Genomic DNA, 57671 nt, shown 5'->3' with positions numbered 1-57671 from the left:
ACGCCCGTCGCATGGCGGAAATGGTTCAGGCTGACTGGGCGAAAATCGGTGTGAAAGCCAAAATCGTTACCTACGAGTGGGGCGAGTACCTGAAGCGCGCCAAAGCCGGTGAACACCAGACTGTGATGATGGGCTGGACCGGTGATAACGGGGATCCGGATAACTTCTTCGCCACCCTGTTCAGCTGCGCGGCAGCGAAAGACGGTTCCAACTACTCACGCTGGTGCTACAAGCCGTTTGAAGATCTGATTCAGCCAGCGCGTGCTGAAGCCGATCACAACAAACGTATTGAGCTCTACAAACAGGCGCAGGTGGTCATGCATGACCAGGCGCCAGCACTGATCATCGCGCACTCAACCGTGTACGAACCAGTGAGCAAGAAAGTGAGTGGCTACGTGGTTGATCCATTAGGTAAACATCACTTCGAAAACGTCGACATCCAGGAATAACCTTTCGGATTATCGCGGTCAGGGCCAGCCATGCTGGCCCTCGGGCGGCACCTTCGCCGCCCGTACTCCGCACTTTATTTCCGGCTAATTTCTTATAAACCCTTACAGCCTTACGCTGCTGCAGCGTGAAGTATGACGGGGATTTTGAAGCGCTTCTTGCGTCGCGTCCGGCTGTGCCGGCTGCGGATTGTGAGCAATGTAGTCCATGGCGTTAGCGCCACGGAAAATGACAGAGAATCCGGCTTATGCTGCAATTCATACTCCGACGTCTGGGCCTTGTCATCCCGACGTTCATCGGTATTACACTATTGACCTTTGCCTTCGTTCACCTGATCCCCGGCGACCCGGTGCTGATCATGGCCGGTGAACGCGGCATCTCTCCCGAACGTCACGCGCAGCTGATGGCCCAGTTTGGTCTCGATCAGCCGATGTGGAAACAGTACATCACCTATATCAACGGCGTGCTGCATGGTGACCTCGGCATCTCGCTGAAAAGCCGCATCCCGGTGTGGGATGAGTTCGTGCCGCGCTTTAAAGCCACGCTGGAGCTGGGCATCTGCGCCATGATCTTTGCCGTCGCCGTGGGGATTCCGGTCGGCGTGCTGGCAGCCGTGAAACGCGGCTCAATTTTCGATCATACCGCGGTGGGCATCTCGCTGACCGGCTACTCGATGCCGATCTTCTGGTGGGGCATCATGCTGATCATGCTGGTGTCGGTGCAGCTCAACCTGACGCCGGTCTCCGGACGCGTCAGTGACACCATCTTCCTTGACGACACGCATCCGCTCACCGGCTTTATGCTGATTGATACGCTGCTGTGGGGCGAAGAGGGCGATTTCAAAGATGCGGTCATGCACATGATCCTGCCAGCCATCGTGCTGGGCACCATTCCGCTGGCGGTGATTGTGCGTATGACGCGCTCCTCGATGCTGGAAGTGTTGGGTGAAGATTACATCCGTACCGCGCGCGCCAAGGGTCTGACGCGCATGCGCGTGATCGTGGTGCATGCGCTGCGTAACGCCATGCTGCCGGTGGTCACGGTGATCGGCCTGCAGGTGGGCACGCTGCTGGCGGGCGCCATCCTCACCGAAACCATCTTCTCCTGGCCGGGACTCGGTCGCTGGCTGATCGAAGCACTGCAGCGCCGTGATTATCCGGTGGTGCAGGGCGGCGTGCTGCTGGTGGCCATCCTGATCATTCTGGTCAACCTGCTGGTTGATCTGTTGTACGGCGTGGTGAATCCGCGCATCCGTCATAAGAAATAAGGGGGAATCATGTCTGCTGTTGATCCCGCAAGCGTCACCGCTGCACCGAAGCCGATGACCCCGATTCAGGAATTCTGGCACTATTTTAAACGTAACAAAGGCGCGGTCATCGGCCTGGTTTACATCATTCTGATGCTGCTGATCGCCCTTTTCGCCGATGTGCTGGCACCGCATGCTCCGGCGGAGCAGTTCCGCGATGCGCTGCTGCACCCGCCGGTGTGGCAGGAAGGCGGCAGCTGGAAATTTATTCTGGGCACTGATGACGTCGGCCGTGACATCCTGTCGCGCCTGATGTTTGGTGCGCGCCTGTCGCTGCTGGTCGGCTGCATGGTGGTGGTGCTGTCGCTGATCCTGGGCGTGATTTTCGGCCTGATGGCCGGTTATCTCGGCGGCGTGGTGGATGCGGTAATTATGCGCCTCGTCGACATCATGCTGGCGCTGCCAAGCCTGCTGCTGGCGCTGGTGCTGGTGGCCATCTTTGGCCCGTCGATTGTCAACGCCTCGCTGGCGATCACCTTCGTCGCGCTACCGCACTACATTCGTCTGACGCGCGCCGCCGTGCTGGTGGAAGTCAATCGCGACTACGTAACCGCCTCAAGCGTGGCCGGTGCCGGTACGCTGCGCCAGATGTTCGTCAATATTCTGCCTAACTGCCTGGCACCGCTGATCGTGCAGGCGTCGTTAGGTTTCTCCAACGCCATTCTGGATATGGCCGCGTTGGGCTTTCTCGGTATGGGGGCGCAGCCGCCGACGCCGGAGTGGGGCACCATGCTCTCCGACGTATTGCAGTATGCGCAGAGTGCCTGGTGGGTGGTGACCTTCCCTGGAGTGATCATCCTGCTGACGGTTCTGGCATTCAACCTCATGGGCGATGGTTTGCGTGATGCACTCGACCCGAAACTCAAGCAGTAAAGAGGCACCGAGATGGCGTTATTAAATGTAGAAAAACTGTCGGTGCATTTCGGCGACGAAAAGACACCGTTCCGTGCGGTTGACCGCATCAGCTACCAGGTAGAACAGGGCCAGGTCGTCGGCATTGTCGGCGAGTCCGGCTCCGGTAAATCGGTCAGCTCGCTGGCAATCATGGGGCTGATTGACTATCCCGGCCGCGTGAAAGCGGAGAAGCTGGAGTTCAATCAGCGCGACCTGCAGCGCATCTCCGAAAAAGAGCGCCGCCAGCTGGTGGGCGCTGAAGTGGCGATGATCTTCCAGGACCCGATGACCAGCCTCAACCCGTGTTACACCGTGGGCTACCAGATCATGGAAGCGCTGAAGGTGCATCAGGGCGGCAGCAAGCGCACACGCCGTCAGCGTGCCATCGACCTGCTGGAGCAGGTCGGCATTCCCGATCCGGCGTCGCGACTGGATGTCTATCCGCATCAGCTGTCCGGCGGTATGAGCCAGCGCGTGATGATCGCCATGGCCATTGCCTGTAAGCCGAAGCTGCTGATTGCCGATGAGCCGACCACGGCGCTCGACGTGACCATTCAGGCGCAAATCATCGAACTGCTGCTGGAGTTACAGAAGCAGGAGAACATGGCGCTGATCCTGATTACCCACGATCTGGCGCTGGTGGCCGAAGCGGCACAGCACATCATCGTGATGTACGCCGGTCAGGTGGTGGAGAGCGGCAAAGCGGTGGATATCTTCAAGGCGCCGCGTCACCCGTACACCCAGGCGCTGCTGCGTGCGCTGCCGGAGTTTGCCGCGGACAAAGCGCGGCTGGCATCGCTGCCGGGCGTGGTACCGGGCAAATATGACCGTCCCAACGGCTGCCTGCTCAATCCGCGCTGTCCGTACGTGACCGATCGCTGCCGTACTGAAGAACCTGAGCTGCGCGATATTCCGGGCCGCCAGTCCAAATGTCACTTCCCACTGGATGATGCCGGGAGACCGACTTATGAGTCTTGATAACACGAAGCAGGATTACCTGCTGCAGGCGATTGACCTGAAAAAACACTATCCGGTGAAAAAGGGGCTGTTCGGCCAGGAGCGTCTGGTGAAGGCGCTGGATGGCGTCTCCTTTAACCTCGAGCGTGGCAAAACGCTGGCGGTGGTGGGCGAATCCGGCTGCGGTAAATCCACGCTGGGTCGCCTGCTGACCATGATTGAAACGCCGACCGCCGGCGAGTTGTACTGGCACGGGCAGGATCTGCTGAAACACGATCCGCAGGCGCAAAAACTGCGCCGGCAGAAAATCCAGATTGTGTTCCAGAACCCGTATGGCTCGCTCAATCCGCGTAAGAAAATCAGCCAGATTCTGGAAGAGCCGCTGGTGATCAATACCGCGCTGAGCAAAGCGGAGCGGCGGGAAAAAACGCTGGAGATGATGGCCAAAGTGGGCCTGAAAACCGAGCACTACGATCGCTATCCGCACATGTTCTCCGGCGGTCAGCGCCAGCGTATCGCTATTGCGCGCGGCCTGATGCTCGATCCCGACGTGCTGATTGCCGATGAGCCGGTGTCGGCGCTCGACGTGTCGGTACGTGCACAGGTGCTCAACCTGATGATGGATTTACAGCAGGATCTCGGCCTGTCCTATGTGTTCATCTCGCATGACCTGTCGGTAGTGGAACACATCGCTGACGAAGTGATGGTGATGTATCTCGGGCGCTGTGTGGAAAAGGGCAGTAAAGAGGCGATCTTCAGCAATCCGCGCCATCCGTACACTCAGGCGCTGCTGTCGGCCACGCCGCGCCTCAATCCGGACGAACGCCGTGAGCGCATCAAGCTGACCGGTGAACTGCCGAGCCCGCTCAATCCACCGCCGGGCTGTGCGTTTAACGCGCGCTGCCGCCGTCGCTTCGGAACCTGCGTGCAGCTGCAGCCGAAACTGAAGCAGTATGGTGAACAGCAAATCGCCTGTTTTGCCGTTGATCAGGACGAGAATCAGCCGGTGGCGACGCCGTAATTACGGCCAGCCGATGTGAAAGGCTCCTGCGGGAGCCTTTGTTATGGATGGCGGGATACATCAGTAAAATTAACCTTTCGTGTCTTAATTGCCTGCAACGGAAGAAATGTATAACCTGACTGAATCTTTACCTCGCTGGTCCTGAACATTGGCCAAAAGGTTAAGGCAAATTCTGAATCCATGCCGCATTGTGTGAGCGCCATCACGGCCAGATAGAACTGTATATTTAGATGATAAGTTATTATTTATCATGCAGTTAAATCATCATCTCTCCAGTTACTATTTCCGTTAATCGTTTTTTATTAATCCTGCTCAATTAATCAGTGCATGCTTTTTGCATCTGTATATTTTCAATCTTTGAGATAAAACTCTTTTGTCGAATCTGCGGTTTTAATAATCAGAATTCTCTCACCGTGTCTTAATGCGTGTGTTATATTCGCGGAAATTACCCCTCCGCTTTAACAGGCTCTGATCATGAAGAACTACGACGATCTGCAGCGTTTCCAGGAAAAGACGCAGACGCTGGACATTGCTTTTAAGGATATGTCCGGTCAATCGCAGGAAGCCGATCACAGCCAGTGGGCGATCATCCGCCAGCTGGCAACGGATGAAGAGCCTGAGCTGGGCAGCGGCCAGCGTGTCGATCTGCCGCAGCCGCAGCCGATTCGTGGCGATGAGTTTGTCGCGCCGCTGGACGCCGCGCCGCTGAATCCGGCACCCGTTGCCGGCAGTGGCAGGGGATCGCTGCTCGGGAGCCTTGCCGCCAGCACGCCCGCGCCCGCCGCAGAACCGCCGCACAGCGGGTTGTTCCCACCGGCGCCCGCTGCCGCGTCCGTGATGCCGCTGACACCCAAAGTGACCCACGTCGCGCGTCAGGCCGCGACCTCACTGTTTCCACCGCCGCCGGTCAGCGCGCCGGTTGCTGAAGAACCTGTCGCGCCTGCCGACCGGGTGAGCGCCGCTGCACCGCCCATCGCGCCTGCCGTGACGTCGCCGGATCCTGCTGCGCCCTCGCGCTTCGGTGCGCTGTTCCGCTCACGTCCGGCAGAGCCGGTACATTTATCCAAAGATACACCGCTCAAACCGTTACTGGAGAAGATCGCGCTATGCCATTAGTTTGTGTGTGCTCGCCAAAAGGGGGAGTAGGAAAAACCACCATGGCGGCCAACCTGGCCTGGAGTCTGGCGCGCGCCGGCAGCAAAGTGCTGGCGATCGATTTTGACGTGCAGAATGCGCTGCGCCTGCATTTTGGCGTGCCGCTGCACGACGGGCGCGGTTTTGTGGCGCGCTCGGAAGAGCAGGCTGACTGGAGCCAGTCGATCCTCACCACCGGCAGCAACATCTTTGTCATGCCGTACGGCGAGGTCACTGAAGCGCAGCGTGAGCGCTTTGAACACAACCTGGCGCACGACGCCCACTTTCTGAAACGCGGACTGGATACCGTCCTGCATTATCCTGGCCTGGTGATTATCGCCGATTTTCCACCGGGACCCGGTCCGGCGCTGAAAGCCATGCAGGCGCTGGCCGATATGCATTTAGTGGTGATGCTGGCGGATACCGCTTCGGTGGCGCTGCTGCCGCAAATTGAAAACCATCGCATGATTGGCCAGCCATTAAATAATCAGCACGGTCATTATTTCGTGCTCAACCAAAGTGATAATCGCCGCAATATCAGCCGTGAAGTCACCGCATTTATGCAACAGCGGCTGGGCGATAATTTACTCGGCGTGGTACACCGCGATGAAAGTGTGGCCGAGGCCAATGCCTCGCAGCAGTCAATCTATGATTTCAGTCCGGCTTCGGCAGCGGCGTTTGATATTGAACTGGTGGCAAAACGGGTGGCGAATATCCTGAATATCAACGTTGGCAACGGCGAAGTTCAGGCACCGATCCGCAGTCATTATTAACAAGCCCGGCCGGTAGCGGCCCGGCTCAAATAATAACAACACAGCTTCTTCAGGGTGAATCATGAGTAAACTCGGGTTTTACCTGCTGCTGCTGGTGCTCGCACCGGTCGCTGCGGTAATCGTCATCACGCCTATGGATAGCCAGAAACAATATATTTTTGGCTTAATCAGTATTGGCATGATGTTTTTACTGGGCTTCAGCAAAAGCCGTAAAATAACCATTGTGATGGTTTTTCTTTCCGCGCTGATGTCGACCCGATATATCTGGTGGCGCACCACGGAGACGCTGCAGTTTAATTCCGAGATTGAAGCGATTCTCGGTATCGGCTTATATCTGGCCGAGCTGTACGTCTGGCTGATCTTAATTCTCGGCTTCCTGCAAACCAGCTGGCCATTAAAACGCACCATTGAACCGCTGCCGGATGATACCCGCTTGTGGCCGACGGTCGATGTCTACGTGCCGACCTACAACGAAAGCCTCGACGTGGTTCGCGATACCGTGCTGGCGGCGCAGTGTATCGACTACCCGCGCGATAAAATCAAAGTTTACCTGCTGGATGATGGCAAGCGCAGCGAGTTTGCCGTATTTGCTGCCGACGTCGGCGTCGGCTATATCACCCGCGACGATAACCGCCATGCCAAAGCCGGTAACCTCAATCACGCCATGAAAATCACCAAAGGCGAGCTGATTTGCGTGTTCGACTGCGACCACGTGGCGACGCGCACGTTCCTGCAGGCCACCGTCGGTCCGTTCCTGAAAGATCCGAAGCTGGCGCTGCTGCAGACGCCACACTACTTCTATTCGCCGGACCCGTTTGAGCGTAACCTGCGCGCGGCGCGCAGCATTCCGAATGAGGGCTCGCTGTTTTACGGCCCGGTGCAGCAGGGTAACGACAACTGGAACGCCACCTTCTTCTGCGGCTCCTGTGCGGTGATCCGCCGCAGCGCGCTGGAACAGATTGGCGGCTTCGCGGTGGAAACCGTCACCGAAGATGCGCACACCGCGCTGAAAATGCAGCGCCTCGGCTGGGGCTCGGCGTTCCTGGCAATTCCGCTGGCGGCGGGACTGGCGACCGAACGTCTGGGGCTGCACGTGATTCAGCGTACCCGCTGGGCGCGCGGCATGACGCAGATTTTCCGCGTCGACAATCCGCTGCTGGGCCGTGGCCTCAAGTGGCAGCAGCGTCTGTGCTACCTCAACGCCATGCTGCACTTCCAGTTCGGCCTGCCGCGCGTGGCGTTCCTCACTGCGCCGCTGGCTTACCTGCTGTTTAACCTGAACATTATTCACTCGTCGGCGTCACTCATCTTCGCTTACGTGCTGCCGCATCTGGTGATGTCGCTGTACGTCAACTCACGCATGAACGGCAAATTCCGCTACACCTTCTGGGGTGAAATCTACGAAACCGTAATGTGCTTCCATCTGGTGATCCCGACGCTGCTGACCCTGCTGTCGCCAAAGCACGGCAAATTTAACGTGACGGATAAAGGCGGCCTGCTGGATCAGGGCTTCTTCGACTTCCACATCGTACGGCCGCACGTCATCGTTGCCGCGCTACTGTCGATTGGCATCGTGGCCGGTGTGGTGCGCGCGGTGGCGCATGATTACTTCGGCGTCGATCCTTACGTGATTGCGCTCAACGTCGGCTGGGCGGTGTTCAGCCTGATCATCCTGATGGCAGCGATTGCCGTGGCGCGTGAAACCAAACAGGTGCGTAAAACCATTCGTATCGAGGTGCAGATCCCGGCGGTGATTCACTACGCCAGCGGCATCTCTTCGCGCACGCAAACCAGCGATCTGTCGATGGGCGGCGCGCAGCTGGATGCGCCAGACAACCGGCATGAGCACGATGAAATCGAAGAGATCGATCTGCTGCTGAAATCGGGTGCCATCACCATTCCGGTGAGCAAAATCTCCGGTGATGAAGAGACGATTCGCCTGCGCTTTGGCGCGATGCCGCTGGCGCGTCGCCGTGAACTGGTGCGCGTGGTGCTGGCGCGGGCCGATGCGTGGATCCAGCCGGAGTACAAGCAGGACAACCCGCTGGTGTCGCTCGGCACCATCATCCGCACCGTTTTTGAGCTGTTCTGGCTGAGCTGGAAGGATCGCCGTGCGGCGCGCAGGCGTGACGACCAGCCTGCGGTCAAAGAGGACAGCGCAGCATGAAAACATTGACGTACACGCTGCTGGCAGGTTCGCTGGCCACCACGCTGCTGCTCGCCCCGGCCTGGGCCGAGACGCCGGCGGTAACCCAGGATAGCACCGCGCTGTCCGAGGTACCGCCGCCGCAGGGGCTGGATGCCAGTGCCGACCCGCAGCTGAAGCAGGCCGCGGGCGACGCGCCTTACACACCGGGCGCTGCCGCGCCGCAGCAGGAAAACACTGCGCCAGCACAGCCAGCAGCATCGGCTGCGCCTGTACAGTCAGCAGAGCCAGCACCGCCAGCAGAGTCAGCACAGCCAGCAGAATCAGCGCCTGTGCAGTCAGCGCCTGACATCGTCATACCGCAGGTGGCTGCTGAGCCGCCCGTCGCTGAGTCCGCTGGCGCGCTGCTGAACCAGCCAGTCAGCAGCACCATTTCGGTGGCGCAGATGGGCCAGCCGCGCGGCATCACCCTGACCGGCGGCCAGCTGCAGTCCGGCATTCTGTTCACCCTGCCGGGCGATGAGGTGATCACCAATGCGCGGCTCAATCTGTCGCTGCGCGTCTCAGCCGCACTGGCGGCGCGCAATACCTCGCTACAGCTGATGCTCAACGGCCAGCCGCTCGGCACCCTGCCGCTGGGCGCCAGCGATAGCGATGTCAGCGATTATCAGCTGGATATTCCGGCGGCGATGGTGGTTTCCAGTAATAACCTCAGCTTTAAAATTAACGATGCCGACAAGCTGCTGTGCGAAAAAGAGAGCGCGCAGCAGTATCAGGTCACCATTCTGCCGAAAACCACGCTGAGCCTCGAAGGTCAGCAGCTCAACATTGGCACCAGCCTGCGCAACTTCCCGCGGCCGTTTATTGATGTGCAGCGCATGACGCCGGCCAGCGTGACCTTTGGTTTTGCTGCTAACGTATCACCGGACAGCGTCAGCGCCGCCGCGCTGGTGGCTTCCTGGCTGGGTATTCAGTCGGATTATCGTGGCATCCGTTTCCCGGTGGTACGCGGCGATCTGCCCGATCACAACGGCATTCTGATCGGCCATCCGGGTGACAAAATCGGCAGCGTGACGCTGCCTGCGACGCAGGGTCCGCTGCTGCAGGTAATTGATAACCCCAACAATCCGGTCTACAAACTGCTGCTGGTGGTCGGTGCAGATGATGCCCAACTGCGCCAGGCGGCGAACCGCCTGACCACGCAGCCGCTGGCCACCGATGCCAGCAGCCTGAATGTGCCGCCGCAGCCGATTGCCACGCGCAAACCGTACGACGCGCCGCGCTGGATCAACACCAGCCGCCCGGTGCGCCTCAGCGAGCTGCTGCGTAAAGATCAGAGTCTGACCACCACCGGTATCTGGCATGATGCGCTGCGGGTTAACTTCCGCGCGGCGCCGGACCTGTTCCTGTGGGACGGCGACGCGATTCCGGTCAATCTGCACTACCGTTTCCCGTCGGAAAGCTGGATCGATGAAAACAATTCGTTCCTCAACGTCACGCTGAACGGCACCTTCCTGCGCAACCTGACGGTGAACAAAGTCGGGCTACTGGAGAGCGCCTGGCACCGGCTGGGCGGGGATGCACGCCAGGAGCAGTACACGCTGAAGCTGGAGCCATACCTGATTTACGGCGACAACCAGCTGGCGCTCTACTTCAACATCAAGCCAAAGGCGGATGCGCCGTGCGGCGTGCTGCTCAACAACAACATCAAGAGCCGTATCGAAGAGGATTCGTGGATCGATCTGAGCCACACGCGCCACTTCACCATGCTGCCGAACCTGTCGTACTTCGTCGGTGCTTCGTTCCCGTTCTCGCGGCTGGCGGATTTTTCGCAGACCACGCTGCTGCTGCCGGAGGCGCCGGGTGATGCCGAGATCGCGACGCTGCTGGACATGGCCGCGCGCGCCGGTAACGCCACCGGCGTGCCGCTGGTGCAGAACCAGGTGTTGTTTGGTCTGCCGAACGGCGGCACCAATCTGACGCGCCTGCAGCACAGCGATGTGCTGGCAGTGAGCACCATGCAGCACAGCGCCTTCACGCAGCAGATGCTGGCCGGCACCGCTTACCAGACCAGCGGCAACACGCTGGGCGTCAAAGAGCCGACCACCATCGATAAGCTGCGCGGCTGGCTGACCGGCGACTGGTCTCGCCAGCAGCTGGATGCCGATCGCTACTTCTCTTCGAATGAAGCGTGGCGCGGCTTTGTCAGCTATCGCTCGCCGTGGAGCGCCGATCGTCTGGTGGTAATGACGGTCGCCACCAGCGATCAGCAGCTGCTGCGTCTGCATGACGATCTCAACTCGGCGCGCATCAATGCCGGCATTCGCGGCGATACCGCCATCATCACTGACGAGAACGGTATCCGCAGCTTCCGCGTCGGGCCGCAGTTCCCGAGCGGTGAAATGCCGTGGTACATGATGGTGGTGTGGTATGCGAACCAGCACTCGGTGCTGATGGCGCTCGCGGCGCTGCTGCTGTCGGCGCTGGTCGGCAGTGCAGCCTGGGTGATGCTGAAGCGCCATGCGTGGCGCCGTCTCCACCCGAAAGACGATAGCCACTCCGGCCGCAAGTAAGGATAAAAATAATGAAAAAACAGCTGATAAGTGCCGGTATTCGTCAGGCGTTGCTGCTGGGCGGCGCGCTGGCCTTCTCACAGCCGCTACTGGCGGCGGAGAGCACCAATCCCGCGTTACAGGCGCTGTTCGACCAGGCGGCCTACTGGCATCAGAAAGCGCATGACGATCTGGCGAAAGCCTCGCTGCAAAAAATCCTGATGGTGGAGCCGAACAATACCCAGGCGCTGTATCTGCTGGCGCTCTATTCACAGCAAAGCGGTAGCGCGGCCGATGCGGCACAGTGGCGCGCCCGCCTGAGTGCGGTATCGCCCAACGATCCGCATCTGACGGAGCTGGACAACGCCCGGCAGCTGCAAAGCATTCCGCAGGCGCAGCTGTCACTGGCGCGTCAGCAGGCGCGCAGCGGTAACATCGCCGCCGCGCTGCAAACCTGGCGCAACACCTTCAGCGGCAACGAGCCGCCACCCAGCGTGGCAGCAGAATATTATCTGACCATGGCCGGCGACCGCACGCTGCTGCCGCAGGCGGTGGAAGCGCTGCGGCAGTTTGCCGCTGACCATCCGCAGGATACCGGCGCTCAGCTGGCGCTCGGTAAAGCGCTGACTTATCAGGAAGCGACGCGCCGCCAGGGTATTGATGTGCTGGCCAGCCTGGCGGACGGTAACAAAGAGGCCGACCGCTCGCTGCGTCAGGCGCTGCTGTGGCTGGCGCCGCAGGCGTCGGATGCCGCGCTGTACCAGACCTGGCAGCAGCGCCATCCGCAGGATAGCGCGGTGATCGATTACTACCGTAAAAACGTCGGCGGCGCGGAGAAGGGCGCGGGCTTTACCGCGCTGAACAGTGGTGACGTCAGCGGCGCGCAGAATAATTTTGAAAAAGTGCTGCAGGCCAACCCGCAGGACGCCGATGCGCTGGCCGGTATGGGCTACGTGGCGCAGCGCGCCGGACGCTATGCTGAGGCCGCCGATTATCTGACGCGCGCCGCACAGCTGGGCGGCGATCAAAGCCAGCAGCGTCAGCAGCAGGCGGCCGATGCCCGCTTTTACGCGCAGCTGGCGAATGCCCAGCAGGCGCTGAAAAACGGTGACAGCGCGCAGGCGCTGGCGCTGAGTGAGCCGCTGACGCAGGCCGAGGGCGAGAAAGGCGTGTCGGCGAAGCTGTTCCGTGCCGATGTGCTGCGCCGCAGCAATCAGCTGCAGCAGGCGGAGCAGACCTACCGTGCCATTCTGCAGAGCGATGCCGATAACCGCAGCGCCAAAGAGGGCCTGTTCTATGTGCTGCGCCAGCAAAACCGCAGCGCCGAAGCCAATACCCTGCTGGCATCATTGCCAGACAGCGTGCGCCAGAGCGTGGCACCGCGCGGCAACAGCAGCGATCCGCTGCGTGCGCAGGCAAAGCGTGAGCTGGCGGCAGGCAACCGCAGCGCGGCCATCGCCACGCTGAACAGCGCCATTCAGCGCTATCCCAGCGACGGCTGGCTGCGGCTCGATCTGGCGCGTATCTATCGTGCGCAGGGCGATAGCCTGCTGGCCGCTAACGTCATGCAGCCGACCCTGCGCAGCGGCGCCAGCACCAGCGAACTGTACGCCGGTGCGCTCAACGCCAGCGAGAGCGGTGCCTGGCAGCAGGCCAGCCAGCTGCTGGCGCGCATTCCCAACGGCAGCAAGAACAGTGAGATGCGCGAACTGGCGCAGCGCGTGAATTTCAATCTGCAAATGGCCACCGCCGACCGCTATCTGGCGCAGGGTTCTGACGCGGCGGCGGCCAATACGCTGCGTGCGCTGGCCGCCACGCCGCCGGCCAATCCGGTGGATGCCGGTAATCTGGCGCAGAAACTGGCCAAAGCCGGCGATCTCACCACCGCAGTGACGGTGGTACGCGGCAACATGCAGCGCGGTGTGCAGGGCAATGCCGGTGATTACGCTGCGCAGGTGGCGGTGCTGAATCAGGCCGGTCTTACCACGGAAGCGCAGAGCTTCCTCAGCAGCCCGGAGCTGCAGGCGCGCAGTACCCCCACGCAGCTGGCCGGCATCCGTAACGGCTACCTGATCAATGAAGTTGATCGCCTGCGCCAGCAGAAGCAGTACGCCGCCGCTTATGACAAGCTGGTGGGCGCATTGCAGCACGATCCGCAGAACCGCGATCTGATGTTTGCCATGGCGCGCCTGTATCAGTCCGGTAAGATGAACAAAGAAGCGGGCGTGGTGTATGACTATCTGATGACGCAGGATACGCCGACTCAGGATGCGCGCACCGGCGCTATTGACGTAGCGCTGGCGCAAAACGATGTCGACAAAGCCAATACCTTAACCCGCGGCCTGCGCAACGAGCAGACGCCGGATCGCCTGTTACTGCTGGCACGCGTGGCGGAAGCCAACGGCGAGCACAGCCAGGCGATGAGCTACCTGCGCAGCGCGCGCGGCCAGCTGATTGGTCTGCAGGGCGCGCAAAGCGGCAGCGTGCCAACCGTTGGCGGTCTGGCGCTGGCGGACAATCCGTTTATCAACCGCAGCACTTCGCCGGTATCCGGTTCGCCTTCCAGCTATGGCACAGTGATGCCGTGGCAAACCGCACCGGCCACCAGCAGCAGCGCGCAGGACGTCACGCTGGCAAGCAACACGCCGGCGATCCAGCAGAGCCAGACGCTGCGCCAGATTGACGAGATGATGGACAACCTGCAGGAGAAAACCGGCACCTGGGTGCAGGGACAGATGCAGGTGCGCGGGCGCGACGGCGAATCGGGGCTCAGCAAGCTGACTGAAGCCAAAGCGCCGCTGACCTTCTCGACCGTGCCGTTCGGCGAATCGCGCTTCGACTTTACCATGACGCCGGTGTCGCTCACCGCCGGCAGTGCAGCCGGTGATGCGTGGCGTCGCTTCGGCAGCAACGCGCTGGTGCAGGGCAATGTGGTGGCATCCGGCGCGGCGAAAATAGACGATACGCCGTCTTCGTCGACCGACTCGCAAAAGGCCACCGGCGTAGAACTGAATATGGCGCTGAAGGGCGACAGCTACAAAATCGACCTCGGCAGCACGCCGCTCGGTCAGGATCTCAGCACGCTGGTGGGTGGCGTACAGTGGTCGCCGAAACTGACCGATTTCCTGACGCTGATCCTCACCGGTGAACGCCGCGCCATGACCGACAGTCTGCTGTCATACGTTGGCGTGGAAGACAAAACCAGCGGTAAGCGCTGGGGCCGCGTCACCAAAAACGGCGGCAACGCCATGCTGAGCTTCGATAACGGCGACGCGGGCTTCTACGTTGGCGGCGGCGCCTACAGCTATCTGGGCGAAAATGTGGCAAGCAACAACAGCGTGCAGGCCACGGCGGGCGCTTACGTGCGGCCTTACCACTACGACGACCGCGAGCTGAAGGTCGGCATGAGCCTGTCGTGGATGGATTTCTCCAAAAACCTGAGTTACTTCAGCTACGGTCAGGGCGGCTATTTCAGCCCGCAGAATTATGCCGCGGTGTCATTCCCTGTCGATTTCAGCCGCAAGTTTGATGACCTGAAAGTCAACGTTGGCGGCTCGGTTGGCTATCAGTCGTACAGCCAGGACAAGAGCGCGTATTTCCCCAACGATCCGTCAATGCAGTCCCAGTTGCAAAGCCTTGCCGATCAGGGCTTTGTGAAAAGCGCCTATTACAGCGGCGAGAGCAAAAACGGCATTGGCTATAACCTGCACGCCGGTGCCGATTACAAGATTAATAAAGATGTCACCATCGGCGGCCAGCTCGGCTATGACACCTTTGGCGATTACAACGAAAGCACAGCCAATCTGTACTTCCGTTATCTGTTTGGAGAGAACTAATGAGTGAGCAACCGGGCGCACGCATCAGCCATCCGCATCAGCCGGGCTGGTTTGATCTGGTCAGCGTGATGATTGAGAGCATGCTGGATAACGCTGGCGAGGAAGCGGAAGCCTTTCTCAACGGCGTGGGCGAAATGCTGGCGACGCGCTATCCTTTGCCGGAGGCGCGCACCGTGCAGGATTTGGAGCGCGAAATTAACCTTCAGCTGGCGCGGTTTAACTGGGGCTTTGTTCAGCTGCAGCCGCAGCAGAACGCCATTATGCTTGAGCACCATGCCCTGCCGCAGGGCGACAGTCAGGTTGATGCGGAACGCTGGCAGCTGGCGCTGAGCGCAGTGCTGGCCGGCGTGTACGCGCAGTGGCTGCGCGCGCAGGGTGGCAGTGCGGCGGTGCCGCTGACGCTGGAAAAAATCGACGGCGGCACGCTGCATTATCGATACCAATAGGAAGCTGTGATGAGAGTGATGCGGTTCTGGCGTCAGTGGATGCTGTGTTTCATGGTGATATTTTTCAGTGCTCAGGCGGCCGCCGATGGCTGGAGCAGTTACAAAAGCCGCTTTATGAGCAGCGACGGCCGCATCAGCGATACGGCCAACAATAACGTCAGCCACACCGAAGGTCAGGGTTACGGCATGCTGCTGGCGGTGGCGTATAACGACCGCGCCACTTTTGATTTGCTGTGGCAGTGGACGCGCACCCATCTGCGCAATCCGCATAACGATCTGTTCTACTGGCGCTACACGCCGGGCGCGGCCGATCCTATCGCCGATAAAAATGATGCCTCGGACGGCGATGTGCTGATCGCCTGGGCGCTGCAACGCGCGGCGCAAAAGTGGGGCGGTGATTATCAGCAGGCGTCGGATCGCATTCAGCGCGCGGTCATCAAGCTGACGGTGATCGACTATGCCGGTCGCAAGGTGATGTTACCGGGCGCGCAGGGCTTCAATAAAACCAGCTATGTGGTACTCAATCCGTCCTATTTCCTGTTTGCCGCATGGCAGGAGTTTGCGCAGCACAGCCATCTGCGCGTGTGGAACACGCTGATTGACGATGGTCTGGCGCTGCTGGGCAACATGCAGTTTGGCAAAACCGGCCTGCCGCTCGACTGGGTGGCGCTGAACGCTGATGGCTCCGTCGCGCCGGCGGTCGGCTATTCCAACCGCTTCAGCTATGACGCGATCCGTATTCCGCTGAATATCTGGTGGTACGATCCGCAAAGCCTGCGGCTGGTGCCGTTCCAGCGCGTCTGGCAGGGCTACGCGCGCGATACCACGCCAGCGTGGTTTGACGTGCTGGCCAACACCCCGGCGCCTTACAATATGGAAGGTGGCCTGACCGCAGTGCGCGATCTGACGCTCAATGAAACCCGCTACCTCAGCGACCGCTTAGCGCCGGAGCAAAACTATTTCTCCGCCAGCCTGCAACTGCTGACCTGGCTGGCTTATCAGGAGAAGCGATAGCCTCTCTGTGCCGGGCGGGATTCACCTTCCGTCCGGCCGATCACCATCAGGCCCGCTCGCCTGGCTTCAAACCGCTGTTCCAGCGCCTCACTAGATTCCAGACCTGTCTGTATTTCATTTCATTCCTGTACTGAACGTGCAGCTATTGCGCCGGATCAACACCATCAGCGCGTACTGCACGCAATTTGTCATGCTAAAATGTATAGACAAAAGTGTATGATAAATGCAAACGGAACCGGAGTTTGAGTGGGATACCACCAAGGCGGAAACAAATTTCCGCAAGCATGGTATCCGCTTTGAAGTTGCAGCCCGCGTGTTTGAGGATCCTTTCCACCTGTCGGTACAGGATCGTTATGAAAATGGGGAATATCGCTGGCAAACCATTGGTAATGTCATGGGGCATGTGGTCATTCTGGTGGCCCATACGGTGCGCTTCGAAACAGATGTTGAGCGAATAAGGATTATCAGCGCACGCCATGCAACGCGTATTGAGAGGAGGCGCTATGAGCAAAGTCAGGTTTAAACGCAGTGAATTACCGCCGCTCACCGACAAGCAACAGGCGGAGCTGGATGCTTTGAGCCGGAAACAGGACAGTGACATCCAGTGTGATGATATTGCGCCGTTAGACGACACTTTCTGGCAGGCAGCCGAACGGGGGCGTTTTTACCGCCCGGTAAAAACCCAGGCTTCGATCAGAATCGATGCGGATATTCTTGAGTGGTTAAAGGCGCCTGGCAAAGGTTACCAGACGCGCCTCAACGCGATCCTGCGGGCTGCGATGCTGAGAGAACTGCAGGGTAAATAGTGTGCTTATTTAAAATCCGCATACGGTTCCAGTGGCTGTGGCGGCATATCCATGTCGCCGTTCCAGCCGGCCATGGAGTAGCGCACATACAGCAGCCCGTGGCTTGGGGTGTAATCTTTCGCCTGCTGAATGTCCATGGCTAAACCCAGCGACCAGTGCGGCGTGATGCGCCGCTCTACCAGCGCCTGCAGCGTATAACCGAAACCGCGCCCTGAACTGCTGTCCGATGGCGGATTGCTGGCTAGCGTAAAGCCCGGATTCACCGGGTAACGCGCCTGCGCGTTGGTGGTTGACTGTGACCACGACACCGAACCGCCGAGTTCATACGACCAGTTTTCCGTGCGCTGACGCCAGGTCAGCGGTACCGCCAGTGAGAAGTAGCGCTGCGGACTGTAATAGCCGCCCTGACCAAAGGTGTAGTCGCTCAAATCGTTTTGATAGTGCCACAGCATACTGTTCAAACCGATGGTGGCGCGCTGGTTGTCGCTATTGATCAGCTTGTAGTAATAGCCCGCCATCAGCCGTTCGCGGCTATTATCCGCCACGTTTTCACCGCTGATCTGATGGGCGCTGAGATCGGCCCACACGCCGTGCGCGCCGCCCCGATCGTAACTCAGGCCGATGCCGCCGCCGGTCGCAACGACGCCGCCCCAGTTTTTGCCGCCGTTGGTGGCCGGATCGCGCGCGCCGGCGTAAGCCAGCAGCGAACTGGAGATTGGTCGACGTGAAGCCGTAAAGGTCATCCCGAGATCGTCGAGGTCGGTTTTCCAGCTTACGCCACCGACCCAGTTGGTCACGGTGAAACCGAGCGGCGTGGTGCCGATATCGGCTGACCAGCGATCGTTGTGCCAGCCGACGCCCAGCGCGGTACCTTCGTCCCGCTGGGTGAAGTCGCGCCGGCAGCCCCCGGCGTTGGCGTCGTTACAGCTGCCGAACAGTTCACTGTGGCTGCCATCCGTGGTGGAAAACGTCCCGGCAGACACCTGTACGTGATCGACGCGCACAAAGCTGCGGCCATCGGCCAGCGGGGTTTCCGCCTGCAGCATGGTGGTATGAGCGGTGAAATCGGAGGTGCCACCGTTGCCTTTGTCGCGCGAGTAGTCCTGTTCCAGCGTCACGGTGGTGTCCTGCTGGCGATACAGGTCAGCGGCGTCGCTGCGAATGCTGCGTTTTAACCAGTCGTCCTGTGCCTGCGTGCGCGTCAGCCGGGTATAGCGGGCGTTATCGTCTGGCAGCGCAGGCGTGATGCCACTGGCGACCATCGCCGCGCGGTAATCCTGCTGTGCCAGCGCGGGCTGGCGCTGCTGTCTCTCCAGCCGCGCGGCGTCACGCAGCACCAGCGCTTTTTCCTGTGACGGCGCGACAGCGGCGGCGCGGGTTTTCAGCGCGCTAAACAGCTGCTGCGCTTTGCTGGTATCGCCGCTGTTTTGCCAGGCGAGCGCCACGCGCCGGCCGCTGTTCAGGCTCTGCTGTTGCACGCTTTCCGGCAGGCTGTGCAGCGCTGCGCGGGCCTCGGTGGTGCGCTGTAGCGCCAGCAGCGCTTCGATGCGGCCGAGCGCGGCATCGTTGTTGCTGGCGTCCTGCTGCAGCACCTGCTGATAACCGGCCAGCGCTGTTGTGGCATCGCCCCGCTCCAGCGCCCAGTCGGCCAGCGTAATGTCGCGGCGCGACGAGGCCGGCTGCTGTTGCAGCAAGCGGATGGCGGCGGCTTCATCGCCGCGTGCGCGTAATTCTGCGGCGCGCCCGAATGCCTGGTTTTGCGTCAGGCGGTCCGCCAGTTCGCGCATGTTGCTGTCCCAGCGGGCGGTGGGTAAACGGTGCAGGGTGGCCAGCGCGGCGGCATCGTCGTCGCCGGATGACTGCCACAGTGCCGCCGCATACAGCGCTGCGGGCTGCTGCGGCTGCTGGCGTACCATCGCGGCCATTACTGCCGCGCCTGCCTGGTTGTCACCACTGCTGCGTAGCGCATTGGCCAGCCGCCAGGCCAGCCAGACATCACCCGGGCGCGCCTGAGCCGCCTCACGGTAGTTCGCGACCGCCTGCGGCCATTGCCCCTGCTGCGCCAGCGCGTCAGCGTCGGCCAGCAGGCTCTCAATACGTAAATTGCTCAGGCGCTGCTGCGCCGTGCCGTTATTGCGATCAAGACGCAGCGCCTGCTGCCAGTACTGCCGGGCTAAGGCACTGTTTTTGCGCGCCTGCGCCACATCGCCGAGGCCGATGAGCGCCCAGCTGTCATTGCTGTCGATGGCCTGCGCGCTGCGGTACTGCTGTTCAGCGCCGGACAAATCACCCTGCTTCAGCGCCGCGTCGCCGCTGTCGATAGCCAGCCAGTAACGATTGGTCTGTAACAGGGACTGCCACTTGCCGATTTGCGTGCTGGCCTGGCCCGCCTGAATCGCTTTCTGTAGCCAGCTGATGGCGGCGGCGCGGTGACCGGCACGCGCCTGCGCCTGGCCCATGGCGCCGAGCAGTTCGGCGTCGTCCGGACTGGCCTTCAGCGCCGCCTGTAATGCGCCGATTGCCGTCGCACCGCCGCCGGCCTCGACCAGCGCCAGGCCGCGCATGCGCTGGCGGAAGGCAGGATCGGCTAGCATTTTCTGCTGGCGCGCCAGCTCATCCGCTCCGCGCTGTTGCGCATCGCCGCTGGTGAACACCTGCAGATACTGCTGCAGGCGGGCAACGCTGCGATCGCTGACCGGCTGATTTTGAATCTGCTGCAGCCACAGTTCGGCAGCGGCATCGCGTCCACCGTCGCGGTTGGCCAGCAGGCGCAGCTGAGTCACTGCCTGATCCGGCTGGTTATTCTCAAACGCCATGCGCGCCAGCTGCAGCTCGACGCCGATGTTGCCCGGATAGCGCTGCTCCAGCGCCTGCAACTGCCGCCAGGCGAGCGGCTGCTGGCCCGGCAGGCGCGCAACCAGCCGCCAGTACTCCAGTTCGGTATTCACATCGGGAAAGACGCCGTGAAACAGCGCATCCCACGCAGTTTTGGCTTCCGGCAGCCGTCCGGCGGTGGCCAGCAGCCGCGCCTGTTGCAGCTGCTGACGTCCTTCGGGGCTCATCAGGCGCAAACCTGCCGCGGATTCGCGCGTGGCGGCGTCATCCGGCGCAGCCTTTTGCAGCGTATCGAAAAGCTGCTGCGCCTTGGCCTGATCGCCCTGACGCAGCGCCATGCGAATGCGCGCCGCCAGCACCTGCGGATTGTCCGGATCAATTTTTTCCAGCCGGTACAGCGACTGCTGCACCAAATCGTACTTATTGGTCGATTCGCCGGTACGAATCTGCATCAGCAGCCACGCCACCGGCGCCACCTGCGGGCCGGGTGCGGCCTCCACGCTACCCGCCAGCGCACTGGCGATCAGCAGCGCAAGCGGTAACTTATTCATCGTCATCCAGCTCAGCCAGGCGACGACGGCTCACCATGCGCATCAGGCGCCAGGCCATCAGGGCGAACAGGATCACCACCAGCACGGCACATATCGCCAGCCATACCGGATGGGTGGCCAGCAGATTCCACAGCCGCTCCCACCACGGCAGATGTCCGACAAAGTAGGTGTCGCCGACGCGCACGCTGTTGACGCCGGACTCCCGGACGATGCTGACGGAACCGAACATCGCCGCGCGCTTACCGCTGTCGCGCAGCGCTGCATTCAGCAAATCCCAGCCGCGCGGGCTGTCAGCCAGCAGCGCCACCACGCTGCGCTGATCGTGGAACGGCGACTGGAAGCCGACGATGGCGCCGAGCGGACCGCGCGAGCTGATGCCGGTCTGGCTTTCAGCCGCGCGCTCGCTGGCTGATAAAGGCACGCTGGGCGCGCTGACCGGGCGCGACGGCATGCTGAGGGTGCTGCGTGTGCGATCGACCAGCAGATTGATCGCCTTATCCGCCTGCAGATCCGGCGGAATACTGCCGATCAACAGCAGATCGGCATCGTGATCTTTGGCCTGGCCCCAGTCATCACTCACCTGTACGCGCAGCGCCGGATAGCCGGTCTGGGCACCGATCGCGCCCAGTGCATCCAGCAGGGTACTGACTTCGCCGCGCTGCGGTTTCGCCGGCACCAGCACCAGCGTTTGTGCCAGATCGGCGTAGCGGCTGAACGGGAAGCCGGCGCTGGCATAAGCACCCAGCGACGGCATTTCAATGTAGTGACGATAGCCGGAGAAATCGATGCTGGAGCGATCGTCTATCACCACGTGATGCGCGACGGGGGTGACGGTTTCACAGCGGCCATCGGCGGTGCCGCCAATAAAGGTATTGGCGTAGTCAAAATCAAAGCGCAGCTGATTGACCACGCCGAGGCGCAGCGCCGGAATGGTCAGCTGACGGCTGTTGTCCTGCAGGCCCTGCATCAGCGGAATGCGCATCAGCTGCTGGCCCGCGCCCGCTTTGCTGGTCAGCGGGTAATCCTGCATGAACTGGTTGTTGAGATTTACCGCCAGCCGCGAGCCGTCCTGCTGCACCGGTGAGGTGTAACGGTAGATCAGATCCATATCAATGCCGCGTGCGCGCACCAGGAACAGGTCCGGCGGCAGGTTGAGCGTCAGGCTGATCGGATTGGGCTGCAGGCCATCGGCCTGTAGCTGATTCTGATACTGCGTCAGTTCACCGAAGGTGGTGCGGCGATCGGTGCGCACCCAGTTTGGCGCATCGTACGGCTGGCGCGGCGCCAGCAGTTTGACGCTGTCGATGGTGGCGCGCTCGCCGCGCAGCAGCAGTTCACCCTGTGCAATGCCCTCGACCGCAGTGATCAGATCGTTATCGTCACGGCCGAGAATCAGCAGCATCTTTTGATAGGGATTGTCCGGCTGGCTGACCATTTCCACGGTGGGTTTGTCCACCGGCGGCAGCGTCTGCAGGAAGTCAGGCCGGCGATCGTTGGTGGCGAACACCACCGCATGCTGCCCCGCAGGCAGCTGGTTATACAGCACCGGGAAGGACTGGCCGCGCCACTGCGCCTGGCTACCGAACCAGGAAGCCAGCAGGCCCGCCGCGCGCTGCTGCTGCACATCCGGCTGGTCGCTGAACACCATCGGCAGCTGCAGCGGACGGTTATCACGCGCATCAAAGAACGGCTCCGGGAAATGGGACAGATCGTTTTTCAGCGGCAGCTTCTGCAGTGTCAGGTCCAGCGTGCTGGCTTTACCGATATCCAGCCAGATGGTGCTGTTGGCCGGGTTTTCACACACGTTGGCATAGTGACCGACCAGTTCAAAGCGGATGCGGTTGAAGTCGCTAATGTAGCGCGGGTCGATCGCCAGCTGCGTCTGGTTCTCTTTGCCGGCCTGATCGGCGGTGACGGTGACCAGCCCCACCAGTTCATCGTTGAGGTAGACCTTGAGCTGCGACTGCACGGGCAGCAGCGCCGGCGATGGCCGGTAGTTGAGCGTCAGCAGTGCGCGCGTGACCACTTCGTCGCTGCGCACGCCAAACTCAATCTGGCTGGTGGGCTCGGTACCGCGCAGCGTCATGCTGCCCGGCGGCGGTGCCACCTGGGTAAACGCCAGCTGGCTGTCGCGCAGCGGTGCGCTGGCATCGGGCGGTTGGTTCACGTCAGGCTGCGGCGCAGAGGCTGCCGCAGGCGGTGCTGCAGGGAGCGCTGACGGAAGCGCCGCCTGCGCCAGAGACGCCGTGCCCAGCAGCAGGGCGGTGAACCAACTCAGTTTTCTCGTCATGGTCATATCATCAGCTTAGGTAAAATCAGTGTTGAGCGTCGCCGTTCGTGGACGAACGCTGTGGGGCAACAGCGTTGCCAGCCAGTGCAGTCCGGCCGTCAGGCCACGGAACAGACGGCGCAGCGGTGCCGGACCATACTCCGCCAGTCGCAAATAGCCTTTGAAACCCAGCAGCATAATGTCCGCCAGGCTCTGCACCGGTTTGTCTTCCGGAAAACCGTCCTGCCACAGCGCCCAGGTATCGGCGCGCGCGAAGGTGCACTGAATAAATTCGATGTGCTGGCGGGTCGAGAGCTGGTGCAGGCGAATACCGGCGCGGCGGCCAAATACGCGCTGTACCTGGCACGGGAAGCTGAACTCCTGCTGGCCGCGCCGCAGCAGCAGCGACACGCTTTCGTTCTCGCGCAGCGCATCCGGCTCGCGCAGCTCAACGCCCACGCCGCCGTCAGAGTAGTCACGCAGCGTGCACGGCAGCATGTGCCCATCGGTGCGTGCCAGCGCCGCCGGCATGGCGATTTCGACGCGGTGCGCCTCACGAATTTGACGCGCTTCCACCGACACCGCCACCGCGCCGCCGAGGATAATCATGTTGTAAACCACCCACACCAGACTAACCCAGATGGTGAGCAGCTCATTGGCCGGGCCGTGGGCCATGCGCCAGAACGCCATGCCAATCCCGGCGAGATTCAGCAGCACCAGCAGCATGTAAGGTTTGGTGATCACCCAGTCGAGATGCCGTTCTTCCACCAGGCCGCCTTTGGCGGTGACGTTGAACTTACCTTTGTGCGGATTAAACAGCGCTATCGTGGTCGGGCGGGCGATATACCAGGCGAGCACGGTTTCATACACTTCGCTCCAGAAGGAGTGACGCCAGCGGCCCTGAATGCGCGAGTTGGTCAGGCTGGTGTGCACCATGTGTGGCAGCACGTAGATGGCAATCGCCAGCGCCGGCGCATAGATGATGTAGGCGTGGCACAGCAGAAACGCCAGCGGTGCCAGCAGGAAGATCAGCCGGGGGATCCCGGCGAGAAAGTGCAGCATGGCGTTGGCATAACACAGCCGCTGTACCAGCTTCAGCCCTTTGCCAAACAGCGGGTTATCGAGACGGAAGATCTGCACCATGCCGCGCGCCCAGCGGATGCGCTGGCCAATGTGCGCGGACAGGCTCTCGGTCGCCAGCCCGGCGGCCTGCGGAATGCGGATGTAGGCTGAAGTGTAACCGCGGCGGTGCAGCCGCAGCGAGGTGTGCGCATCTTCGGTTACCGTCTCTACCGCGATACCGCCAATCTCATCCAGCGCGCTGCGACGCAGCACCGCACAGGAGCCGCAGAAAAAGGCCGCATCCCAGGTGTCGTTACCATCCTGCACCAGGCCATAGAACAGCGAGCCCTCATTCGGCGTCTGGCGGAAACGGCCGAGGTTGCGCTCAAACGGATCCGGCGAGAAGAAGTGGTGCGGCGTCTGCAGCATGCCCAGCCGGTGATCTTTCAGGAACCAGCCCATGGTGAGCTGCAGGAACGAGCGCGTCGGCACGTGGTCGCAGTCAAAAATCGCCACGTATTCGCTGCGGCAGGTGGTTTTCAGCGCATGGTTGATGTTACCGGCTTTGGCATGTTCGTGGCTGGGGCGCACCACGTAATTCACGCCGACGCTGGCGGCAAACTCGCGGAATTCGTCACGTGTGCCGTCATCAAGAATGTAGATATTGAGTTTATCCTGCGGCCAGTCGATGCCCAGCGCGGCATAAATGGTGGGTTTTACCACGCTGAGCGGCTCGTTGTAGGTCGGCACCAGAATATCGACGCTGGGCCAGCTGGCGATCTCCGGCGGCATGGAGACCGGCTGGCGGTTGAGCGGCCACAGCGTCTGGAAATAGCCCAGCACCAGGACCGTCCACGCGTAGGTTTCCGCGCCAATCAGCAGCAGGCCAAACGTCAGGCTGAGCGGATCGTCCCAGTTGAGGGTTTCCGTGTAGCGCCACCACAGGTAGCGGCAGGAGATGGTGAGCGACAGCACAATCAGCATGATGGTGACCAGCCGGCCCGGCATGCGGCGCACCAGCATGGCCAGCACCCACAGCAGCAGCACAAACACGAACTGCGTGGTGATATCAAACGGCTGCGAGATGCACAGCAGCGCCAGCAGGCTGGCAGCGATCGCCACCACCATGAACAGCAGCTGGCGCACGCGCCGTGGCAGCCGCTGCAGCCAGCGTTCGCTGCGCTGCGGCACGCCGCTGCGCTCCAGCCGCGCCGGCAGTTGCGCCAGCCACTGATAAAGCTGCTGACGCCAGCGGAACAGCGGGCCAAAGGCGTTGAAGCGTTTACGCTCGCTGCGCGCACTGGAGTCCAGCGGCAGCACCAGCAGCAGCCACAGGCTTTGCAGCGCGTAGCGCACCACATCAAGTGGACGCGGACGCAGCGGAGAGATGTGCGGGAAGTAGCGCTGGCGCTGCTGCAGTACGCGCTGCCATGCCGGCGTTTCCAGCCGCAGCAGCGACCAGGCGAGTATGCACCACAGCAGATGCAGCGCCACCGTCAGCCGGCCAGCGCCGTGCTGACGCGCCAGCGTCGCGCGCTGTTGCAGCGCCTGCCAGGCCTGCGGCACCAGCAGCCAGCGCAGCGGATTCATGCGTCACCGCCGGCAACGTGCAGCAGCAGCCAGTTAGCCAGCGTGTTGATCTCTTCGCTGGCCAGCGCATGCGGACGGTATTCGCCCACCGGCTGTTTCATCATCAGTGCTTCCGCCAGCGCTTCGTCACGGTGAATTACCTGCGGAATCAGGTTCTTAAGCGAGCGCAGCCACAGCTGATGCAGATCCTGCTGCAGCTGGCTGTTGGCGTTGAACTGGTTAACCAGAAACAGCGTCTGCGGCGTAAAGTGCGCGCGATGCAGGCGCAGCTGGCAGTTGGCATCCAGCGTTAGCAGCTGCAACAGCCGATCGGCGGCCGCTGTAAACGTCTGCTGCCACGGCAGCAGGTCCGCCGGAAGGTCGAAAATAATCCACTGATAGCGCTGTTTCAGGACCGGCAGAGCCTTAAGCAGTGGTTGTGCAATTTCCGCTGCCGCTGCGTTTAAGGATAAGGTTTGCTGATGCGTGAGCGTGCCAAATGGCAGGAAATCCAGCCCCGGCTGATAGCGCTGTGCGCAGTGCTGCCACGGCTGCCGATCCAGCTGCGCGCGCAGCCAGCCGTGCGGGGCGTCGAGCGGCAGATTAAAATGGGCCGCCAGCTGATTCGCGGGCGACAGATCGATGAGCAGCACTGACTGCTGCAGCGCGTTAAGCGCCCAGCCGAGCGCGGCACTCAGCGCCGTGGCACCGCAGCCGCCGCGCAGTCCCTGTAAGGCGATGACCGGCATTAGCGTTCAGACTCCGGTACCATCGCGCATTCATTCAGCAGCGGCCAGCGCGACAGCACCTGCTGCAATCGCGCTTCACGGGCAATATCAATATAGCGAAACGCTTTTAGCGAAAAGGCGTCACTCAGGGCATTAATATCATCCTGATCGTCGCCGCCGACCGCGATCGGTGAAAAGGCATTTTCAGTTTTCATTACTATTTGTCACCAAAAAAACGACAACGGATAAAGAGTGGTGATATTTTTTTCGTCGCGTATAAAGCCACAGCCCGCGATTTCTGGCCTGGCGAAGTACTTTCAGTCTGGCGCTTGCGCACCTTTTTTTATTTCAGCAGTTCCAATCGTTGCCGTCTATATTAAACTAGCCTGGATTGTACAGATCGCGACGCTAATATGAAAAATCTTTATACGCTTGGCCTGCAACAGGTACAACAGGAATTAACCACCCTGCAGTCGCCCGGTTTTTACTGGATAACCTGCCAGCGGCCGGAAGATGCACGAACGCTGTTACGTCAGGTGGTTAGCCAGCAACAGGCGCTCACCCTGATCGGCGCGGGCGCATCGCCGCAGGCGTTGTTAATCCCCGATCCACCCGGCGGGCCGGCGCGTATTCCTTTATTTTCACTGCCCGCTAATAAAGCCAGTCTGCAACATCTGGCAAGCGATTTGGCGCGCGTAATGAATAAACGCAACGGTTTGATTATGTTTTATAGCCAGGCGGCGCTGTGGAGTAAATTATCCCCGGATGAACTGACGGTGTGGATAAAAGAGGTGCGGCGCGTGTTGATAAAAAAACAAATGACGTTGCTAATGATCACCTGCGGAACTGCAATTATTCACCTGCGAAATCATCTGCAGCGTTATTTTCGTCAGCTTGATGGTGTCGCACATTTAGAATTTCAGCAGGATAGCTGGCAATACCGAATTAACTGGTGGTATTCCGCTGATAAATTGCTGGCCGACCGCGCTATCCGACTGAATTGTATTGATAACCAGTTTATTGCGCAGGCTGAAGCCGCCGCGTCACAGCCGCTGAGCCTCAACGATGAAAATCAGTTTCTGGCGCAGCAGGATGTGCTGGAAGGGGCGCCGCCGCTTTCCGCGCAGTGGCAACTGTTCAGCGATAACGAGAGCGTGTATGCGCGCGCGCAGCAGGCCAACGCCGCTACCGTCATCTTTAGCCTGGCCCATAATCAGGACGTCCCGACTCTGGCCAGCATGGTCCATGGTTTGCGCCGCTCGCGCGGCAATGCGCTGAAAATGGTGGTGCGCGAACTTGGCACCAGCCTGCGCTACAGCGATGAACGTTTGCTGCTGGCGTGCGGCGTTAACAGCATTGTGCCGACCGCCGCGCCATTGTCGCGCCTGCTGACCGCGCTGGAAGGGGTGCAGGGCCAGCAGTTTACCCGTCACGTGCCGGCTGATTTGCCGGCGCTGGTGCAGGCGCTGCAGCCGCTGCAGAAAAAGGGCTATCTGCCGCTGGAGAATTTCTGCGCGGCGGTGCAGCAGTTAATGAACAATACGCTGCTGCCGGAAAACGACAAAGGGCTGATGGTGGCGCTGCGCCCGGTGCCGCAGCTCTCGCCGCAGCAGATGCTGACGCTGTGCAAACCGCGTCGATTTGGCGATTTGGTAACGCTGGTCGACGATCGCCTCTATTTGTTTCTCTCTTCCTGCCGCTTCAACGACCTGGATATCGCCCTGAAGTCGATTTTTTCCCTGCCGCACGACGAACTGTTCAGTAACCGCATGGTGTGGTTTGCCGACAATCAAATTTTGTCCGAGGTGAATAAGGTGCGGCAGCTGACGCCACTGGCGCAGCTCCAGCCGCTTACGGCGCCGGCCGCTGCGCCACCCACCGCCGCAGCGGCCGCGCCGCGCGGTGCGCAAACGCCGCAACCCATCGCGCTTGATCTTGAGGAGCCGCACGCATGACGCTGATGGATGGAGTGCAGATCGCGATCCTGCTGTTACTGATTTTGCTGTTTCTGAAATCGCTGTGGCGGCGCTGGCTGCCACGGCGCAGCACCAGCCTGCTGATGCGCCTGTTACCTGCCCGCGCCCTCAAATCAGAAGGGCTGTGGCAACGCCAATCGACCAAAACGGATAAACATGGATAACACACCTTCGACGCTGCACGCGGCGCGCTGGCGCGGCCTCGGCGGCTGGAATTTTTACTTTCTGATCAAATTTGGTCTGTTGTGGTACGGCTATCTCAACTTCCATGCGCTGAGTAATCTGGTGTTTCTGGCGTGGCTGCTGTTTCCGCTGCCGTCAGCGCGGCTGCATCGCCTGCGCCAGTGGCTTTCGCTGCCAATTGGCTTCGCGCTGTTCTGGCACGACACCTGGCTGCCGGGTCTGAACTCGCTGCTGAGTCAGGGCAGCCAGGTCGCCGGGTTCTCACCAGCTTATCTGCTGGATTTGCTGGAGCGCTTTATTAACTGGGAGATGATCGGCGCGGCATTCGTGCTGCTGGTGATCTACCTGTTCGTGGCGCAGTGGATTCGCGTGACCGTGCTGGTGTCACTGGCGCTGATCTGGCTGAACGTGCTGACGCTCGCCGGCCCGGTGGTCAGCCTGCTGCCCAGCAAAGCCGCCGCACCGCCGGTAGCGCTGAATGACAAACCGGCGGCGAGCCCGGCTCCGACGGGACTCGATCAGAGCGCGCCGCCCACCAGTGCCAACCTCACCGCGTGGCTGAATCGCTTTTACGACAGCGAGCGTCAGCGCGTTACGCACTTCCCGGATGCGTTGCCCGCCGATTCGCAGCCGTTTGATATTCTGGTGATCAACATCTGCTCGCTGGCGTGGTCGGACATCGATGTGGCGCAGCTGCGCGATCATCCGCTGTGGAAGCACTTCGATATCGTGCTGAACAATTATAACTCCGCCACCGGCTACAGCGGTCCGGCCGGTATCCGCCTGCTGCGCGCCAGCTGCGGCCAGACCTCACACAGTAACCTGTATAAAGCCACCGATCAGCGCTGCTATCTGTTTGATAATCTGGCGAAGCTTGGCTTCAAGCAGCAGCTGATGATGGACCATACCGGCGTGTTCGGTAACTACCTGAAAGAGCTGCGCGAGGATGGCAACATGCAGGCGCCGCTGATGTCGCAGGCCGGAATTGCGCCGGAACTGACCTCGTTTGATGGTTCGCCGGTGTACAACGACGGGCAGCTGATGCAGCGCTGGCTTGATGAGCGCAGCAAAAGCAGCGATGCGCGCAGCGCCACCTTCTACAACCTGATTCCGCTGCACGATGGTACGCGCGAGCTGGGCAGCACCCGCACCGCCGAGTGGCAGCCGCGCGCGCGGGTACTGTTCGACCAGCTCGATACCTTCCTGACCAATCTGGAGAAGTCGGGACGCCGGGTGATGGTGCTGGTGGTACCGGAACACGGTGCGGCGCTGCAGGGGGATAAAATGCAGATGTCCGGACTGCGCGATATTCCCAGCCCGGGGATCACCCACGTGCCGGTTGGCATCAAATTCGTCGGCATGAAAGCCCCGCATCAGGGACAGCCGCTGACCATTGATACGCCGCTCAGCCTGCTGGCTATCTCGGAACTGGTGTCGCGGGTGGTGGATGGTCAGGTCTTCAACGCACCGAACGTCAATATGTCGGTGCTGACGGATAACCTGCCGCAGACGCCGGTCGTCTCTGAAAATGATAATGCCGTCGTGATGATGTATCAGGGCAAACCGTGGATTCGCCTTAACGGCGGCGACTGGGTGGCCTATCCGCAGTAAACCCGGCGCGGCAAACGGTGCGATCTCGCGCGCACCGTTTTGTCTCTGCGCCAGTAACGACTGACAAAACGCGGTAACCGCGCGCAAAGCGGGGCAGTTGCGTGATTTTCGCCTTTATCCCGGCGCAAAAAAATGCTGACCTGGGATATACTTGCTGCGCATTCCGGCAACTGTCACGGCTCATTGCAGCCAGGAGAGGTTTTGTTGCGCGTCAGTCGTTCGTTAACGATAAAGCAGATGGCCACCGTATCCGCCGTAGCGCTGGTCACCATCTCAATTTTTATCGTCATCCAGTTATTCCATTTTGTGCAGCAGCGCAGGGTGGACTACGCCCAACAGATGGAGAACGTCGCGCATACCGTGCGTCAGCCGCTGTCCGAAGCGGTGCTGAAAGCTGATATCCCGCAGGCCGAACGCATTCTGAATACCCTCAAGCCGGCGGGCATTCTGTCGCGCGCCGACGTGGTGCTGCCGAACGCCTTCCAGGCGTTGCACGCCGACTTCGCACCGGAGAAACCGGTGCCGCGCTTTGTCGCCCGGCTGTTTGAGCTGCCGGTGCAGATTACGCTGCCGCTCTATTCGGTGGAACACCGCGGGCTGCCGAAGCCGATTGCCTATCTGGTGCTGCAGGCCGATTCATCGCGCGTCTATCAGTTCCTGCTCAGCACGCTGTCCACCATGATCACCACCTATCTGCTGCTGGCGCTGATTCTGTCCGTGGCGATCAGCTGGTGTATCAACCGGCTAATTGTGCATCCGCTGCGTAATATTTCGCGCGAGCTGCAGGAGCTGCCGCCGCCGGCGATTCTTACCCATAAGCTGGCGCTGCCGCATAATCATCGCGACGATGAGATCGGTATGCTGATTCGCAGTTACAACCGCAACCAGCAGGTGCTGGAGTCGATTCACGATGAAATGAGCCGGCTGACCACCCATTTCGCGGTGACCGATTTGCCTAATCGCGCGCTGTTTCTGGCACTGCTTGACCAGCACATTCGCCATCGCCACAGCCAGCAGCCGTGGGGGCTGATGGTGATCCGCATCGAAACCCTGCAGGAAGCGAATGGCGTCCTCAGCGATGAGCAGCGCGATACCCTGATGCTGACGCTGGTGGAAAAAATTCGCAGCACCATCGATGACCACACGCTGCTGGCGCAGACCGGGCCGAGCGACTTTGCGCTGCTGATGAAGCGGGCGCACAATCCGTTTCGCGCCATGCGGCTGGCGCGCAACCTGATGCTGCGTGTGAACCAGCCGGTGAACCTGTATCAGCTGCAGCTGCGTCCCAACGCCAGCATTGGCCTGGCGCTGCATGACGACGACACGGTGTCGGCCAGCGAACAGCTGGCGCGCGCCACTTCGGCGATGATGTCGGCGCGCCATCAGGGTAAAAACCAGATTCTGTTCTTTGACCCGGCGCTGACCGAGCGAGCGCAAAAGCGCCTGACCCAGGAGCACGATATTCTGCAGGGGCTGCAGGATGGCCAGTTTGCGCTGTATCTGCAGCCGCAGATCAATATGGCCACTGGCGAACTGGCCGGCGCAGAAGCGCTGCTGCGCATGCGCATGCCGGACGGCAGCTATGGGTTATCCGAAGAGTTTATTGCCAGCGCCGAAGAGATTGGCGTGATTTCCGCGCTCGGCCGCTGGGTATTTGAAGAGGCGTGCCGCATCATCGCCGGCTGGCAGCGGCGCGGTATCAACCTGCCGCTCAGCGTCAATATTTCGGCGGTACAGCTGCGCGATGCCAGCGTGGTGACGCACCTGCAGGGGTTGCTGGAGCGCCACCGCATCGCGCCGGGTAACTTTGTGCTGGAAATCACCGAAACCGCGCAGATTGGCGATGCTGAACAGGCGATGGCGCTGCTGCGTTCGCTGCAGCAAACCGGCGTTGCGGTGGCGCTGGACGATTTCGGCATGGGCTACTCCAACCTCAACTATCTGCACCAGTTCAAAGCGCTGCCGGTCAATAAGCTGAAAATGGACCGCAGCTTTGTCGCCGCGCTGCCGGATGATGACACCATGGTGCGCATCGTGGCGGCCATTGCCGACATCATTCACCTCGACGTGATCGCTGAAGGGGTCGAAACCGCCGAACAGCGCGACTGGCTGCTGGCGCGCGGAATTACCATAGGGCAGGGCTACTTATATGCTGAAGCCCTGCCTTTAACCGTGTTCAATGACCGCTGGCTGGCCAGCTTGTCACCGTCTGAATAATCACCTTATTTATTGATTTTCCTTGCAGAATTGCACCGTTATGGGGTGCTGAAGCGTTTCAGTTCATAGTTAGAGTTTTGTAACTTTTGTAAGGAATGTAAGGGTATACTAATCCTGTTAACAGAGTGTTATTTTCCTCGCCATCGGTAAGGTCATACGCTTCCAGGCGGCTTGCCGCATGCGTTTCTCCATAACAATGGCGGTGAATGCCGTCTATACCTGGACACCTGTTATGAAACTGTTCAAAAGCCTCTACTTTCAGGTGCTGGTTGCCATCGGCATCGGCGTCCTGTTAGGCCACTACTACCCTGAGTTAGGCGCGCAAATGAAGCCGCTTGGCGATGGCTTCGTTAAGCTGATCAAGATGATCATCGCCCCCGTGATTTTCTGTACGGTGGTGACCGGTATTGCCGGCATGGAGAGCATGAAAGCAGTTGGACGGACCGGCGCAGTGGCGCTGCTCTATTTCGAAATTGTCAGTACCATCGCGCTGATTATCGGTCTGGTGGTGGTCAACGTGATTCAGCCGGGCGCCGGCATGAACGTCGACCCGGCAACGCTGGATGCCAAAGCGGTCGCGGTCTACGCGCAGCAGGCTGAGCAGCAGGGCGTGATTGCCTTCCTGCTGGACGTGATCCCGAACAGCGTGGTCGGTGCCTTCGCCAGCGGTAACATCCTGCAGGTGCTGCTGTTCGCTATCCTGTTCGGCTTTGCCCTGCATCGTCTCGGCAACGCGGGCACCGTGATGTTCAACGTCATTGAGAGCTTCTCGAAGGTGATTTTCGGCGTGATCAACATGATCATGCGTCTGGCGCCGATCGGTGCCTTCGGTGCCATGGCGTTCACCATCGGTAAATACGGTGTCGGCTCTCTGGTGCAGCTGGGGCAGCTGATTATCTGCTTCTACATCACCTGCGTGCTGTTCGTGGTGATTGTGCTGGGCATTATTGCCCGCTGGGCCGGCTTCAACATCTTTAAGTTTGTTGCCTACATCAAAGAAGAGCTGCTGATTGTACTGGGTACCTCTTCGTCCGAGTCGGCGCTGCCGCGCATGCTGGATAAGATGGAGAAGCTGGGCTGTAAGAAGTCGGTGGTCGGGCTGGTGATTCCAACCGGCTACTCGTTCAACCTTGATGGCACCTCGATATACCTGACCATGGCGGCAGTGTTTATCGCTCAGGCGACTAACGCGCACATGGATGTCTTCCACCAGATCACGCTGTTAGTGGTGCTGCTGCTCTCCTCCAAGGGCGCGGCAGGCGTTACCGGCAGTGGCTTCATCGTGCTGGCGGCCACGCTGTCGGCGGTGGGACATCTGCCGGTGGCCGGTCTGGCGCTGATTCTCGGTATCGACCGCTTTATGTCAGAAGCGCGTGCGCTGACCAACCTGGTCGGTAACGGTGTCGCGACCGTGGTGGTGGCGAAGTGGGTCGGTCAGCTGGATGAAGCGCAAATGAAAGCGACGCTTTCTTCAGCGAAAAAGGTCAATAACGCTTCACAGACCAGCGCGTAATCCTCTATTTGCGTTAATTTGTCGTGAAATGCCCGCTGTCGCTTGCCCTGACAGCGGGCATTTGCATAATAACCCCATTGATTTTTTTCCCGATTTTTTTCCTCGTCGCGCGACATCCTGACCTTCCTGTGGTCAAAGAGTCTGTCGTTGTATAAACGTGGCGGCAGCCTGCCGCCGTGGTTCGCTGAAAAGCGGCCGCCCATGGCGCGCGCACGAGCGTTTATCTGTTTGAGTAGGGGTTCACATGCAGGGCACCAGAATTCGGCTTTTGGTTGGCGGATGGCTGCTTGCGGCATCTGGCTTCGGCGTTCACGCCGAAACACTTCAGCCTGATCCCGCCTGGCAGGAAGGCAAACTGGACAACGGTTTCAGCTGGCAGCTGCTGACCACGCCACAACGTCCGAGCGATCGCATCGAGCTGCGTCTGATTGTTAATACCGGTTCGCTGGTGGAAAGCGCCCAGCAGACCGGCTTCAGCCATCTGTTACCGCGTCTGGCGATGGTGCATAACACCGCGCTGGATACCAATCAGCAACGCGCACTGTGGCAACAGGCGATGGATCCGCAGCGACCGCTGCCGCCGGCCATCTCGTCGTATGATTTCACCCAATACAATCTCAGCCTGCCGAACAACCGGCCGGAGCTGCTGAAAGAAGCGCTCAACTGGCTGGCGGCCACCGCTGGCAAAATGACCATCAATGAGCAAGTGGTTTCGACCGCCCTGACCGCCACCGATCCCATCGCGACCTGGCCGCCCAACACCCAGGATGTGTGGTGGCGCTATCGCCTGAAAGGGTCGACCATGCTGGCGCACGATCCGGGCGAGCAGCCGCGTGCGCCGGTGGATATCGCGCAGCTCAATGCGTTTTATCAGCAGTGGTACACGCCGGACGGCATGACGCTGTATGTGGTCGGCAACGTGGATAGCCGCAGCATGGCGGAGCAGATCAACAAAGCGTTCTCGCCGCTGCAGGGCAAACGCGTGGCACCGGCCGCGCTGCCTACGCTGTCGCCGCTGCCGCATCAGCCGGTTAACCTTGTTAACGGCAGCATGATGCAGGATCGCCTGTCGCTGGTGTGGGATACACCGTGGCAGCCGATTCGTGACTCGCAGAATCTGCAGCGCTACTGGCAGAGCGATCTGGCGCGTGAAGCGCTGTTCTGGCACGTGCAGCGCGCGCTGGCCGACAGCAAAGCGCAAAATGTGCAGGTCGGCTTCGACTGCCGCGTGCTGTATCAGCGTGCCCAGTGCTCCATCAACATGGATTCGCCTAACGCGTCGCTGGCGCAGAACATGAATCAGGTCGCGCGTGAGCTGGCGGTGGTTCGTGACAAAGGGCTGCCGCAGGACGAGTTCGATGCGCTGATGGCGCAGAAGCTGCTGGAGCTGAACAAGCTGTTTGCCACCTATGCGCGCACCGATACCGATATTCTGATGGGACAGCGCCTGCGCTCGCAGCAGAATTCCGTGGTGGACATCGCGCCGGAGCAGTATCAGAAACTGCGTCAGGCGTTTCTCAGTGAGTTAACGCGTGACCAGCTCAATCAGGAGCTGCGCCAGCAGTTAACCCAGGAGCTGACCATGGTGCTGATTCAGCCGCAGGGTGAGCCGGAAACCAACGTGAAAATGCTGCAGGACAGCTGGGATAAAGTGATGAAGCTGCCTGATGCGCCTGCCGCACCCGCTGCAGCGGATGAGGCAAAACCAGAAAATAATGGCAGTGCGAGCGCGATCGATCCGGCTCATCCCTCGTCATGACATCGGGCGCATGAGATCCCCGACATAGCGTGCGCGGCAGCAAGGCGGCAGGTGCGTTCATCCCCAGGCGCTGACTTCAGCAGGTGACTGGGGTGAACGCCCGCCGCTGCGGTGCAAAGCGCGAAGGGAATCAGGTCTTCGCGCGCAGCCATTCGGTTACCAGCATCGGCCAGCTGGCCAGCGGCAGGTCCGCGACGCCACGAATCCCAAAGCCGTGACCGCCTTTCTGATAAAAATGAATCTCCGCCGGGACTTTGTGCTCACGCAGGGCGCTGAAGAACGCCATGCTGTTATTGACGGAAACCGTCTCATCATCAGCGGCGTGGATCAGCAGCGTTGGCGGCGTCTGGCCGTGCACGCGTGTCTCGAGCGAGTAAGCATCAATGGTTTTCTGATCCGGCCACGCGCCCAGCAGACGGGTGCGTGAACTCTCATGCGCCAGACCGTCGCGCATGCTGATGACCGGATACAGCAGCACCATTGCGTCAGGCCGCGGTGACAGGCTGTCGGCCTGATCCTGCAGCGGATAGAGTTTTTCGCCAAAGCGGGTACCGAGGCTGGCGGCTACGTGTCCGCCGGCCGAAAAACCCATCATCACGATGTACTTACCGTTGAGGCCGCGCTGTGAGCGTTCGCGCAGCACGCGCACCGCACGCTGGGCGTCAGCCAGCGGCGCATCCGGGCCTTCGTGGTGGCCGTCGTACGGCAGGCGATAAGTCATCACCGCCAGCGTATATCCCATCGAGGTGAAAAAAGTGGCGAGGGCGCTGCCTTCACGGTCGATCAGTACGCGCTGATAACCGCCGCCTGGCGCCACCAGCAGCGTGATGCCGTTTGAAGTTTCCGGATGCCAGATCGCCATTTCCGGGCAGCGCACGCCGGTGGCGGCGCGGTCGTAAGGTTCGTACTCTTTGGCCAGATCGACGATCTGCGGCTGAGCGCGCGAATCACTCGCGCCTGGCGCATCACCGTGCGGCCAGATATTGATAATTTCTGTGTGCATAAATCTGTCCTGAGCGAGTCATGTTGTCATTATTGTGTTCGCGGTCGACCTGACAGCGTCCTGCTGTGGTTGATTAAAACATGGTCTTTTTTCGCGCAATCGTCCAGCCGAAAACCCTCGCCGTCGCCAGTTTCGGACTATGCCTGGCGGGCTGGTTTGTTGCCGTAATGCATTGAATTTAAATCGATATGATTAGCGAAACTAAAGTGGTGGGCGACAGCGGAACGGGACGCTGAACAGCGTGCGCTAATGGTTAAAATTATCCGGATAATCTGCCTGATTAAGCCAAACTGACGTGCGGATATTTGTCATCACGATAATCATTCTGCCGTCAGTGCAGAGAGGAAAGTCGCGACGCGCATCAGGCCGCGCGGCGCGACGAGCGCGCGTGGTTTACTCCGTCTGCGGCATCGCGCTGCGGGGAATAATCGCGCCGCGATGCTGAATCACCGTGCTGGCGGTAAGATGACCGCGCGCGCCAGCCTGCTCCACGCTGCCGCCCGCAAGACGCACCGCCAGATAACCGGCGCTGAAGGAGTCGCCAGCGGCAGTGGTATCAACGACCTGCTCTGGTGCCAGTTTGATGGCGGCGATCTCCCGCAGCGGTTCGTCATTCAGCGCTACCAGGCAGGAATCGGCACCGCGCTTGATCACCACTTCCTGCACGCCGGCGGCGCGCGTGCGCGCAATCACCTCCGCCAGTGGCTGTCCGCCCCATAGCAGGTGCTCATCATCCAGCGTCAGGAAGGCGATATCGGTGTGGCGCAGCATCGCCGCATACGCCTGCTGCGCACTGGCGCTATCCGCCCACAGACGCGGCCGGTAGTTGTTGTCAAAAATCACGGTGCCACCGTTTTGCCGGCAGGCGCTGAGCAGCGCCATCAGCTTCTCGCGGCTGGCGTCTGGCAGAATCGCCAGGCTGATGCCGCTCAGGTAGAGATAATCATAGTGCGCCAGCTGCTGGCAGACGGCGTCAGCCTGCGGGCTGTCCAGCCAGAAGCGCGCAGCGGCATCGCTGCGCCAGTACCAGAAGGTGCGCTCGCCGTGGGCATCGGTTTCGATGAAGTAGAGCCCGGGCATTTTGTTTGCCAGGCGCTGCACCAGCTGCGTTTGCACCTGCTCCTGCTGCCAGGCGGCGATCATCTGGTCGCTGAAGCTGTCGCTGCCCAGTGCGGTGACATACTCCACGCGCAGCTGGCTGGGATCGCTCTGACGCGCCAGATAGACCGCGGTATTCAGCGTATCGCCGCCAAAGCCGCGTTTGATGTTCTCACCTTTTTCGGACAGCTCAATCATGCATTCGCCAATGATGGCGATGGTTTTCTGCGTCATGGTGTTTGGCCTGTAGTGAATGCTGCGCTCTAGTCTCGCGTCTGGTATGGCAGTCGTCAATGGTTTTTAAAACGCTGTTTTAATTTGCCTTAAGGCGCAAAACCGCGTTTCCGCACCGATTTAGCGGCCAAACCGGGGGTTGTTTTGCCGATTAAGCCTCCGGCGCGCTGCTAGACTCAACAGCTCGTGTGGCTGCGCAGACCAACAAAGTCATCCAGCGGATAGCCGATACTTGCCGCTGAGATGCTATTTGCAGTCACTCAATACCAACCAGGAAAAAACCATGGTGATGAAGAATTTGAGTCATCGGCTGCCTTTTTCTCATGAACTTGAGCAACAACAGGAAACCAGTCTCTACTGGCAGCAGTGCCAGCGATGCTACACTTTCCAGCCGATTTACCAGGTTTCCGGCCGCTTGCTGGCCATTGAACTGCTCACGGCCGTGGTGCATCCCGCCGCACCGAACCAAAACCTATCCCCCGAAGACTATTTCGAGGCGCTGACGATCGCCCAGCGTCTCGACATCGTCCAGGAGCAGCTGGAGCTGCTGGTGCAGTGGGCTCCTTTCTTCAGCCAGCGTCAGCTGGTGGCCTCGGTCAATATTGATGGCCCGACGCTGCTGGCCATTCAGCAGCATGCGCCGGTGCGCGTCCTGATCGCCCGGCTGCCGTGGGTGCGCTTCGAGCTGACCGAGCATCACGCGCTGCCGCAGGAGGAGATGGTGGCGCAAATGCCGGAGCTTGGCCCGCTGTGGCTGGATGACTTTGGTTCCGGCATGGCCAACTTCTCGGCGCTGACCGAACTGCGCTACGACTACATTAAACTGTCGCGCGAACTGTTTATGCTGCTGCGCGCCAGTGACGAAGGCCGCTCGCTGTTCTCGATGCTGCTGGCCTTGATCAACCGTTACTGCAACGGCGTGATCGTCGAAGGGGTGGAAAACGCCGAAGAGTGGCAGCAGGTACGCAACTCGCCCGCGATGGCCGCACAGGGCTATTTTTTTTCGCGTCCGCAGCCGTTTAGCCAGCTGGAAAACCTGCTACTTGAGCTTCCGTAATTCCGTTCTGCCGCGTCTCGACTATCTTTAAGGAGACGTGAAAGGGCAAGGAGGAGGCGAAATGTCGCGCACAGGAAAAATTATCAGTTGGGTGGTCGGGATTTTATTGTTGCTGGTTGTGGTGGTCGTGGTGATTATCGCCACCTTTGACTGGAACCGCCTGAAGCCAACCATCAACCAGAAAGTCTCGGCAGAACTCAATCGACCGTTCGCGATTCGCGGCGATCTCGGCGTCGCCTGGGTACGCAATCGCGAAGAGCCAGGCTGGCGCAGCTGGGTGCCGTGGCCGCAGGTGCACGCTGACGATGTCATGCTCGGGAATCCGCCCAGCGTGCCGGAAGTGACGATGGTGCATTTGCAGCGGGTGGAAGCCACGCTGGCACCGCTGGCGCTGCTGCACAAAGAGATTTACCTGCCGTGGATTAAGATGCAACAGCCGGATGCGCGCCTGGTGCAGACCGCCGATAAGAAAAATAACTGGACCTTCAACCTCGCCAGCAGCGAAAACAGCGATCCCAACGCGCCGCCATCGGCGTGGTCATTCCGTCTGGATAACATCCTGTTCGATCAGGGACAGCTGCGCTATCGCGATGCCATCAACAAAGCCGATGTGACGGTGAAAATCAATCCGCTGGGTAAACCGGTACCGTATGCGCAGGTCGCGGGCGGCAACGACCAGCAGAAAGGCGCCGGCGATTTTGTGTTTGGCTGGCAGGCGAGCGGTACTTATAACAACCAGAAACTCGACGGTGATGGCAGGATTGGCGGCATGCTGTCGCTGCGCAGTAAAACCACACCGTTTCCGCTGCAGCTCGACGTGCGTAACGGCACCACGCGGGTCCGCGTGGATGGCACGCTGCAGGATCCGCTCAATCTCGGCGGGCTGGATGTGCGGCTGCGCTTCGCCGGCGACACGCTGGCAAATCTCTACGGCTTAACCGGCGTGCTGCTGCCGGACACCCCACCGTACGAAACCGACGGCCATCTGATCGCGCGCTTTAACGAAGAGAAAGGGCCGCTGTTCCGCTACGAGAAATTCAACGGCCATATTGGCGACAGCGATATTCACGGCTCGCTCAGCTATCGTCAGGGCAAACCGCGTCCGACGCTGAGCGGCGAACTGACGTCGAACCAGCTGCGCATGGCGGACCTCGGACCGCTGATTGGTGTTAATTCCGGTAAAGGCAGCGAGAAAACGGCGCAGGCCAAAGCGCAGCGCGGCGAGGCCAGCACCCAGCCGGCGGATCGCGTGCTGCCGCATGACAAGTTCGATACCAAAAACTGGGATGTGATGGACGCTGACGTGAAGTTCAGCGGTAAGCGCATCGAGCACAGCAGCAAGCTGCCGCTCAGCGATCTCTATACCCACCTGCAGCTGAAAAATGGCGACCTGCTGCTCGATCCGCTGCGCTTCGGCATGGCCGGCGGTAACATCAATTCGACCATCCATCTGGAGGGCGATCGCTCGCCGATGCGCGGCCGCGCCGACCTGCACGCGCGCAAGCTGCAGCTGCGTCAGCTGTTCCCGGATGTCACCGCCATGCAGCGCAGCCTCGGCCAGCTCAACGGTGACGCCAGTTTAACCGGCACCGGCAATTCGGTGGCCGACCTGCTGGGCACCAGCAACGGTGAGCTGAAACTGTTGATGAACGATGGTCTGATCAGCCGCAGCCTGATGGAAATCGCCGGGCTGAACGTCGGTAACTATGTGGTGGGCAAACTGTTTGGTGACGATGAGGTGCGCATCAACTGTGCTGCGACCGACCTGAACATCCGCCAGGGGCTGGCGACGCCGCGGCTGTTCGTGTTCGATACCGAGAACGCGGTGATTAACGTCACCGGCAACGCCAACTTTGCTAATGAGCGACTCGATCTGTCGATCAATCCGGAGAGCAAGGGCATTCGCATCATTACGCTGCGCTCGCCGCTGTATGTACGCGGCACCTTCAAAAATCCGGATGCCGGGGTCAAAGCCGGTCCGCTGCTGGCGCGCGGTGCGGCAGCCGTCGCGCTGGGTGCAGTGGTCGCCCCGGCGGCCGCATTGCTGGCGCTGATTTCACCGAGCGACACCGATGACAATCAGTGCAGCAACGTGCTGCAGCAGATGAAAAGTAAGAAGTGATCAGTTACGCCACAGCACTTTGATGATGTGGTAGCCGAAAGCGGTTTTCACCGGTCCGTAAGGTTGCAGCAGCGGGCAGGTGAACACCGCTTTATCAAACGCCGGCACCATCTGCCCTTTACGAAACTCCCCCAGATCGCCGCCGTTGCGCCCGGACGGGCAGGTCGAGTGTTTTTTTGCCAGCTGCTGGAAGTTCGCGCCTTTCTCCAGCTGCGCCAGCAGCGCTTTCGCCTGCGCTTCCTGTTTCACCAGGATATGTAAAGCCGCCGCGGTTTTCGCCATGATGCTGTTCCCGTTATGTATAATGTGCGACGCATTATAGCGTAGTGCGCGTCAGTTGTAGGGTCGCCATTGATGGCGACCTTTGCGCTCAGGTGCGCATCAATGCGCACCCTACGGCGCGATATAAATCTTCCTGTCTGATCCAATTGAGTGATGTTTTTCTATGCGTCTAAATCCCGGCCAACAACGTGCTGTCGAATTTGTCACCGGTCCCTGTCTGGTGCTGGCCGGTGCGGGCTCCGGTAAAACCCGCGTGATCACCAACAAAATCGCCCATCTGATCCGCGAATGCGGCTATCAGGCGCGCCATATCGCGGCGGTGACCTTCACCAACAAAGCGTCGCGTGAGATGAAAGAGCGCGTGGCGCAAACGCTGGGCCGCAAAGAGGCGCGTGGTCTGATGATCTCAACCTTCCATACGCTGGGGCTGGAGATCATCAAGCGCGAATACAAGGCGCTGGGCATGAAGTCGACCTTCTCGCTGTTCGACGATCAGGATCAGCTGGCGCTGCTGAAAGACCTGACTAAACAGTGGCTGGAAGAAGATAAAACCCTGTTGCAGCAGCTGATTTCTACCATCTCCAACTGGAAAAACGACCTGGTCGATCCGCAGGGCGCGGCCGGTCTCGCCAAATCACAGCGCGACCAGATTTTCGCCCACTGCTACGCGCTGTACGATCAGCATCTGAAAGCCTGCAACGTGCTGGATTTCGACGATCTGATTCTGCTGCCAACCCTGCTGCTGCAGCGGAATCAGGAAGTGCGCGAACGCTGGCAACAGCGCATTCGCTATCTGCTGGTGGATGAGTATCAGGACACCAACACCAGCCAGTATGAGCTGGTGAAGTTGCTGGTCGGTGCCCGGGCGCGCTTTACCGTGGTCGGCGATGACGATCAGTCTATCTACTCGTGGCGCGGCGCGCGGCCGCAGAACCTGGTGCTGCTGAAAGAGGATTTCCCGGCACTGGAAGTGGTCAAGCTGGAGCAGAACTACCGCTCGACGCAGCGCATTCTTAAATGCGCCAATATCCTCATCGCCAACAATCCACACGTGTTTGAGAAGCGACTGTTCTCAGAGCTGGGGCAGGGCAGCGAGCTGAAAGTGCTGAGCGCCAACAATGAAGATCACGAAGCCGAGCGCGTGGCGGGCGAGCTGATTGCCCATCACTTTGTTAACAAAACCCAGTACAAAGATTACGCCATTCTCTATCGCGGCAACCATCAGTCGCGCGTGTTCGAAAAGCTGCTGATGCAGAACCGTATTCCCTATCGCATCTCCGGCGGCACCTCGTTTTTCTCGCGGCCGGAAATTAAGGACTTGCTGGCCTATCTGCGCGTGCTGACCAATCCGGAAGACGACAGCGCGTTTCTGCGCATCGTGAACACGCCGCGCCGCGAGATCGGCCCGGCGACGCTGCAGAAGCTGGGGGAGTGGGCCAATCTGCGCAACAAAAGCCTGTTTAACGCCAGCTTTGATATGGGGCTGGAACAGACGCTTTCCGGGCGCGGGCTGGAGCATCTGCAGCGCTTTACCCACTGGCTGAACGAGATTGTCCAGCTCACCGAGCGCGAGCCGGTAAATGCGGTGCGCGACCTGATTCGCGGCATCGACTACGAAAGCTGGCTGTTCGAAACGTCCCCCAGCCCGAAAGCGGCGGAAATGCGTATGAAGAACGTCAATACGCTGTTTCAGTGGATGACCGAAATGCTGGAAGGCGACGAGCTTAACGAGCCGATGACGCTGGCGCAGGTGGTTACGCGCTTTACCCTGCGCGACATGATGGAGCGCGGCGAGAGCGACGAAGAGCTCGATCAGGTTCAGCTGATGACGCTGCACGCCTCAAAAGGGCTGGAGTTTCCCTATGTCTATCTGGTGGGCATGGAAGAGGGGCTGCTGCCGCATCAGAGCAGTATCGATGAGAACAACATCGAGGAGGAGCGTCGCCTGGCCTACGTGGGCATCACCCGCGCACAGAAGGAGCTGACCTTTACGCTGTGCCGCGAGCGCCGTCAGTACGGCGAGCTGGTACGGCCGGAACCGAGTCGTTTCCTGCTGGAACTGCCGCAGGACGATGTGGCATGGGAGCGTGAGAAAAAGGTGATCAGCGCCGAAGAGCGGGTGAAAACCGGGCAAACCCGCGTCGCCGGCTTGCGCGCGATGCTGGAGAATGCGAAGAAAGGGTAATTATTTCGTCAGATCTACCCGCCTGGCCTGTGGCGCGAATCGTTGCGCGTGCTGCGGAGGGAAGGCGAAGTGTACTCCCGTAACTGCGCATATAACGGGAGCTTTTCAACGCGGTTTCAGCAGGTTCGATCAGGAAATCGTCAGCAGCCAGTGCACATATGACTGGTAATGGCTCTCCTGCTCCAGCAGCTCGGCGCGCAGCGGATGTGCCGCCAGCCAGCCAGCCGGCAGCGTCAGATGCAGCGCATCATCATCCGCCTGCAGACGCACCGCCGGCAGCGTGTCATCACGTCGCCGGCTGGAGAAGATAATCGCCAGTCGCAGCAGACGGCTCAGCCGCTCCGCCATGCGCGGCGGCACGGCGTTTTGCTGCGTCAGCAGCGCCAGATCAATGCTGCCGCTCTGGTTCTGCAGCAGGCAGGCCAGCATTTTTTTCTGCGCGGGGGTGAAACCAGGAAGATCGAGATGGCGAATCAGGTACGCGGCGTGATGCGGTGCCTGGCGGAAATCGACGCTCAGGCCAATTTCGTGAATCGAACAGGCGCTGAGCAGCAAATCGCGACATCGCTGATCCAGCTTCCAGCTGCTGCTCACCTGACGGAAAAAGCTCTCTGCCAGCTGGCGCACGCGGCCCGCCTGCTCAATATCAATGGCGAAACGGCGCTGTACGTTCTGCAGCGTGCGGCTGCGAATATCGCGATCAATCGGCAGATGCAGCATACCGTACACCAGCCCTTCGCGCAGTGCGCCGCCGGCCAGCGTCATGCTCTCAATGCTCAGTTCGTGGAAGATGGCGATCAGAATCGACAGGCCGCTGGGAAACACCAGCGCACGCTCCAGCGTCAGGCCTTCGATTTCCAGCTCTTCCAGCTTGCCGCACTGGATGGCACGTTGCTTAAGCTGCTGCAGTTTGCTCAGGGTGATGCGCTCATCCATGCCCTGTGCCACCATGATCTCCTGCAACGCCTGAACCGTGCCGGAGGCACCCACGCAAATCTGCCAGCCTTTTTCACGCAGCACCGGCGCGATGGGGCGGATCATTTCACGTGCGGCCTGTTCGGCCTGGGCGAAGTTCTCTTTAGCCAGATGACGATCGCTGAAGAAGCGCTCCAGCCAGGTGACGCAGCCCATCGACAGGCTGAACAGCGTGGTGGCGTGCGCGCCTTCGCCGGTCACCAGCTCGGTGCTGCCGCCGCCAATATCCACTACCAGCCGCTGATCGGAGCCGCCGGTGGTGTGCGCAACGCCCTGATAGATCAGGCGCGCTTCTTCCTCGCCGCTGATGACGTTCACCGCGCAGCCAAGAATCTGTTCCGCCTGAGTCAGAAACTCCTGCGCGTTACTGGCAATGCGCAGCGTGGCGGTTGCCACCACGCGGATTTGTTCCGGGGGAATGTCCTGCAACTGCTCGGAGAACAGACGCAGGCACTGCCAGCCGCGCTGCATCGCCTCAATTGAGAGATGGCTGGCCGCATCAAGACCGGCCGCCAGACGCACCTTGCGTTTAATTCGCGCGACGGTCTGAATACTGCCGGACACTTCGCGCACCACCAACATATGAAAGCTGTTAGAACCTAAATCAATCGCAGCATAAAGTGACGATGCGCTTAGCATGTGTGCTTAACCCGAACGTTTACGGTTGTTGTTGCGCGGGGCACCTCCGCGACGGTTGCTGTTGTTACCACCGCGACGTGGACCGTTGCCCGAGCGGTTACGCTGCAGACGTTTCGGTGGCGGCAGATCGCTCAGCAGGGCGTCGCTGTTGTACTTGCTCACCGGGATACCGTGACCGATGTACTCTTCAATCGCCGGCAGGTTAAGCGCGTACTCTTCACAGGCCAGGCTAATGGAGTGACCGCTGGCGCCAGCACGACCGGTACGGCCAATGCGGTGCACGTAATCTTCGCGATCGTCCGGCAGGTCGTAGTTGAAGACGTGCGTCACTGCCGGAATGTGCAGGCCGCGTGCGGCGACATCCGTAGCGACGAGAATGTCGACATCGCCCTTGGTGAAGTCGTCGAGAATGCGCAGGCGTTTTTTCTGCGCCACGTCGCCGGTCAGCAGGCCCACGCGGTGACCATCAGCGGCCAGGTGGCCCCAGATATCTTCACAGCGGTGCTTGGTGTTAGCGAAGACGATGGCGCGATCCGGCCACTCTTCTTCCAGCAGGGTCTGCAGCAGACGCATCTTCTCTTCGTTAGAAGGGTAGAACAACTCTTCTTTGATGCGATGACCGGTTTTCTGCTCAGGCTCAACTTCAACGTATTCGGCGTTGTTCATGTGCTCGAACGCCAGCTCGCGAACGCGATAGGAGAGCGTGGCCGAGAACAGCATACTCAGGCGCTGGGTGGCCGGCGGCATGCGGCGGAACAGCCAGCGAATGTCTTTAATAAAGCCGAGATCGAACATGCGATCGGCTTCATCCAGTACCACGACCTGAATGGCGCCGAGGTTGATGTGATTTTGTTTGGCGTAGTCGATCAGGCGTCCGGTGGTGCCCACCAGAATATCCACGCCGTCTGCCAGTACTTTCAGCTGCTTGTCGTAGCCGTCGCCACCATAGGCAAGGCCCAGCTTCAGACCGGTTACCTGCGCCAGCGGCTCAGCATCGGCGTGAATCTGCACCGCGAGCTCACGCGTCGGTGCCATGATCAGCGCGCGTGGCTGATTAACCTGGCGGCCTTCGGCAGCGGGATGAGAAAGAAGATAATGAAACGTTGACGTCAGGAACGCCATCGTTTTGCCGGTACCGGTTTGCGCCTGACCCGCGACATCACGCCCTGAAAGCGCAAAAGGCAACGCGAGCGCCTGAATCGGCGTGCAGTTATAAAAGCCTTTTTTATCAAGGGCTTCCACTACATGTGGGTGCAGGGCGAAGTCGGAAAACTTCTGTTCTGTTAAGTGTGTTTTGCTCATAGTGTGGTAGAATATCAGCTTACTATCGCTTTACGAAAGCGTATCCGATGAAATAAAGTCAACCTACGTTGGTATATTTTACGCCAATTCGCCAGGCATAATCTTTGGAGTTAAACATGAGCAGCGATAAAATCGTTCACCTGACCGATGACAGTTTCGACACTGACGTGCTGAAAGCCGACGGTGTGACGCTGGTAGATTTCTGGGCTGAATGGTGTGGTCCTTGCAAAATGATCGCCCCGATTCTCGACGAAGTCGCAGAAGAGTACGACGGTAAGCTTACCATCGCCAAGCTGAACATTGATGAAAACCCAGGTACTGCACCAAAATATGGTATCCGCGGTATCCCGACCCTGCTGCTGTTCAAGAACGGCGAAGTGGCGGCAACCAAAGTGGGCGCGCTGTCTAAAGGTCAGTTGAAAGAGTTCCTGAACGCTAACCTGGCGTAAGCCCGGCACGGTGTTTGTTCGGCAGTGGTGAATTTTTTCGCCACTGCTGGACGTCTCCCTTCAGGCATGTTAAGTTGACCACACTGCATTACGCACTTACCTTGTAGTTTGCATCTAAAGATTTCCCTTGTCAGACCCTGCTCGCATTGAACGTTTTCGTGGTTTGGCAATCTGACGACTAGCACATTCGGCAACACCTTTCGATCGTCTCCTCGCTTCCTATCGCCACATCTGACGATAACCGTCGAGCAGCGTTGAAAAAGAGCCAATAACAGGCATGGAATTTTTGCCATACCATTCACGACAAACATTTCGAGAATTACCCCGAGTTTAAGAACCCATCACTATGAATCTTACCGAATTAAAGAATACGCCGGTTTCTGAGCTGATTACTCTCGGCGAAAATATGGGGCTGGAAAACCTGGCGCGTATGCGCAAACAGGACATTATTTTCGCCATCCTGAAACAACATGCGAAGAGCGGCGAAGACATCTTCGGTGATGGTGTGCTGGAGATACTGCAGGATGGATTTGGTTTCCTCCGCTCCGGAGACAGCTCCTACCTCGCCGGTCCCGATGATATCTACGTTTCTCCCAGCCAAATCCGCCGCTTCAACCTCCGCACTGGTGACACCATTTCTGGCAAAATCCGCCCACCGAAAGAAGGTGAACGCTATTTTGCGCTGCTGAAAGTTAACGAAGTTAACTATGACAAGCCAGAAAACGCCCGTAACAAGATTCTGTTTGAAAACCTGACGCCACTGCACGCGAATAATCGTCTGCGCATGGAGCGCGGTAACGGTTCGACCGAAGACCTGACGGCGCGCGTGCTGGATCTGGCATCGCCAATTGGTCGCGGCCAGCGTGGTCTGATTGTTGCACCGCCGAAAGCCGGTAAAACCATGCTGCTGCAGAACATCGCGCAGAGCATCGCTTACAACTACCCTGATTGCGTGCTGATGGTGCTGCTGATTGACGAGCGTCCGGAAGAAGTGACCGAGATGCAGCGTCTGGTGAAAGGCGAAGTGATCGCGTCTACCTTTGACGAACCGGCCTCACGTCACGTGCAGGTTGCGGAGATGGTGATCGAGAAGGCCAAGCGCCTGGTCGAGCACAAAAAAGACGTCATCATCCTGCTGGACTCCATTACCCGTCTGGCGCGCGCCTACAACACCGTGGTGCCAGCGTCAGGTAAAGTTCTGACCGGTGGTGTGGACGCCAACGCCCTGCATCGTCCGAAGCGTTTCTTCGGTGCGGCACGTAACGTGGAAGAGGGCGGCAGCCTGACCATCATCGCTACCGCACTGGTTGACACCGGTTCGAAGATGGATGAAGTGATTTACGAAGAGTTTAAAGGTACAGGTAACATGGAACTGCACCTGTCGCGTAAAATCGCTGAGAAGCGCGTGTTCCCGGCAATCGATTACAACCGTTCCGGTACGCGTAAAGAAGAGCTGCTGACTTCCCAGGAAGAGCTGCAGAAGATGTGGATCCTGCGCAAAATCATTCATCCAATGGGTGAAATTGATGCGATGGAATTCCTCATCAATAAACTGGCAATGACCAAAACCAACGACGAATTCTTCGATATGATGAAACGCTCGTAAGCGTTGCCGTCGGTAATGGCCTAAGCCAGCCGGCAAACGGCACAAATTGCCAGGTTTTATGACTAACGCCACGTCTTAACGTGGCGTTTTTCATTTGTGGGCATTAGGATTATGCCTGTCAGGAAGCACACATATTGACTGAGGCAGCAAAGCGGCGGTTTTTTCAGCAAACGCACGCGCTGCGACAGAATTCAGACCAGGGATATACAGCAATGGCGGGAAAATTGCTTATTGTTGTCCATGATTTTAGCTGAGAGCGTTAACGTGAATTTACTCACTATGAGTACTGAGCTTGGTTTAGTTTTTCTTTTTTCTTTAGCGTTCCTGTTTTTTGCTCGTAAAGCGGCTAAAAAAATTGGGCTTGTGGACACGCCGAATTCCAGAAAACGACACCATGGCGCCATTCCGTTAGTAGGCGGCATCTCCGTGTATGCGGGGATTTGCTTCGCCTTTGCTATCTCAAATTATTATCTGCCCCATGCCATGCTGTACCTAATCTGCGCCGGGGTGCTGGTGCTGGTCGGCGCGCTCGATGACCGTTTCGATATCAGCGTCAAAATTCGTGCGGTGGTGCAGGCGGCGATCGCCATCGTGATGATGGTCGGGGCGAAACTCTACTTGCTCAGCCTGGGATTTATCATTGGCCCGGTCGAACTGATTGTCGGGCCCTTTGGCTACGTGCTGACGCTGTTTGCCGTGTGGGCGGCGATCAATGCTTTCAACATGGTGGATGGCATCGACGGCCTGCTGGGAGGATTATCCTGCGTCACCTTTGCGGCCATAGGCATCATTCTCTATTTCGACGGCCAGACCAGCCTGGCGATGTGGTGTTTTGCGATGATCGCCGCCACCATTCCCTACATTCTGCTTAATCTCGGCTTCCTGGGTCGGCGTTATAAAGTGTTTATGGGTGACGCCGGCAGCACCATGATCGGCTTCACCATCATCTGGATTCTGCTGGAAACCACGCAGGGCCTCAGCCATCCCATCACGCCGGTGACCGCGCTGTGGCTGATTGCCATTCCGCTGATGGACATGGTAGCGATCATGTATCGCCGTCTGCGTAAGGGCATGAGTCCGTTCTCGGCTGACCGTCAGCATATTCATCACCTGATCATGCGGGCCGGTTTTACCTCTCGCCAGGCCTTTCTGTTGATTACCGTGGCCGCCGCGCTGCTGGCCGGCATTGGCGTGCTGGGCGAATATCTGGCCTTTATTCCCGAGTGGGTGATGCTGGTGCTGTTCCTCGCCGCTTTCCTTCTTTACGGTTATTGCCTGAAACATGCATGGCGCGTCGCGCGCAAAATCCGTCGTATCAAACGTCGCTGGCAAAGCAGCGGCGAAGAGAAAAAATAATTACCCAGATAAGTACCCGGATAAGGACACTTTTGTTATGACCTCTGTCGTTGTGGAGAACGAACTGGACGTGCGCGGCCTCGGCTGCACGCTGTGGCGCGGCAAACGCTGGATTATTGGCCTGGCGCTGCTGTTTGCACTGCTGGCGTGGCTGGCGTCCATGTTGATGAAGCAGTCCTGGAGCGCCACTGCGGTGACCGATCGGCCGACGGTGAATATGCTGGGCGCATTCTTTGTGCAGCAGCAGTTCCTCAATAATCTGGATGTGCGCAACGAAACCGTCAGCCTGAACACGCCAGCGCCGACGGTAATGGATGAGGTGTATCAGGAGTTCACCATGCAGCTGGCATCGTGGGATACGCGCCGCGATTTCTGGCTGCAGACCGATTATTTTAAGAGCCGCAAAAGCGGCAACGCGCATAACGATGCGGCGCTGCTCGACGATCTGATCACCAACATTCAGTTCACCCCGGCCGACGCCACCCACAATACGCTGGATAACATCAAGCTGATTGCGGAGACCGCCGGCGACGCCAACAATCTGCTGCGTCAGTACATTGCCTACGCCAGCGAGCGCGCCGCGCGTCATCTCAACGATGAGCTGAAAGGGGCGTGGCAGGCGCGCAGCGTGCAGCTGCAGGCGCAGGTGAGTCGTCAGCAGGAAGTGGCACAGTCGGTGTTTGATCGCCGGCGTCAGCGCATTGAACAGGCGCTGAAAGTCGCCAGCCAGCAGGGTATTACCGAGAACCGCGCGCCGGTCAGCGCTGAGGCACTGCCGGACAGCGATCGCTTCCTGCTGGGCCAGCAGATGCTGCAGGCGCAGCTGGATACGCTGCAGGCCAGCGGACCTGCTTACGATTTAAGCTATGATCAAAACAGGGCGATGCTGAACACGCTGCAGGCCGGGCCGCGTCTGGATAAATCGTTCCAGACTTACCGTTACCTGCGTACGCCGGAAGAGCCGGTCAGCCGCGATAGCCCACGCCGTCTGTTTATGATGGTGATGTGGGGCGCAATCGGTGCGCTGGTGGGCGCCGGTGTGGCGCTGGTGCGTCGTCCGCGTGCAACCTCCGCTAACCGTCACTAAGAGAATCCGCGTGAAAGTTCTGACCGTATTTGGCACGCGCCCTGAAGCGATCAAAATGGCTCCGCTGGTGCAGGCACTGGCGCAGGATGCTGCCTTCGAATCGCGCCTGTGCGTGACGGCACAGCATCGTGAAATGCTCGATCAGGTGCTGCGCCTGTTCCGGCTGCAGCCCGATTATGATCTCAACATCATGCGACCCGAACAGGGGCTGACCGAGATCACCAGCCGCATTTTGCAGGGCATGAAAACCGTGCTGGCTGACTTCCAGCCAGACGTCGTGCTGGTGCACGGCGATACCACCACCACTTTTGCCGCCAGTCTGGCTGCGTTTTACCATCAGATTCCGGTAGGGCACGTTGAGGCCGGTCTGCGGACCGGCAATCTGATGTCGCCGTGGCCGGAAGAGGCTAACCGCACCCTGACCGGCCACCTCGCCAGCTATCACTTCACGCCGACGGAAAATTCGCGGCAGAACCTGCTGCGCGAAAATCTGCCCGACGCGCGTATTTTCGTCACCGGCAATACGGTGATTGATGCGCTGCTGTGGGTGCGCGATCGCGTGCTGGATGATGCCGATCTCAACGCCCGTCTGGCGGCGCGATATCCGTTCCTTGAGGCCGGTAAAAAGCTGATTCTGGTTACCGGCCATCGGCGCGAAAGTTTTGGCGAAGGGTTTGAACGCATCTGCAGCGCGCTGGCGCAGCTGGCGCGTCAGCATCCGCAGCTGCAAATCGTCTATCCGGTGCACCTCAATCCTAACGTCAGCGAGCCGGTGAACCGTATCCTGAGCGGTATTAACAACATCATTCTGATTGAGCCGCAGGAGTACCTGCCGTTTGTCTGGCTGATGAACCGCGCCTGGCTGATTCTCACCGATTCCGGGGGGATTCAGGAAGAGGCGCCGTCGCTGGGTAAACCGGTGCTGGTGATGCGTGAAACCACCGAGCGACCGGAAGCGGTGGCGGCCGGTACGGTGAAGCTGGTCGGCACTGACGTGAATAAAATTGTTGCTGAAGTCAGCCTGCTGCTGCAGGACGACGAGGCGTGGCAGGCAATGAGCCGCGCGCACAATCCGTATGGCGACGGCCATGCCTGCGCGCGCATCCTGCAGGCACTTAAACAACACAGAGTTTAACTATGCGTTTTTCAACCATTTCCGTTATCGGACTGGGCTACATTGGGCTGCCGACGGCAGCGGTTTTTGCGTCGCACGGGAAACAGGTCATCGGCGTGGATATTAATGCGCGCGCGGTGGAAACCATTAATCGCGGCGAAATTCATATCGTCGAGCCTGAGCTGGGCGACGTGGTGCGCGCAGCGGTGCACAACGGCAACCTGCGCGCCACCACCCAGCCTGAAGCTGCCGACGCCTTTCTGATTGCCGTGCCGACGCCGTTTGTCGGCGATCATCAGCCGGATCTCAGCTACGTGCAGGCGGCCGCGCTGTCGATTGCGCCGGTGCTGAAGGCCGGCGATCTGGTGATCCTCGAATCAACTTCGCCGGTGGGCGCCACGGAACAGATGGCGCAGTGGCTGGCGGCGGCGCGCCCGGATCTGCGCTTCCCGCAGCACGGTGAGCAGCCTGACGTGTTTATTGCTTACTGCCCGGAGCGCGTGCTGCCGGGGAAAGTGATGGTCGAGCTGCTGGAAAATGACCGCGTGATTGGCGGCATGACGCCGGCCTGTTCGGCGCGCGCCAGCGAGCTGTATCGCATTTTCCTGCGCGGCGAGTGCGTGGAAACCAACGCGCGCACCGCGGAGATGTGCAAGCTGACGGAAAACAGTTTCCGCGATGTGAATATCGCCTTTGCCAACGAACTGTCGCTGATCTGCGCCGAACAGGGGATCAACGTGTGGGAACTGATCGCGCTGGCGAATCGCCATCCGCGCGTCAACATCCTGCAGCCGGGGCCGGGCGTCGGCGGCCACTGTATTGCGGTCGATCCGTGGTTTATCGTGGCGCAAAACCCGCAGCAGGCCAGGCTGATCCGCACGGCACGTGAGGTCAACGATGCCAAACCGGGCTGGGTGCTGGAGCAGGTCAAACAGGCGCTGGCCGAGTGCCTGACCGCCAGCGGCAAGCGTGCCGCCGACGTGACCATCGCCTGCTTTGGTCTGGCCTTTAAGCCCAATATTGACGACCTGCGCGAAAGCCCGGCGATGGCGGTGGCGCAGCGCATTGCGGGCTGGCACAGCGGCCGTAACTGGGTGGTCGAGCCGCATGTGGCAGACATTCCGCCGCAGCTCGCCGATCGCGCTACGCTGGTGTCGATGGCTGAGGCGCTGCAGCAGGCTGATATCCTGGTGATGCTGGTCGATCACGCGCAGTTCCGCGCCGTGGCCGCAGAGCAGGTGACGCAGCCGTGGATTGTCGATACCAAAGGAGTCTGGCGATGAAACAGTTTTTAGTCACCGGCGGCGCCGGTTTTATTGGCTCCGCGCTGGTGCGCTTCCTGATTGCCAGCACCGACCATCGTGTGGTGGTGGTGGATAAGCTGAGCTATGCCGGCAATCTGGCGTCGCTGGCGCCGGTTGAGCAGGATGCGCGCTTTGCCTTTGAGCAGGTTGATATCTGCGACCGCGCCGCGCTGGATCGCGTGCTGGCGCAGTATCAGCCAGACTGCATTATGCATCTGGCGGCGGAAAGTCACGTGGACCGCTCGATTGACGGGCCGATCGCCTTTGTCGAAACCAACATTGTCGGCACTTACCAGCTGCTGGAGGCGGCGCGCCACTACTGGAACGGCATGGCGGATGAGCGCAAGAAGGGCTTCATTCTGCACCACATCTCGACCGACGAGGTGTTTGGCGATCTGCACGGCACGGAGGATTTCTTTACCGAAACCACGCCGTACGCCCCGAGCAGCCCTTATTCGGCGACCAAAGCCAGCAGCGATCATCTGGTGCGCGCCTGGATGCGCACCTACGGGCTGCCTGTGGTGGTCACCAACTGTTCCAACAACTACGGGCCTTACCATTTCCCGGAAAAACTGATTCCCCTCACCATCATCAATGCGCTGGCCGGTAAGCCGCTACCGGTGTACGGCAACGGCAGCCAGATTCGTGACTGGCTGTTTGTGGAAGATCATGCGCGCGCGCTGTACACCGTGGTCAGCAGCGGCAAAGTGGGGGAAACCTACAACATTGGCGGCCATAACGAGCGGCGCAATATTGAGGTGGTGGAGACGCTGTGTGATTTACTGGATGAGCTGGCGCCGCAGCAGCGCACTGCCGGGCTGAATAGCTACCGTGAACTGATCACCTTTGTTCACGATCGTCCCGGCCACGACCTGCGCTATGCCATCGATGCCAGTAAAATCGCCCGGGAACTGGGCTGGACGCCACAGGAAACGTTCGAAAGCGGTATCCGCAAAACCGTGCAGTGGTATCTGGCCAATCCGCAGTGGTGGCAGGCGATTCTCAACGGCAGTTATCGCGGCGAGCGTCTGGGCTTAGCCACGCCGCGTTAACCGCGCACGCAGAAGGAGCAACGATGAAAGGTATCATCTTAGCCGGCGGCTCGGGCACGCGCCTGCACCCGATTACCCGGGCGATATCCAAGCAGCTGCTGCCGGTGTATGACAAACCGATGATCTACTATCCGCTGTCGGTGCTGATGCTGGCGGGGATTCGCGACATCCTGATTATTACCACGCCGGACGATCGCGCCCATTTTGAGCGCCTGCTGGGTGACGGCAGTGAATTTGGCCTGCAGCTGCAGTTTGCCGAGCAGCCGAGCCCGGATGGCCTGGCGCAGGCGTTCATCATCGGTGAATCCTTCATTGGCGACGACAGCTGCTGCCTGGTGCTGGGCGACAATCTCTACTTCGGTCAGGGCTTCAGTCCGAAACTGAAAAAGGTGGCCGCGCGCAGCCACGGTGCCACAGTCTTTGCCTATCAGGTCATGGATCCGGAACGTTTTGGCGTGGTGGAGTTTGACGACGACCTCAACGCGCTGTCGATTGAGGAGAAGCCGCAGCAGCCGAAATCGCGCTGGGCGGTCACCGGCCTCTACTTTTACGATAACCGCGTGGTGGAGTTTGCGAAGCAGGTGCAGCCTTCGGCGCGCGGCGAGCTGGAAATCACCGCCATCAACCAGATGTATCTGGCGCAGGGCGAGTTGTCGGTCGAGCTGCTGGGGCGCGGCTTTGCCTGGCTGGACACCGGCACCCACGACAGCCTGATTGAGGCCAGCGTGTTCGTGCAAACGGTGGAGAAACGTCAGGGCTTTAAAATTGCCTGCCTCGAAGAGATTGCCTGGCGCAACGGCTGGCTGAGCGATGAGCAGCTGCTGGCGGCGGCGCAGGCGTTGACCAAAACCGGCTACGGCCAGTATCTGCTGGATATTCTGCATGCCCGTCCGCGTCAGTATTGATCCCCTCGCGTGGGAGAGTGAATTCTTCCATTGCGCCACGGCGCGGCTGACGCTGGACGGCGATGTGCCGCTGGCCGAGGCGCTGCAGCAGCCTTACACGTTGTGGCAGGTTAAGGTGCCGGCGCAGGACAGCGCGGCGATTGATGCGCTGAGCCAGCACGGTTTTCAGCTGGTGGAAGGCGAAGCGGATCTGGCAATCAATATCAAACGCACCGAACGGCAGACCGGCGTGCGCATCGCGCGCGAAGCGCAGATCCCGCAGCTGCGCGCGGTGGCGGCCCAGGCGTTTAGCCAGAGCCGTTTTCGTGCCCCCTGGTTTGCCGCTGAAGACAGCGGCCGCTTTTACGCGCAGTGGATTGAGAACGCGGTGCGCGGCACGTTTGATCACCAGTGTCTGATCGCCTGCGACGAGCAGGGCGCGCTGCAGGGCTTTGTTTCAATGCGCGAAGTCGCTGGTGACGCGCGCATCGGTCTGCTGGCGGTGCTGCCGGCGGCGCAGGGCAACGGCGTCGGTCAGCGTTTGCTGCTGGCGGCAGCCGACTGGGGCCGGGTGCGCCAGCTTGAGCGCCTGCGGGTGGCAACCCAGCTCAGCAATCTTACGGCGATGCGCCTCTATTTACGCAGCGGTGCCCGGCTGGAGAGCACCGCCTACTGGTTTTACAGGAAAGCCTGATGATCCCATTTAACGCGCCCCCGGTTGTGGGCACTGAAGTTGACTATATGCAGTCGGCGATGGCCAGCGGCAAGCTATGCGGCGACGGCGGCTTTACCCGGCGCTGTCAGCAGTGGATGGAGCAGCATTTTGGCAGCAAAAAAGTGCTGCTGACGCCCTCGTGCACCGCTTCGCTGGAGATGGCCGCGCTGCTGATTGATATCCAGCCCGGCGATGAAGTGATCATGCCGAGTTATACCTTTGTGTCCACCGCCAACGCCTTCGTGCTGCGCGGTGCCACCATTGTGTTCGTTGACGTGCGCCCGGATACGCTGAATATCGACGAAACGCAGATCGAAGCGGCGATCACGCCGAAAACCCGCGCCATCGTGCCGGTGCATTACGCGGGCGTGGCGTGCGAGATGGACACCATTATGGCGCTGGCGGCGAAACATCAGCTGTATGTGATTGAAGATGCGGCGCAGGGCGTGATGTCACAGTACAAAGGACGCGCACTGGGCACCATCGGCCATATTGGCTGCTTTAGCTTCCATGAGACGAAAAACTACACCGCCGGCGGTGAAGGCGGTGCCACGCTGATTAATGAAGCGAACCTGGTTGAACGCGCAGAGATCATCCGGGAGAAAGGCACCAACCGCAGCCAGTTCTTTCGCGGCCAGGTGGATAAATATACCTGGCGCGATATTGGCTCCAGCTATCTGATGGCGGATTTACAGGCGGCTTATCTGTGGGCACAGCTGGAAGCAGCGGAACGCATCAACCAGCAGCGTTTGCGCCTGTGGCAAAACTATTACGACGCGCTGCAGCCGCTGGCGGCCAGCGGGCGCATTGCGTTACCGGCGGTGCCGGCCAGCTGCCGTCACAATGCCCACATGTTCTATCTCAAGCTACGCGACAGCGAGGATCGTCAGGCGCTGATTAACTGGATGAAGGAAGCGGAGATCCTCACCGTGTTCCACTATATCCCGCTGCACTCCTCGCCGGCCGGCACGCGCTTTGGTCGCTTCCATGGCACAGATGCGTTCACTACGCGCGAGAGCGAGCGGCTGCTGCGGCTGCCGCTGTTCTACAACCTGTCGGACAACAACCAGCGTACGGTAATCAGTTCGCTGCTGAGCTTCTTTGCCTGATGTCGTTAGCCAGAGCCTCAGTGTGGACCGCCTCGTCCACGCTGGTAAAAATTGTCGCTGGACTGCTGGTGGTGAAACTACTGGCCGTGAGCTTCGGTCCCGAGGGCGTCGGCCAGGCGGGGAACTTCCGTCAGCTGATCACCGTGCTCGGCGTGCTGGCCGGCGCGGGCATTTTCAATGGCGTTACCACTTATGTCGCACAGTCTCGCCAGCAGCCAGCGCAGCTGCGCGCCGTAGTCGGTACTGCGTCGGCGATGGTGCTGGGTTTTTCCACGCTGCTGGCGCTGGTGTTTCTGCTGGCGGCGGAGCCCATCAGCCGGGCGCTGTTTGGCCATGGCGGCTGGCAAAACGTGGTGCGCATCGTCGCCTTTTTGCAGCTGGGCATTGCCTGGGCCAACCTGACGCTGGCGCTGCTGAAAGGTTTTCGCGATGCGCGCGGTAACGCGCTGGCGCTGATTGCTGGCAGCCTGATCGGCGTCGCCGGTTATGTGCT

44 protein-coding genes (2 of these 44 only partly in view) are annotated in these 57671 nt (G+C 60.0%); 34 read left to right on the top strand and 10 right to left on the bottom strand.

The features are described from left to right. The 14 genes from dppA to MXF20_RS17330 form a co-directional block, all read left to right on the top strand. Window positions 1–449: the 3' portion of a dipeptide ABC transporter periplasmic-binding protein DppA gene (gene dppA / locus MXF20_RS17395; protein ID WP_325970500.1), read on the top strand. The gene continues 1162 nt to the left of window position 1, outside the view; 449 of the gene's 1611 nt are visible here — the last part of the coding sequence; the start codon falls outside the window, past its left edge; its stop codon occupies window positions 447–449. 245 nt (window positions 450–694) lie between these two features. After that, entirely contained in the window at window positions 695–1714 is a 1020-nt protein-coding gene (dppB, locus tag MXF20_RS17390; RefSeq protein WP_325970498.1) for a dipeptide ABC transporter permease DppB, read from the top strand. 9 nt (window positions 1715–1723) lie between these two features. Further along, window positions 1724–2626 carry a dipeptide ABC transporter permease DppC gene (gene dppC / locus MXF20_RS17385; RefSeq protein ID WP_325970496.1) on the top strand — a complete coding sequence of 301 codons (903 nt, stop codon included), beginning with the start codon at window positions 1724–1726 and terminating at the stop codon, window positions 2624–2626. Between the two features lie 12 nt (window positions 2627–2638). Then, window positions 2639–3625, top strand: coding sequence for a dipeptide ABC transporter ATP-binding protein (dppD, locus tag MXF20_RS17380; RefSeq protein ID WP_141497128.1), 987 nt, complete (start codon window positions 2639–2641; stop codon window positions 3623–3625). Continuing rightward, window positions 3615–4625 (top strand): dipeptide ABC transporter ATP-binding subunit DppF, encoded by a 1011-nt coding sequence (gene dppF / locus MXF20_RS17375; protein ID WP_021507018.1) that lies wholly within the window; start codon window positions 3615–3617, stop codon window positions 4623–4625. Before dppD ends, dppF begins: the two co-directional genes overlap by 11 nt. Before the next feature lie 474 nt (window positions 4626–5099). Continuing rightward, window positions 5100–5741, top strand: a complete 642-nt coding sequence (gene bcsO, locus MXF20_RS17370; protein WP_325970493.1) for a cellulose biosynthesis protein BcsO — start codon at window positions 5100–5102, stop codon at window positions 5739–5741. Then, the gene (bcsQ, locus tag MXF20_RS17365) at window positions 5732–6532 is read left to right on the top strand and encodes a cellulose biosynthesis protein BcsQ (RefSeq protein ID WP_325970490.1); all 801 of its coding nucleotides are present in this window, start codon (window positions 5732–5734) and stop codon (window positions 6530–6532) included. Before bcsO ends, bcsQ (MXF20_RS17365) begins: the two co-directional genes overlap by 10 nt. 61 nt (window positions 6533–6593) lie before the next feature. Then, window positions 6594–8699 carry a UDP-forming cellulose synthase catalytic subunit gene (bcsA, locus tag MXF20_RS17360; protein ID WP_325970488.1) on the top strand — a complete coding sequence of 702 codons (2106 nt, stop codon included), beginning with the start codon at window positions 6594–6596 and terminating at the stop codon, window positions 8697–8699. Continuing rightward, window positions 8696–11251 carry a cellulose biosynthesis cyclic di-GMP-binding regulatory protein BcsB gene (bcsB, locus tag MXF20_RS17355; RefSeq protein WP_325970487.1) on the top strand — a complete coding sequence of 852 codons (2556 nt, stop codon included), beginning with the start codon at window positions 8696–8698 and terminating at the stop codon, window positions 11249–11251. Before bcsA (MXF20_RS17360) ends, bcsB (MXF20_RS17355) begins: the two co-directional genes overlap by 4 nt. Window positions 11252–11262: 11 nt before the next feature. After that, window positions 11263–15066 carry a cellulose biosynthesis protein BcsC gene (locus tag MXF20_RS17350; protein WP_325970485.1) on the top strand — a complete coding sequence of 1268 codons (3804 nt, stop codon included), beginning with the start codon at window positions 11263–11265 and terminating at the stop codon, window positions 15064–15066. Next, window positions 15066–15512 carry a cellulose biosynthesis protein BcsD gene (gene bcsD, locus MXF20_RS17345; RefSeq protein WP_325970484.1) on the top strand — a complete coding sequence of 149 codons (447 nt, stop codon included), beginning with the start codon at window positions 15066–15068 and terminating at the stop codon, window positions 15510–15512. Before MXF20_RS17350 ends, bcsD begins: the two co-directional genes overlap by 1 nt. Window positions 15513–15521: 9 nt before the next feature. After that, window positions 15522–16526: a glycosyl hydrolase family 8 gene (locus MXF20_RS17340; protein ID WP_325970482.1), complete on the top strand. Its 1005-nt coding sequence runs from the start codon at window positions 15522–15524 to the stop codon at window positions 16524–16526. A 223-nt stretch (window positions 16527–16749) separates the two neighbouring features. Beyond that, window positions 16750–17049, top strand: a complete 300-nt coding sequence (locus MXF20_RS17335) for a BrnT family toxin (RefSeq protein WP_058771045.1) — start codon at window positions 16750–16752, stop codon at window positions 17047–17049. After that, on the top strand, window positions 17030–17332 hold the full coding sequence (locus MXF20_RS17330) for a BrnA antitoxin family protein (protein WP_325970481.1): 303 nt from the start codon (window positions 17030–17032) through the stop codon (window positions 17330–17332). Before MXF20_RS17335 ends, MXF20_RS17330 begins: the two co-directional genes overlap by 20 nt. Window positions 17333–17337: 5 nt before the next feature. Here MXF20_RS17330 and bcsC read toward each other — a convergent pair whose 3' ends face one another. The 5 genes from bcsC to bcsR are packed head-to-tail and all read right to left on the bottom strand — an operon-like array spanning window position 17338 to window position 26561. Beyond that, window positions 17338–20718 carry a cellulose synthase complex outer membrane protein BcsC gene (bcsC, locus tag MXF20_RS17325; RefSeq protein ID WP_325970480.1) on the bottom strand — a complete coding sequence of 1127 codons (3381 nt, stop codon included), beginning with the start codon at window positions 20716–20718 and terminating at the stop codon, window positions 17338–17340. Next, the gene (gene bcsB / locus MXF20_RS17320; protein ID WP_418936859.1) at window positions 20711–23008 is read right to left on the bottom strand and encodes a cellulose biosynthesis cyclic di-GMP-binding regulatory protein BcsB; all 2298 of its coding nucleotides are present in this window, start codon (window positions 23006–23008) and stop codon (window positions 20711–20713) included. Before bcsB (MXF20_RS17320) ends, bcsC begins: the two co-directional genes overlap by 8 nt. 15 nt (window positions 23009–23023) lie before the next feature. After that, the gene (gene bcsA, locus MXF20_RS17315; RefSeq protein WP_325970478.1) at window positions 23024–25639 is read right to left on the bottom strand and encodes a UDP-forming cellulose synthase catalytic subunit; all 2616 of its coding nucleotides are present in this window, start codon (window positions 25637–25639) and stop codon (window positions 23024–23026) included. Then, entirely contained in the window at window positions 25636–26367 is a 732-nt protein-coding gene (bcsQ, locus tag MXF20_RS17310) for a cellulose biosynthesis protein BcsQ (RefSeq protein ID WP_325970477.1), read from the bottom strand. The genes bcsA (MXF20_RS17315) and bcsQ (MXF20_RS17310) overlap by 4 nt, the downstream gene beginning before the upstream one ends. Further along, entirely contained in the window at window positions 26367–26561 is a 195-nt protein-coding gene (gene bcsR / locus MXF20_RS17305) for a cellulose biosynthesis protein BcsR (protein ID WP_325970476.1), read from the bottom strand. Before bcsR ends, bcsQ (MXF20_RS17310) begins: the two co-directional genes overlap by 1 nt. A 198-nt stretch (window positions 26562–26759) precedes the next feature. Between bcsR and bcsE the strand changes: the two genes are divergently transcribed. The 6 genes from bcsE (at window position 26760) to MXF20_RS17275 (ending at window position 35605) form a co-directional block, all read left to right on the top strand. Beyond that, a complete protein-coding gene (gene bcsE, locus MXF20_RS17300; RefSeq protein WP_325970475.1) occupies window positions 26760–28301 on the top strand; it encodes a cellulose biosynthesis protein BcsE in 1542 nt (513 codons plus the stop codon). Continuing rightward, window positions 28298–28486 carry a cellulose biosynthesis protein BcsF gene (gene bcsF / locus MXF20_RS17295; protein ID WP_325970474.1) on the top strand — a complete coding sequence of 63 codons (189 nt, stop codon included), beginning with the start codon at window positions 28298–28300 and terminating at the stop codon, window positions 28484–28486. Before bcsE ends, bcsF begins: the two co-directional genes overlap by 4 nt. Further along, the gene (gene bcsG, locus MXF20_RS17290) at window positions 28479–30116 is read left to right on the top strand and encodes a cellulose biosynthesis protein BcsG (protein WP_325970472.1); all 1638 of its coding nucleotides are present in this window, start codon (window positions 28479–28481) and stop codon (window positions 30114–30116) included. Before bcsF ends, bcsG begins: the two co-directional genes overlap by 8 nt. A gap of 237 nt (window positions 30117–30353) precedes the next feature. Then, window positions 30354–32333, top strand: a complete 1980-nt coding sequence (gene hmsP / locus MXF20_RS17285) for a biofilm formation regulator HmsP (RefSeq protein ID WP_325970470.1) — start codon at window positions 30354–30356, stop codon at window positions 32331–32333. 232 nt (window positions 32334–32565) lie between these two features. Further along, complete coding sequence (locus MXF20_RS17280; RefSeq protein ID WP_031279619.1) at window positions 32566–33846, top strand: dicarboxylate/amino acid:cation symporter; 1281 nt, start codon at window positions 32566–32568, stop codon at window positions 33844–33846. Between the two features lie 244 nt (window positions 33847–34090). Beyond that, window positions 34091–35605: a pitrilysin family protein gene (locus MXF20_RS17275; RefSeq protein ID WP_325970469.1), complete on the top strand. Its 1515-nt coding sequence runs from the start codon at window positions 34091–34093 to the stop codon at window positions 35603–35605. Between the two features lie 130 nt (window positions 35606–35735). On the opposite strand, the gene MXF20_RS17270 is transcribed toward MXF20_RS17275, so the two are convergent. Both MXF20_RS17270 and MXF20_RS17265 read right to left on the bottom strand, forming a co-directional pair. Next, entirely contained in the window at window positions 35736–36608 is an 873-nt protein-coding gene (locus MXF20_RS17270) for an alpha/beta hydrolase (protein ID WP_325970467.1), read from the bottom strand. 393 nt (window positions 36609–37001) lie between these two features. Beyond that, the gene (locus MXF20_RS17265; protein ID WP_325970466.1) at window positions 37002–37940 is read right to left on the bottom strand and encodes a sugar kinase; all 939 of its coding nucleotides are present in this window, start codon (window positions 37938–37940) and stop codon (window positions 37002–37004) included. A gap of 283 nt (window positions 37941–38223) precedes the next feature. Here MXF20_RS17265 and pdeH point away from each other — a divergent pair, with 283 nt between their 5' ends. Together pdeH and MXF20_RS17255 are read left to right on the top strand one after the other, a co-directional pair. Beyond that, window positions 38224–38997 carry a cyclic-guanylate-specific phosphodiesterase gene (gene pdeH, locus MXF20_RS17260; protein ID WP_325970464.1) on the top strand — a complete coding sequence of 258 codons (774 nt, stop codon included), beginning with the start codon at window positions 38224–38226 and terminating at the stop codon, window positions 38995–38997. Window positions 38998–39058: 61 nt separating this feature from the next. Next, window positions 39059–41119: an AsmA family protein gene (locus MXF20_RS17255; RefSeq protein ID WP_325970463.1), complete on the top strand. Its 2061-nt coding sequence runs from the start codon at window positions 39059–39061 to the stop codon at window positions 41117–41119. Here MXF20_RS17255 and ppiC read toward each other — a convergent pair whose 3' ends face one another. Further along, on the bottom strand, window positions 41120–41401 hold the full coding sequence (gene ppiC, locus MXF20_RS17250; RefSeq protein WP_058758095.1) for a peptidylprolyl isomerase PpiC: 282 nt from the start codon (window positions 41399–41401) through the stop codon (window positions 41120–41122). 163 nt (window positions 41402–41564) lie between these two features. On the opposite strand from ppiC, the gene rep reads away from it, so the two are divergent. After that, the gene (rep, locus tag MXF20_RS17245; protein ID WP_325970461.1) at window positions 41565–43586 is read left to right on the top strand and encodes a DNA helicase Rep; all 2022 of its coding nucleotides are present in this window, start codon (window positions 41565–41567) and stop codon (window positions 43584–43586) included. 129 nt (window positions 43587–43715) lie between these two features. Here the strand turns inward: rep and gppA are convergent, their stop codons facing one another. Further along, the gene (gene gppA / locus MXF20_RS17240) at window positions 43716–45200 is read right to left on the bottom strand and encodes a guanosine-5'-triphosphate,3'-diphosphate diphosphatase (RefSeq protein WP_325970460.1); all 1485 of its coding nucleotides are present in this window, start codon (window positions 45198–45200) and stop codon (window positions 43716–43718) included. Between the two features lie 6 nt (window positions 45201–45206). After that, a complete protein-coding gene (gene rhlB / locus MXF20_RS17235; protein ID WP_325970458.1) occupies window positions 45207–46502 on the bottom strand; it encodes an ATP-dependent RNA helicase RhlB in 1296 nt (431 codons plus the stop codon). A gap of 116 nt (window positions 46503–46618) precedes the next feature. On the opposite strand from rhlB, the gene trxA reads away from it, so the two are divergent. The 11 genes from trxA to wzxE form a co-directional block, all read left to right on the top strand. Continuing rightward, window positions 46619–46951: a thioredoxin TrxA gene (trxA, locus tag MXF20_RS17230; protein WP_021313352.1), complete on the top strand. Its 333-nt coding sequence runs from the start codon at window positions 46619–46621 to the stop codon at window positions 46949–46951. Between the two features lie 346 nt (window positions 46952–47297). Next, window positions 47298–48557, top strand: coding sequence for a transcription termination factor Rho (rho, locus tag MXF20_RS17225; protein WP_128602155.1), 1260 nt, complete (start codon window positions 47298–47300; stop codon window positions 48555–48557). 279 nt (window positions 48558–48836) lie between these two features. Then, window positions 48837–49913, top strand: a complete 1077-nt coding sequence (wecA, locus tag MXF20_RS17220) for a UDP-N-acetylglucosamine--undecaprenyl-phosphate N-acetylglucosaminephosphotransferase (RefSeq protein ID WP_325970456.1) — start codon at window positions 48837–48839, stop codon at window positions 49911–49913. Window positions 49914–49950: 37 nt separating this feature from the next. After that, window positions 49951–51000, top strand: a complete 1050-nt coding sequence (gene wzzE / locus MXF20_RS17215; RefSeq protein ID WP_325970454.1) for an ECA polysaccharide chain length modulation protein — start codon at window positions 49951–49953, stop codon at window positions 50998–51000. A 10-nt stretch (window positions 51001–51010) separates the two neighbouring features. Then, on the top strand, window positions 51011–52135 hold the full coding sequence (gene wecB / locus MXF20_RS17210) for a non-hydrolyzing UDP-N-acetylglucosamine 2-epimerase (protein WP_058758100.1): 1125 nt from the start codon (window positions 51011–51013) through the stop codon (window positions 52133–52135). 2 nt (window positions 52136–52137) lie between these two features. Continuing rightward, window positions 52138–53397 carry a UDP-N-acetyl-D-mannosamine dehydrogenase gene (wecC, locus tag MXF20_RS17205; RefSeq protein WP_325970453.1) on the top strand — a complete coding sequence of 420 codons (1260 nt, stop codon included), beginning with the start codon at window positions 52138–52140 and terminating at the stop codon, window positions 53395–53397. Next, window positions 53394–54470, top strand: coding sequence for a dTDP-glucose 4,6-dehydratase (rfbB, locus tag MXF20_RS17200; protein ID WP_325970451.1), 1077 nt, complete (start codon window positions 53394–53396; stop codon window positions 54468–54470). The genes wecC and rfbB overlap by 4 nt, the downstream gene beginning before the upstream one ends. A 23-nt stretch (window positions 54471–54493) precedes the next feature. Beyond that, on the top strand, window positions 54494–55375 hold the full coding sequence (gene rfbA / locus MXF20_RS17195) for a glucose-1-phosphate thymidylyltransferase RfbA (RefSeq protein ID WP_325970449.1): 882 nt from the start codon (window positions 54494–54496) through the stop codon (window positions 55373–55375). Beyond that, window positions 55353–56048, top strand: a complete 696-nt coding sequence (gene rffC, locus MXF20_RS17190; protein ID WP_325970448.1) for a dTDP-4-amino-4,6-dideoxy-D-galactose acyltransferase — start codon at window positions 55353–55355, stop codon at window positions 56046–56048. The genes rfbA and rffC overlap by 23 nt, the downstream gene beginning before the upstream one ends. Further along, window positions 56048–57178 (top strand): dTDP-4-amino-4,6-dideoxygalactose transaminase, encoded by a 1131-nt coding sequence (gene rffA / locus MXF20_RS17185; protein WP_325970446.1) that lies wholly within the window; start codon window positions 56048–56050, stop codon window positions 57176–57178. The genes rffC and rffA overlap by 1 nt, the downstream gene beginning before the upstream one ends. Further along, a protein-coding gene (wzxE, locus tag MXF20_RS17180; RefSeq protein WP_325970445.1) for a lipid III flippase WzxE crosses the window boundary here: on the top strand, window positions 57178–57671 show its start. The gene runs 760 nt beyond the window's last position; only the first 494 of its 1254 coding nucleotides appear in the window; it begins with the start codon at window positions 57178–57180; its stop codon lies beyond the right edge, outside the window. The genes rffA and wzxE overlap by 1 nt, the downstream gene beginning before the upstream one ends.

Origin of the sequence: Pantoea dispersa, from assembly GCF_035783935.1 — a bacterium.
GTDB classification, from domain to species: Bacteria; Pseudomonadota; Gammaproteobacteria; order Enterobacterales; family Enterobacteriaceae; genus Pantoea; species Pantoea dispersa_C.
The sequence above is the reverse complement of the archived record's forward strand: the minus strand, read 5'-3'. Positions and strand labels throughout refer to the sequence as shown.

What these genes read in the sequence shown, in the direction of transcription:
- dppB (WP_325970498.1), top strand. Translation starts at nt 695, where the DNA reads ATGCTGCAATTCATACTCCGACGTCTGGGCCTTGTCATCCCGACGTTC.
- dppC (WP_325970496.1), top strand. Translation starts at nt 1,724, where the DNA reads ATGTCTGCTGTTGATCCCGCAAGCGTCACCGCTGCACCGAAGCCGATG.
- dppD (WP_141497128.1), top strand. Translation starts at nt 2,639, where the DNA reads ATGGCGTTATTAAATGTAGAAAAACTGTCGGTGCATTTCGGCGACGAA.
- dppF (WP_021507018.1), top strand. Translation starts at nt 3,615, where the DNA reads ATGAGTCTTGATAACACGAAGCAGGATTACCTGCTGCAGGCGATTGAC.
- bcsO (WP_325970493.1), top strand. Translation starts at nt 5,100, where the DNA reads ATGAAGAACTACGACGATCTGCAGCGTTTCCAGGAAAAGACGCAGACG.
- bcsQ (WP_325970490.1), top strand. Translation starts at nt 5,732, where the DNA reads ATGCCATTAGTTTGTGTGTGCTCGCCAAAAGGGGGAGTAGGAAAAACC.
- bcsA (WP_325970488.1), top strand. Translation starts at nt 6,594, where the DNA reads ATGAGTAAACTCGGGTTTTACCTGCTGCTGCTGGTGCTCGCACCGGTC.
- bcsB (WP_325970487.1), top strand. Translation starts at nt 8,696, where the DNA reads ATGAAAACATTGACGTACACGCTGCTGGCAGGTTCGCTGGCCACCACG.
- MXF20_RS17350 (WP_325970485.1), top strand. Translation starts at nt 11,263, where the DNA reads ATGAAAAAACAGCTGATAAGTGCCGGTATTCGTCAGGCGTTGCTGCTG.
- bcsD (WP_325970484.1), top strand. Translation starts at nt 15,066, where the DNA reads ATGAGTGAGCAACCGGGCGCACGCATCAGCCATCCGCATCAGCCGGGC.
- MXF20_RS17340 (WP_325970482.1), top strand. Translation starts at nt 15,522, where the DNA reads ATGAGAGTGATGCGGTTCTGGCGTCAGTGGATGCTGTGTTTCATGGTG.
- MXF20_RS17335 (WP_058771045.1), top strand. Translation starts at nt 16,750, where the DNA reads ATGCAAACGGAACCGGAGTTTGAGTGGGATACCACCAAGGCGGAAACA.
- MXF20_RS17330 (WP_325970481.1), top strand. Translation starts at nt 17,030, where the DNA reads ATGAGCAAAGTCAGGTTTAAACGCAGTGAATTACCGCCGCTCACCGAC.
- bcsC (WP_325970480.1), bottom strand. Translation starts at nt 20,718, where the DNA reads ATGAATAAGTTACCGCTTGCGCTGCTGATCGCCAGTGCGCTGGCGGGT.
- bcsB (WP_418936859.1), bottom strand. Translation starts at nt 23,008, where the DNA reads ATGACGAGAAAACTGAGTTGGTTCACCGCCCTGCTGCTGGGCACGGCG.
- bcsA (WP_325970478.1), bottom strand. Translation starts at nt 25,639, where the DNA reads ATGAATCCGCTGCGCTGGCTGCTGGTGCCGCAGGCCTGGCAGGCGCTG.
- bcsQ (WP_325970477.1), bottom strand. Translation starts at nt 26,367, where the DNA reads ATGCCGGTCATCGCCTTACAGGGACTGCGCGGCGGCTGCGGTGCCACG.
- bcsR (WP_325970476.1), bottom strand. Translation starts at nt 26,561, where the DNA reads ATGAAAACTGAAAATGCCTTTTCACCGATCGCGGTCGGCGGCGACGAT.
- bcsE (WP_325970475.1), top strand. Translation starts at nt 26,760, where the DNA reads ATGAAAAATCTTTATACGCTTGGCCTGCAACAGGTACAACAGGAATTA.
- bcsF (WP_325970474.1), top strand. Translation starts at nt 28,298, where the DNA reads ATGACGCTGATGGATGGAGTGCAGATCGCGATCCTGCTGTTACTGATT.
- bcsG (WP_325970472.1), top strand. Translation starts at nt 28,479, where the DNA reads ATGGATAACACACCTTCGACGCTGCACGCGGCGCGCTGGCGCGGCCTC.
- hmsP (WP_325970470.1), top strand. Translation starts at nt 30,354, where the DNA reads ATGGCCACCGTATCCGCCGTAGCGCTGGTCACCATCTCAATTTTTATC.
- MXF20_RS17280 (WP_031279619.1), top strand. Translation starts at nt 32,566, where the DNA reads ATGAAACTGTTCAAAAGCCTCTACTTTCAGGTGCTGGTTGCCATCGGC.
- MXF20_RS17275 (WP_325970469.1), top strand. Translation starts at nt 34,091, where the DNA reads ATGCAGGGCACCAGAATTCGGCTTTTGGTTGGCGGATGGCTGCTTGCG.
- MXF20_RS17270 (WP_325970467.1), bottom strand. Translation starts at nt 36,608, where the DNA reads ATGCACACAGAAATTATCAATATCTGGCCGCACGGTGATGCGCCAGGC.
- MXF20_RS17265 (WP_325970466.1), bottom strand. Translation starts at nt 37,940, where the DNA reads ATGACGCAGAAAACCATCGCCATCATTGGCGAATGCATGATTGAGCTG.
- pdeH (WP_325970464.1), top strand. Translation starts at nt 38,224, where the DNA reads ATGGTGATGAAGAATTTGAGTCATCGGCTGCCTTTTTCTCATGAACTT.
- MXF20_RS17255 (WP_325970463.1), top strand. Translation starts at nt 39,059, where the DNA reads ATGTCGCGCACAGGAAAAATTATCAGTTGGGTGGTCGGGATTTTATTG.
- ppiC (WP_058758095.1), bottom strand. Translation starts at nt 41,401, where the DNA reads ATGGCGAAAACCGCGGCGGCTTTACATATCCTGGTGAAACAGGAAGCG.
- rep (WP_325970461.1), top strand. Translation starts at nt 41,565, where the DNA reads ATGCGTCTAAATCCCGGCCAACAACGTGCTGTCGAATTTGTCACCGGT.
- gppA (WP_325970460.1), bottom strand. Translation starts at nt 45,200, where the DNA reads ATGCTAAGCGCATCGTCACTTTATGCTGCGATTGATTTAGGTTCTAAC.
- rhlB (WP_325970458.1), bottom strand. Translation starts at nt 46,502, where the DNA reads ATGAGCAAAACACACTTAACAGAACAGAAGTTTTCCGACTTCGCCCTG.
- trxA (WP_021313352.1), top strand. Translation starts at nt 46,619, where the DNA reads ATGAGCAGCGATAAAATCGTTCACCTGACCGATGACAGTTTCGACACT.
- rho (WP_128602155.1), top strand. Translation starts at nt 47,298, where the DNA reads ATGAATCTTACCGAATTAAAGAATACGCCGGTTTCTGAGCTGATTACT.
- wecA (WP_325970456.1), top strand. Translation starts at nt 48,837, where the DNA reads ATGAGTACTGAGCTTGGTTTAGTTTTTCTTTTTTCTTTAGCGTTCCTG.
- wzzE (WP_325970454.1), top strand. Translation starts at nt 49,951, where the DNA reads ATGACCTCTGTCGTTGTGGAGAACGAACTGGACGTGCGCGGCCTCGGC.
- wecC (WP_325970453.1), top strand. Translation starts at nt 52,138, where the DNA reads ATGCGTTTTTCAACCATTTCCGTTATCGGACTGGGCTACATTGGGCTG.
- rfbB (WP_325970451.1), top strand. Translation starts at nt 53,394, where the DNA reads ATGAAACAGTTTTTAGTCACCGGCGGCGCCGGTTTTATTGGCTCCGCG.
- rfbA (WP_325970449.1), top strand. Translation starts at nt 54,494, where the DNA reads ATGAAAGGTATCATCTTAGCCGGCGGCTCGGGCACGCGCCTGCACCCG.
- rffC (WP_325970448.1), top strand. Translation starts at nt 55,353, where the DNA reads ATGCCCGTCCGCGTCAGTATTGATCCCCTCGCGTGGGAGAGTGAATTC.
- rffA (WP_325970446.1), top strand. Translation starts at nt 56,048, where the DNA reads ATGATCCCATTTAACGCGCCCCCGGTTGTGGGCACTGAAGTTGACTAT.